The organism is bacterium (assembly GCA_039961635.1).
Classification (GTDB): Bacteria; 4484-113; 4484-113; order JAGGVC01; family JAGGVC01; genus JABRWB01.
Map to the genome: position 1 here is coordinate 1 of JABRWB010000021.1, position 56,569 is coordinate 56,569.

52 protein-coding genes and 1 tRNA gene are annotated in these 56,569 nt (G+C 56.8%); 19 read left to right on the forward strand and 34 right to left on the reverse strand.

The genetic code is table 11. The annotated features are described in order from the left end of the window. Positions 1-1,511: hypothetical protein (locus HRF49_03380; protein MEP0813692.1), on the forward strand; the 1,511-nt coding region annotated here is incomplete at its 5' end. 134 nt (positions 1,512-1,645) lie between these two features. After that, a complete protein-coding gene (locus HRF49_03385) occupies positions 1,646-2,140 on the forward strand; it encodes a gamma-glutamylcyclotransferase (protein ID MEP0813693.1) in 495 nt (164 codons plus the stop codon). Here the strand turns inward: HRF49_03385 and HRF49_03390 are convergent. Genes HRF49_03390 through HRF49_03400 form a run of 3 tightly spaced genes read right to left on the reverse strand, consistent with a single transcriptional unit; the run spans position 2,137 to position 4,929 of the window. Further along, positions 2,137-3,192, reverse strand: coding sequence for a hypothetical protein (locus HRF49_03390; protein ID MEP0813694.1), 1,056 nt, complete (start codon positions 3,190-3,192; stop codon positions 2,137-2,139). The two genes, HRF49_03385 and HRF49_03390, sit on opposite strands and share 4 nt — an antisense overlap. A 12-nt stretch (positions 3,193-3,204) precedes the next feature. Then, the gene (locus HRF49_03395) at positions 3,205-3,720 is read right to left on the reverse strand and encodes a cyclic nucleotide-binding domain-containing protein (GenBank protein MEP0813695.1); all 516 of its coding nucleotides are present in this window, start codon (positions 3,718-3,720) and stop codon (positions 3,205-3,207) included. 3 nt (positions 3,721-3,723) lie between these two features. Continuing rightward, positions 3,724-4,929 (reverse strand): NAD-binding protein, encoded by a 1,206-nt coding sequence (locus tag HRF49_03400; GenBank protein ID MEP0813696.1) that lies wholly within the window; start codon positions 4,927-4,929, stop codon positions 3,724-3,726. Positions 4,930-5,061: 132 nt separating this feature from the next. On the opposite strand from HRF49_03400, the gene HRF49_03405 reads away from it, so the two are divergent. Next, positions 5,062-5,865, forward strand: coding sequence for a hypothetical protein (locus HRF49_03405; protein MEP0813697.1), 804 nt, complete (start codon positions 5,062-5,064; stop codon positions 5,863-5,865). 14 nt (positions 5,866-5,879) lie between these two features. On the opposite strand, the gene HRF49_03410 is transcribed toward HRF49_03405, so the two are convergent. From HRF49_03410 to HRF49_03425, 4 genes are all read right to left on the reverse strand, one after another. Then, positions 5,880-7,103: a hypothetical protein gene (locus HRF49_03410; GenBank protein ID MEP0813698.1), complete on the reverse strand. Its 1,224-nt coding sequence runs from the start codon at positions 7,101-7,103 to the stop codon at positions 5,880-5,882. A gap of 67 nt (positions 7,104-7,170) precedes the next feature. Continuing rightward, entirely contained in the window at positions 7,171-9,291 is a 2,121-nt protein-coding gene (locus HRF49_03415; protein ID MEP0813699.1) for a hypothetical protein, read from the reverse strand. Next, positions 9,281-9,691: a hypothetical protein gene (locus tag HRF49_03420; protein MEP0813700.1), complete on the reverse strand. Its 411-nt coding sequence runs from the start codon at positions 9,689-9,691 to the stop codon at positions 9,281-9,283. Before HRF49_03420 ends, HRF49_03415 begins: the two co-directional genes overlap by 11 nt. A gap of 68 nt (positions 9,692-9,759) precedes the next feature. Further along, positions 9,760-10,053: a hypothetical protein gene (locus HRF49_03425; protein ID MEP0813701.1), complete on the reverse strand. Its 294-nt coding sequence runs from the start codon at positions 10,051-10,053 to the stop codon at positions 9,760-9,762. 203 nt (positions 10,054-10,256) lie between these two features. On the opposite strand from HRF49_03425, the gene def reads away from it, so the two are divergent. Continuing rightward, a complete protein-coding gene (gene def / locus HRF49_03430; protein ID MEP0813702.1) occupies positions 10,257-10,784 on the forward strand; it encodes a peptide deformylase in 528 nt (175 codons plus the stop codon). A 57-nt stretch (positions 10,785-10,841) separates the two neighbouring features. Beyond that, on the forward strand, positions 10,842-12,032 hold the full coding sequence (locus tag HRF49_03435) for a right-handed parallel beta-helix repeat-containing protein (GenBank protein ID MEP0813703.1): 1,191 nt from the start codon (positions 10,842-10,844) through the stop codon (positions 12,030-12,032). Positions 12,033-12,118: 86 nt separating this feature from the next. Here HRF49_03435 and HRF49_03440 read toward each other — a convergent pair whose 3' ends face one another. Further along, a complete protein-coding gene (locus tag HRF49_03440) occupies positions 12,119-13,666 on the reverse strand; it encodes a glycine--tRNA ligase (protein MEP0813704.1) in 1,548 nt (515 codons plus the stop codon). 130 nt (positions 13,667-13,796) lie between these two features. Here HRF49_03440 and HRF49_03445 point away from each other — a divergent pair, with 130 nt between their 5' ends. Both HRF49_03445 and HRF49_03450 read left to right on the forward strand, forming a co-directional pair. Then, positions 13,797-15,074: a hypothetical protein gene (locus HRF49_03445; GenBank protein ID MEP0813705.1), complete on the forward strand. Its 1,278-nt coding sequence runs from the start codon at positions 13,797-13,799 to the stop codon at positions 15,072-15,074. Between the two features lie 185 nt (positions 15,075-15,259). After that, on the forward strand, positions 15,260-15,658 hold the full coding sequence (locus HRF49_03450; GenBank protein ID MEP0813706.1) for a hypothetical protein: 399 nt from the start codon (positions 15,260-15,262) through the stop codon (positions 15,656-15,658). A gap of 17 nt (positions 15,659-15,675) precedes the next feature. On the opposite strand, the gene HRF49_03455 is transcribed toward HRF49_03450, so the two are convergent. The 3 genes from HRF49_03455 to HRF49_03465 all read right to left on the reverse strand — a co-directional run bounded on the left by HRF49_03455 (position 15,676) and on the right by HRF49_03465 (position 20,275). After that, entirely contained in the window at positions 15,676-17,853 is a 2,178-nt protein-coding gene (locus tag HRF49_03455) for a hypothetical protein (protein ID MEP0813707.1), read from the reverse strand. A gap of 361 nt (positions 17,854-18,214) precedes the next feature. Continuing rightward, the gene (locus tag HRF49_03460) at positions 18,215-18,379 is read right to left on the reverse strand and encodes a hypothetical protein (GenBank protein MEP0813708.1); all 165 of its coding nucleotides are present in this window, start codon (positions 18,377-18,379) and stop codon (positions 18,215-18,217) included. 162 nt (positions 18,380-18,541) lie between these two features. Then, positions 18,542-20,275, reverse strand: coding sequence for a hypothetical protein (locus HRF49_03465; protein ID MEP0813709.1), 1,734 nt, complete (start codon positions 20,273-20,275; stop codon positions 18,542-18,544). 258 nt (positions 20,276-20,533) lie between these two features. On the opposite strand from HRF49_03465, the gene HRF49_03470 reads away from it, so the two are divergent. The 3 genes from HRF49_03470 (at position 20,534) to HRF49_03480 (ending at position 23,968) form a co-directional block, all read left to right on the forward strand. After that, positions 20,534-21,493, forward strand: coding sequence for a polysaccharide deacetylase family protein (locus tag HRF49_03470; protein MEP0813710.1), 960 nt, complete (start codon positions 20,534-20,536; stop codon positions 21,491-21,493). Between the two features lie 55 nt (positions 21,494-21,548). Further along, complete coding sequence (gene ffh / locus HRF49_03475) at positions 21,549-23,036, forward strand: signal recognition particle protein (protein ID MEP0813711.1); 1,488 nt, start codon at positions 21,549-21,551, stop codon at positions 23,034-23,036. A gap of 71 nt (positions 23,037-23,107) precedes the next feature. Next, the gene (locus tag HRF49_03480; GenBank protein MEP0813712.1) at positions 23,108-23,968 is read left to right on the forward strand and encodes a hypothetical protein; all 861 of its coding nucleotides are present in this window, start codon (positions 23,108-23,110) and stop codon (positions 23,966-23,968) included. Here the strand turns inward: HRF49_03480 and folK are convergent. From folK to HRF49_03505, 5 genes are all read right to left on the reverse strand, one after another. Continuing rightward, positions 23,965-24,504: a 2-amino-4-hydroxy-6-hydroxymethyldihydropteridine diphosphokinase gene (gene folK, locus HRF49_03485; protein ID MEP0813713.1), complete on the reverse strand. Its 540-nt coding sequence runs from the start codon at positions 24,502-24,504 to the stop codon at positions 23,965-23,967. The genes HRF49_03480 and folK overlap by 4 nt on opposite strands. A 14-nt stretch (positions 24,505-24,518) precedes the next feature. Then, complete coding sequence (locus HRF49_03490; protein MEP0813714.1) at positions 24,519-25,034, reverse strand: hypothetical protein; 516 nt, start codon at positions 25,032-25,034, stop codon at positions 24,519-24,521. Positions 25,035-25,062: 28 nt separating this feature from the next. Next, positions 25,063-26,253: an aminotransferase class I/II-fold pyridoxal phosphate-dependent enzyme gene (locus HRF49_03495; GenBank protein MEP0813715.1), complete on the reverse strand. Its 1,191-nt coding sequence runs from the start codon at positions 26,251-26,253 to the stop codon at positions 25,063-25,065. Positions 26,254-26,330: 77 nt separating this feature from the next. Continuing rightward, positions 26,331-26,582 carry a hypothetical protein gene (locus tag HRF49_03500; protein ID MEP0813716.1) on the reverse strand — a complete coding sequence of 84 codons (252 nt, stop codon included), beginning with the start codon at positions 26,580-26,582 and terminating at the stop codon, positions 26,331-26,333. A gap of 32 nt (positions 26,583-26,614) precedes the next feature. Next, positions 26,615-26,905, reverse strand: coding sequence for a hypothetical protein (locus tag HRF49_03505; protein MEP0813717.1), 291 nt, complete (start codon positions 26,903-26,905; stop codon positions 26,615-26,617). 186 nt (positions 26,906-27,091) lie between these two features. Here HRF49_03505 and HRF49_03510 point away from each other — a divergent pair, with 186 nt between their 5' ends. Then, complete coding sequence (locus HRF49_03510) at positions 27,092-28,357, forward strand: DUF3084 domain-containing protein (protein MEP0813718.1); 1,266 nt, start codon at positions 27,092-27,094, stop codon at positions 28,355-28,357. 283 nt (positions 28,358-28,640) lie between these two features. Continuing rightward, a complete protein-coding gene (locus tag HRF49_03515) occupies positions 28,641-31,577 on the forward strand; it encodes a tetratricopeptide repeat protein (protein MEP0813719.1) in 2,937 nt (978 codons plus the stop codon). Between the two features lie 28 nt (positions 31,578-31,605). On the opposite strand, the gene HRF49_03520 is transcribed toward HRF49_03515, so the two are convergent. Both HRF49_03520 and trxB read right to left on the reverse strand, forming a co-directional pair. Further along, entirely contained in the window at positions 31,606-32,013 is a 408-nt protein-coding gene (locus HRF49_03520) for a 6-carboxytetrahydropterin synthase (protein ID MEP0813720.1), read from the reverse strand. 46 nt (positions 32,014-32,059) lie between these two features. Further along, the gene (trxB, locus tag HRF49_03525; GenBank protein ID MEP0813721.1) at positions 32,060-33,016 is read right to left on the reverse strand and encodes a thioredoxin-disulfide reductase; all 957 of its coding nucleotides are present in this window, start codon (positions 33,014-33,016) and stop codon (positions 32,060-32,062) included. Positions 33,017-33,135: 119 nt separating this feature from the next. Between trxB and HRF49_03530 the strand changes: the two genes are divergently transcribed. The 5 genes from HRF49_03530 (at position 33,136) to rfbB (ending at position 38,696) form a co-directional block, all read left to right on the forward strand. Then, positions 33,136-35,043, forward strand: a complete 1,908-nt coding sequence (locus tag HRF49_03530) for a DUF1080 domain-containing protein (protein MEP0813722.1) — start codon at positions 33,136-33,138, stop codon at positions 35,041-35,043. 77 nt (positions 35,044-35,120) lie between these two features. Then, positions 35,121-35,438, forward strand: coding sequence for a thioredoxin (trxA, locus tag HRF49_03535; GenBank protein MEP0813723.1), 318 nt, complete (start codon positions 35,121-35,123; stop codon positions 35,436-35,438). Beyond that, on the forward strand, positions 35,422-36,858 hold the full coding sequence (locus HRF49_03540; GenBank protein ID MEP0813724.1) for a hypothetical protein: 1,437 nt from the start codon (positions 35,422-35,424) through the stop codon (positions 36,856-36,858). Before trxA ends, HRF49_03540 begins: the two co-directional genes overlap by 17 nt. A 47-nt stretch (positions 36,859-36,905) precedes the next feature. Continuing rightward, entirely contained in the window at positions 36,906-37,673 is a 768-nt protein-coding gene (locus HRF49_03545) for a hypothetical protein (protein ID MEP0813725.1), read from the forward strand. Beyond that, positions 37,674-38,696, forward strand: a complete 1,023-nt coding sequence (rfbB, locus tag HRF49_03550) for a dTDP-glucose 4,6-dehydratase (GenBank protein MEP0813726.1) — start codon at positions 37,674-37,676, stop codon at positions 38,694-38,696. It abuts the gene before it with no gap. A gap of 35 nt (positions 38,697-38,731) precedes the next feature. Here rfbB and HRF49_03555 read toward each other — a convergent pair whose 3' ends face one another. Both HRF49_03555 and HRF49_03560 read right to left on the reverse strand, forming a co-directional pair. After that, positions 38,732-41,830: a PKD domain-containing protein gene (locus HRF49_03555; protein ID MEP0813727.1), complete on the reverse strand. Its 3,099-nt coding sequence runs from the start codon at positions 41,828-41,830 to the stop codon at positions 38,732-38,734. Positions 41,831-41,893: 63 nt separating this feature from the next. Then, positions 41,894-42,805 (reverse strand): radical SAM protein, encoded by a 912-nt coding sequence (locus tag HRF49_03560; GenBank protein MEP0813728.1) that lies wholly within the window; start codon positions 42,803-42,805, stop codon positions 41,894-41,896. A 131-nt stretch (positions 42,806-42,936) separates the two neighbouring features. On the opposite strand from HRF49_03560, the gene HRF49_03565 reads away from it, so the two are divergent. Next, a complete protein-coding gene (locus tag HRF49_03565) occupies positions 42,937-44,994 on the forward strand; it encodes a S8 family serine peptidase (GenBank protein ID MEP0813729.1) in 2,058 nt (685 codons plus the stop codon). Positions 44,995-45,225: 231 nt separating this feature from the next. Here the strand turns inward: HRF49_03565 and HRF49_03570 are convergent. The 5 genes from HRF49_03570 to HRF49_03590 all read right to left on the reverse strand — a co-directional run bounded on the left by HRF49_03570 (position 45,226) and on the right by HRF49_03590 (position 48,007). Next, positions 45,226-45,298, reverse strand: a tRNA-Lys gene (locus HRF49_03570). An 80-nt stretch (positions 45,299-45,378) separates the two neighbouring features. Continuing rightward, the gene (locus HRF49_03575; GenBank protein ID MEP0813730.1) at positions 45,379-46,203 is read right to left on the reverse strand and encodes a hypothetical protein; all 825 of its coding nucleotides are present in this window, start codon (positions 46,201-46,203) and stop codon (positions 45,379-45,381) included. A gap of 20 nt (positions 46,204-46,223) precedes the next feature. Continuing rightward, positions 46,224-46,775 (reverse strand): dCTP deaminase, encoded by a 552-nt coding sequence (locus tag HRF49_03580; protein ID MEP0813731.1) that lies wholly within the window; start codon positions 46,773-46,775, stop codon positions 46,224-46,226. A 45-nt stretch (positions 46,776-46,820) separates the two neighbouring features. After that, the gene (locus HRF49_03585; protein MEP0813732.1) at positions 46,821-47,555 is read right to left on the reverse strand and encodes a hypothetical protein; all 735 of its coding nucleotides are present in this window, start codon (positions 47,553-47,555) and stop codon (positions 46,821-46,823) included. Positions 47,556-47,686: 131 nt separating this feature from the next. After that, positions 47,687-48,007 carry a hypothetical protein gene (locus HRF49_03590; GenBank protein MEP0813733.1) on the reverse strand — a complete coding sequence of 107 codons (321 nt, stop codon included), beginning with the start codon at positions 48,005-48,007 and terminating at the stop codon, positions 47,687-47,689. A 305-nt stretch (positions 48,008-48,312) separates the two neighbouring features. Between HRF49_03590 and HRF49_03595 the strand changes: the two genes are divergently transcribed. Next, a complete protein-coding gene (locus tag HRF49_03595; protein MEP0813734.1) occupies positions 48,313-48,870 on the forward strand; it encodes an inorganic diphosphatase in 558 nt (185 codons plus the stop codon). A gap of 217 nt (positions 48,871-49,087) precedes the next feature. Here HRF49_03595 and HRF49_03600 read toward each other — a convergent pair whose 3' ends face one another. From HRF49_03600 to HRF49_03640, 9 genes are all read right to left on the reverse strand, one after another. Further along, positions 49,088-50,551 (reverse strand): DUF438 domain-containing protein, encoded by a 1,464-nt coding sequence (locus HRF49_03600; GenBank protein MEP0813735.1) that lies wholly within the window; start codon positions 50,549-50,551, stop codon positions 49,088-49,090. A 9-nt stretch (positions 50,552-50,560) separates the two neighbouring features. Beyond that, a complete protein-coding gene (locus HRF49_03605) occupies positions 50,561-50,902 on the reverse strand; it encodes a nitrous oxide-stimulated promoter family protein (GenBank protein ID MEP0813736.1) in 342 nt (113 codons plus the stop codon). 70 nt (positions 50,903-50,972) lie between these two features. Further along, the gene (locus HRF49_03610; protein ID MEP0813737.1) at positions 50,973-51,404 is read right to left on the reverse strand and encodes an Rrf2 family transcriptional regulator; all 432 of its coding nucleotides are present in this window, start codon (positions 51,402-51,404) and stop codon (positions 50,973-50,975) included. A 201-nt stretch (positions 51,405-51,605) separates the two neighbouring features. Continuing rightward, positions 51,606-52,649: a hydrogenase expression/formation protein HypE gene (gene hypE / locus HRF49_03615; GenBank protein MEP0813738.1), complete on the reverse strand. Its 1,044-nt coding sequence runs from the start codon at positions 52,647-52,649 to the stop codon at positions 51,606-51,608. Positions 52,650-52,842: 193 nt separating this feature from the next. Continuing rightward, positions 52,843-54,084, reverse strand: a complete 1,242-nt coding sequence (locus HRF49_03620; protein MEP0813739.1) for a protein kinase — start codon at positions 54,082-54,084, stop codon at positions 52,843-52,845. Positions 54,085-54,125: 41 nt separating this feature from the next. Further along, on the reverse strand, positions 54,126-54,428 hold the full coding sequence (locus HRF49_03625) for a hypothetical protein (protein MEP0813740.1): 303 nt from the start codon (positions 54,426-54,428) through the stop codon (positions 54,126-54,128). Positions 54,429-54,487: 59 nt separating this feature from the next. Continuing rightward, complete coding sequence (locus tag HRF49_03630; protein MEP0813741.1) at positions 54,488-54,706, reverse strand: cold shock domain-containing protein; 219 nt, start codon at positions 54,704-54,706, stop codon at positions 54,488-54,490. 201 nt (positions 54,707-54,907) lie between these two features. Beyond that, on the reverse strand, positions 54,908-55,126 hold the full coding sequence (locus HRF49_03635) for a cold shock domain-containing protein (GenBank protein MEP0813742.1): 219 nt from the start codon (positions 55,124-55,126) through the stop codon (positions 54,908-54,910). A 159-nt stretch (positions 55,127-55,285) separates the two neighbouring features. Next, entirely contained in the window at positions 55,286-56,233 is a 948-nt protein-coding gene (locus tag HRF49_03640; protein ID MEP0813743.1) for an ABC transporter permease, read from the reverse strand. Positions 56,234-56,569: the final 336 nt, after the last annotated feature.

The following is a 56,569-nucleotide window of genomic DNA, read 5'->3' on the forward strand; positions in this document are numbered from 1 at the left end:
CGGATCCGTTCGATTTCGAAGAAACGACGGTTGACGGCGACCCCCGCGATGCGGACGTGGCCGCCGTGATGGTCGGAATCAACAACGTATATCCGGTGGAAGTCGAGGATTGGGGCCCAACGGTATTCGGAGGCCCATTTGTTCCCCCGACCGACATTTGGTTCCAGTACTTAATCGGACCGGGAACACCTCCAAAAGCCGGTATTCCACCGTACACGGTGCAATTCGACCGCAACTACAACGGCTTGAATTTCGATGCAGATGTCCAGGCAACAATCACCAACACCGAGAAGTGGAACGGCTCGGCGTGGGTGCCTACGGTGGCTGGCGATTGGAACGCGGGCAAGCTGGTGACCGCCGGCATTTACCGCACAAAGGTAACTTACTCGCAACAGCACGGCGGCGCGAATCTCGATCCCGCGATCAAGGTTATCGACACCAACGGCCCGCAGCCCGGCTACGACATTTACTGGTGGCAAAACGCATTCACAGTAATCGTGGACTGGACCGAAAACTGGGATACCGTCGGGATGACCCGCTGGACCCAGGCCGGAAACGGCACGGTCAACTGGCACCTGGACAGCACTTACAAGTGGAGCAACCCGTACGGCATGACCTGCAACAACGGCGTTGACTTCGCCGGAAACTGGAGCGTCAGCCTTACGCTCAACGCTTCCGAAGCAATCGATGCGACGACCTACGACAAGATACAATTCCGTCACAGGTCGATCACCGAAGGCGGCGGCGACGGAGCTTACTACGACAGGTGCGAAGTTCAACTTTCGATCAACAACTTCTCCAGCTACACCAACATCGTTTCTCTCGGCTCAACCGGCGGCTCATGGGTGCAAAGAACGTTTGACATTCCAACCGCCTTGCGTCAGCCCAATCTGCGGATCAGGCTGTACTTCATCACGGGCGACTCGCTGTTCAACAATTACTACGGCCACACTTTCGACGACATCAGGCTGTTCCAATTCGTTCTGAATCCCGCAGTCTGGACTGAAAACTTCGAAAGCGGCATCGGCAGCTGGACGCTTGTCAGCCAGGGCGGCTCCACCTCGTGGCAGAACCGCAACGTCAACCACTACTACGGCCAAGGCGCGCATGGCGGAAGCTGGTATCTCGCTACCGTGCCCCAGCCGTACACGAACAGCTCGTACCACTGGCTGCAGCGCGGCCCGATATCCGGATTCAGCACGAACACAAACTACACTTTGGACTTCTGGGCGTCCGGCTATACCGAGAACAACTATGACGGCACAATCTTCCAGATAAGCACCAACGGCACAACTTGGACGAACCTTGGAACCCAGTACATTTACGGTCACGGCGGCGGCCCGTACTACGGATTCTGGATCAACCAAAACAACGTATGGGTCCAGAAATTCGGCAACTCGTTCAACACCGGCTCCAGCACTCAAGTGTGGATCAGACTCGGATGGGAAGCCGATTCAAGTGTGACTTACGGCGGCCCGGCGATTGACGATATCGCCATCCGGCCTTCGTAAAACCGATTAAACCGATTCAGTTCCGTCTTAGGCGGAATGGCCCCCGGAGCTCCGGCTCCGGGGGTTTTTTTTACCTGACTCCACCGCGGTTATCGATTGACCGAGTTCAGCCATTCTGATAAACTCGCCCCGCCATGGTTGAGCCTCCAGTACCGCAAAGCTTCATTGAAGGCCGCTCGAAGGATCTGTTCCTGTTCACCTACGACGTTTATATGGACATAGTCCGCCTGCACCGCTACATCCCCAGCGCGCGCCTGCCGAAACCGGCTAGACTGGTCAACCACAAACTTTGGTTTCCCTATTACTTCAATCCGGCGAAAAGCGGTTTGCCGTCGATCACCCGTTCGGAAGGGGACGAGGTGTGGGGGCTGCTTTGGCGGTGCAACAAAAACGAACTTCCCAAGTTCGAACGCAAGCTCGAGGCCCCGAACAGGTATCACATTATGGAAGTGCGAATCGTTGATCGTGCGGGCGACAGGATGAACGCCACGACGTACGCGATCACCCAGCCGAACGTGCCTCCCTCCAAGCCGTCGAAAGCGAAGCTTTCAGAAATAATCGAACTTGGAAAAGCGGCGGACCTGCCAAACGATTACCTGACCTGGCTCGCGGCGATTGAGACGCTCTAGCCGTTTTCGCTCACTGCGGCGGAAACCACAGTCGGCCTAGCCGGACGATCGAGCGGAATTTCACCGGACATAAGCTGGCTTTCGATATCTTCAAGTTCGCCCATCAGTTCTTCGTCCACCCTGCGATATCGCTTGTATTCATCGAAGCCGGTGTTTTTAAGCACCCCGGCCTTCAATCCGAGAACGACGCCCTCCGGAGGAGATTCCCCGGAGTCAACAATCCGCCCGATCTCGGCAAGCGCGGCCCGGTAATCCCAGACGTAGCTGGTAATGCAGGCGCCCGCGCCGGCGGCGTTCTCGTCCCTGCCGATGGCGACCGCGAGTCCCGCCTTGCCCGTTATCGCCGCGACGGGATAGTCGCCGAAAACGGTTGCGTCAAATACGAGAAACTCGCCTCCGCCGAGAAAAAACTGAATCGCGGAGTTCGCGATCGCGACTGGTTCGCGCGATGCCGGCGCGGCGTCGACCGCTCTCGCCCCGCCGCGCACCCATTTGGAACCCTGCTCAACTCCGGATGCAAGCGCTCTGCCCCGGTACTCGTTTCGGTCCATCATCAACCCGATAGTTCCCGTCTTCGACATCCCAGCAACGAGAGCGCCCGCGAGGAATCCCGCCTCAACGTAATCGAATGAGACCGGAATTACCCCCGATCCATCCGGCCATTCCGAATCCGAAAAAACAAAGACGCGCTTCCCTTCGGGAAACGACTTGACAAAGGCCGAAATTTCCTCCTCGCCGAATCCTGGAGCGACAATCGCGTGGCCTTTGATTTCGACAACGGAACCGGAATCCGCCAAGGATGCGTGCTGAACGGTTTTACCGGCGAACGCGCCGGAAGCGACAAGCTCGGCGAACGCCGCGGACAGCTCGGACGCGGCGTGCTGAATTGGCAGGGATTCGCCGGGTTTGAGCTCGGCCGTTTCGGGCAGAACCAGCGTTGCCTGAATCGGCTCCACCTTTTGCACGGCATCGCCGTCAGATTTCCGGCCGCTCGGACAGGATGCCAGGAAAATCATGAATATCAACAGAATCGCTATTCGAGGTACTCTCAACACAATCGCCGCCTATGTAGATTCAAGCGCCAAACAAAGCGCCGTCGTGAGCTTAAGGACATCTTTGTTGGTCTGTCTAATCCGCTCGCTTACAATTTGCACTATTCGTTTCGTGACCAGGTAGCCCAGCCTGCAGTCTTTCTCGCAAATGGCCAGAAAATCCTTGCCTCGGATTTCCAGCAGCGTGCATGTCGTGACCGCGGTTACGGTGGCGCTGCGCTCATCAGGGGCGAAAAGCCCCATTTCGCCGAACACGGGATACGATTCCGAGTCCGGGCCTGCCTTGAGCACCGTGAGTTTTTTGTCGCGCAGGTCGGCCTCGCCGCGCTGAAGCAAGGTGAGCTTCTTGGATATTTCGACAGCGCCATCCACGAGCAAGAACATGCTCTCTCCGTGCTCGCCCTCGCTGATTATCCGCTCGCCCTCCAACGCCTTTCGCTCGATGCAGTGCGGGGCGATCAGGTCCGCCTGAACCTGATTCAAGTCGCGGAACACGTCAACTTTTTTCAGCACTTCCCTGCAGTTCATCCCCTACTGCCTCCCCGCCGAAGCTTCGATTACGATGGCCGCGTCCAGCTCTTTGATCGTGTAATCTGGTCCAGGGTTGACTTTAACGTCGAGATTTTCCACGCCATAGGTCAGCTCCTTTTTCCCGGCCGCCTCGAACTGCTGCTTGATAAACGCATCGATCGAGGTCGGATCGGCGCCGAGTACATCCTCCAGCGCCATGCCGCGCTCCCGGCCGATCACCCCAATCAGAATATCTCCGCGGGTCTCCATCAAGTGCTTCGCCAGTTCGGAAAACGGCCTGCCGACAAACTCCCGGGGGATTTTTTTCTGCCAAAGAGCATGGCCAAACTCCGGCGACAGAAGCTCGCGGACGAGCGAGGGCATCCCCGGAAAAAGCGCTCCGGCCGTCAACAGATATCCCGAATGCTTGCCGATAAGGACTATCTCTTCCGCGTTGGCTGCCCTCAGCGAACTCATATTCTCTTCGGAATGAAGCTCCGCGGAAATTCGCATCTTTCGGTTCTGCCTTTTGAGGGCGAGCGTCGCGCGAAGCACGCGCTGGTCCGATTGGGATGCGCCTTCCGCACTATAGTCCGCCAGGATCAACGCGTAGCTGGCCTTGGCAGCGTTCGCGCGCGTAAGCACGCTTTCCGAGCAAAAGTCGCCGCGGACGAACTTCATGTTCAGATCGGGAAAGCTGTAAAAGTGCTCGTTCGCCAACTCCTCCTCGATATCCGCAATGAGCACGACCTGAAGCTGAGAGGATGTTTTGGCTTTTCGAAGGTTCTCCAGTACGTTGTCGATGTGGGGATTCCACCCGCATACAATCAAATGATCGGTCAAGGTAATCTCCTCCAGCCCTTTGGCTTCCTTTATGCGCTTTGAGACGAACGCCGTGGTTACCGTGGCTCCCAGAAGCGGGCCGACGAGAATCATGAATACGAGCATTTCGGCCATAGCGACAATACGCCCGCCTACGGTCAGAGGGTACTTGTCCCCGTAGCCCACGGTACAGGCCGTGACTATGGCCCACCAGACGCCGTCCCACAGACTTGCGTACTGCTCAGGATTCTCCCGATATTCGAAAGCGAAGACCAGCGCCGCGGCGGCGAAAAGAATGACAAAAATAACAAGTATGAATCGGTGAAGGCCTTCCTCCACGGCAAGCCGGAGGAAGTTGCGCGCGGATCTCAAAATGCTGCCGTTCAGGCGTTGCCAGTGCTGCATGGCCGTATGAGTTTAGATTGGCGGGGTGCCAAAGTCAACGAGGGGCAAACCTTAAACCGCCTCGTCGCAAAGGCCTGTGGCAGAAATGCGCCATCGTGCCAAAAGATACGTTTTAGGGTAAAATACGGCGTCATGAAAAATATCCTTGTTTCAATCGCGCTCATTTCGGTTATTGCGCTCGCCGCGTGCAACGGCGGCGGAAAAGACGGCACGCCCCCGCCGGACAACAACGGGGTTGTGACAATCAATGACCTGATCGTGAATCCCGCCCAGCCGGGCGCGACATCGCTCGTCGAAATCACGCTCGACGCGGCGGCCACAGTAACACCCATCGAGCAGAGGACGAAAACCTACACCGCGACGGGCGGCACGCTGTACGCCGAGCAGCCGGATTTCACGCTGGTGCTCCGCAACTCCGCACAGGCCGGCCCGGCCACGCTTTCCACGAAGCAAAACAAAATCTACTGGATCACTCCCGCGACGCCGGTACAGGTGACGCTTACGGTTGAAGTGGGGGGCAAAACGCACTCCAAGGTCGTTTCGATCGGCAATTCGCTTGCGACCATGAGCATCGAGGAGCAGGGATCGAACAAGGTCGTCACGGTTTCGGTGAACGGCGTCAGCGACCTGTTTCAGGCCGCGTTCCGAGTGAATTACCAGACGAGCAAGTACACGGCCGTTTCGGTTGAGAAGGGCGACTTTCTCGGCTCCGGGGCGCTATTTATCGGCCTGCCCGACAAACTGGTCGGCTCGGTGCCGGTGTCGATTTCGCGCAAACGAGGCGAAGGCGGCTCGAACGGCAACGGCGTATTGGCAAGAATCATCTTCGCACCCAAGACCACATCTGGAGTGAGGGATACTTCGGCGTCGGCCGCGTTCGATTTTGAATACGTCGAGCTGAGGGATTCAAGCGGGGATCTAATCGGCCTTGATTAAAATGGTTTTATCGGCTATCTGAACGAGAGAAACGCAATGCCTATGGCGAGCGTTACAAGGCTCACCGGCAGGCCGACTTTAAGAAATTCCAGGTAGCCTATCTGCTCGCCCCTTTCCCTGCTCGTTTCCACGACGGTCAGATTGGACAATGAGCCATACAGCGACAGGTTCCCCGCAAACGAGGTGGTAAGCGCGAGCGCAAACCAGAGAATTTTCGGATTCTCCATCTCGGACAATACGGCCTGGAAAAACGCGGCGCTCGAAACGTCCGAAAACACGAAGGACATAAAGCCGCCGGCCGCAACTACCGCCGCGATATGCGCGATCTCGTTTTCAATTTCCGGAATCAAATTCGTCGCCGCCCATAACGCGATCCCGCTGTGAACCGCGCCGCCTACGACGACGAAAAGCGCTCCGATAGTTGCGATAAGCGGCCAGTTTACGCAGGAAAGGACGTCTTTCGGAGGCTGAGGATTGACCGCGAGCAGCAATGCCGCGCCTCCGATCGCGGCGACGGGCATCGAAACGCCCGCCATAAGCGCCGCTATCACGCAGATAAGCACTATTATCGAGCTCCAACCCGTGAAATTCAGCCTCTGCGGAACGATATCCGCAAGCGCCGGACCGAACGATATCGAAGGAAGCTTTACACGAAAATGCATGTAAAGCCAGATGGATGCGACAACCGCTCCCGCCAGACATATTTCCGCCATTTTCGCGGCATATTCCAAAAATCCGATTCCCGCGAGCGAGACAACCAGCATCGTCTGCGGGCTGCCGACCGCGGTTGCCGCGCCGCCGAGATTCGCGCCGAGAATCACCGCGACCAGGTAAGGTGCGGGTGGGATTCCAACTTTCCGACATATGGCGATTACCAGCGGCGAAATTACGATCGCCGCGGTAAGGTTAAGCGCAAGCGCGGAAAAAACCGCGGATAAAACGAGTACGGCAATGAGCAGCCTGCGCGGGTTGCCCGCGTATCTAAGGACGCGTTCCGCGAAAAACGAAATCACGTTACCTGCCTGCAGGTATTCGGCTATCACCAGCATCCCGGTCAGAAACAAAAGCAATGAGGCGGGAATGTAGGAAATTGCATCGGCGGCGGATACTACGCCGAGAGACACCATAAGGACTGCACCAAGAAGCGCGCCTGCGGGTGCCTTGATGCGGGATTTCGGCAGACGCTGCAGCGCTACTAGAAAATACGTCAGTAACAGCACCAATACGGCCGCAGGCACGAGCTGATTCTATCACGGGTGAACTTGCGCGCCGGGTCATTCCAGCCGGGAATTTCCCATCCGAAAATCAGGATTTTGGTTTTAATCTCGACAAAATTTTCAGGTAAGTCCACCACGCAAAATACGCCGCGCTTCCTGTCAGCAGACCCAGCGCGATGCCAAGCAACGACCGCACGACGCTGATAGCAATGGGAGTATGTAAATGGCAAAACGTGTTGACCGCGCTTGTCAGCGCAACCGCGCCGAGCAGCAAAAGCACGATGGACGGAGGCTTGCGGCGGAAGAAATAAGCGATGAAGAAAAACAGCGCGGGATAGCCCACGATTTCCTTCGTGCGTGGGCGTACGGCGAGCAAATCCTCCAGCCTGTTGCGGAACAGCTGCTCGAAAGTCGCCACGCCGATTGGCGCTTCGTTGCCGCTGCGAAGCAATATGAGCGCCAGAGCCGCAAGGCCGAGGAAAACTACAAGCATGTCCACGAATTCGATTTTGCGGTCAAGAAGCGCGTTCAAACGTGAAATGAAACTTGGAAGCTTTCCGTCGCCGTCCCTAACAAACGTGCGAATGTCCCAAAAGTGAATCGCCGCAAGCAAAACCGGCAGCGCAAGCGAAACGTACACACCATGGAAAGTCTCCACCTTCACCATTGCTGCAGGCGAGGACAGCAGCGCGTAAACCATTGCGCCACCGAACGACGCCGAGACGGTCGCGGCAAAATACGCGATTACCGTACGAAGGTAAGGTACCGGGACATTCAGCTCGCCGCGGAATAAAACGGCTGTCGAAATCGCAAGCGCAACAACGGGCGCAACGAGCGCCGCAACCAACGCCCAGCCCGCGAACAGCTTGGTGGGCGATAGGACAAGCAAGCCGATGCTGCCGACTATCGCGAATATCCAGTACGCTATTACAATCCAATCGGGCGGACGGATGAACAACTTTAAAGTCAGCCCCGCTAGGGCAATTACACCGGCGACAACAAAGAGCTTGAGCGGCGTCGGATCGGACCGCGGCGGAACCGCCGGCTCTCTTGCCACGGTAAATCCCTGCTGCTTTACGGCCTCCATCAGCTCCGACAAATACGCGCGGTTGAATTCGACGGCGTCAACTGCTGTCGCGGCTCCCCCATTTCCGGAAGAGAACAATCCAACGAAATGCGGGCGGACGTAAATCAGCCTGACGTCCCGTTCCTTGAGCGCCCTGATGAAGCGCGACTTGGCGATAGGCGCGGTCTGTTTTATCATTTCCTCCGCGCTTATGGAATGAGTAACGACGATGTTCGGGGAAAGCAGCGAGGCGAGCGCGCCTGCGCCTTCCTGGATTTCAAATTCGATCCAGGCCCAAATCCAGTTGCGTTTCGATATTTCCGAAGCCGTCGCCTTGAGGTTGTCCGGGAATCCGAGAACCGCATCGCCTTCAAACAGAAGGCACCGGATATCCACGGGAGCGCCCGGAACTGCGGTTAAATCCGACACTTTTTCCAAATCCTCGAAAACCGCCGCAAGATCGGCCGAGTCGTACTTGTAATTGTTCACCAGCCTCGGGACAACGTCGAATCCAGCAGCGCGTACGCGCCGCCATTCGGAAGGATCGAATCCAAGATTAACCTTGTTGAAATCGAATTCGGCCTCCCGCGGAATGCTGAATAAAAACCACTCATCAGCCGAGTCGCCAAAATCTGCGGAGAGACCTTCGGGCGCCTGGAGCCTTCCAGGGCTGACCTCGGCGACAAACAGGTTTTCGCCGTATTGCAGCTCGAGCCTTGCTTTGGCCGCGTCCGACCGCTCCCTGCCAAGCATGCAAAAGTTTCGTCGCGGCAAAAGATGGCCAAGAATGTCTTTCAGCTTCGGATTTTGTGCGGCCCAGGATATCAGCATGTCGTCGGTGGCTTCGAAAAGGTATCCCTTGTCCCCTGCGGACAGCACGGTCATCTCGGCGACGGCGATGCTTGAGTAGCCGATGCCCGCAAGTTCAGCGAGAATCGAATCCAAATCCTTGCCTGAAACCTCCGAAAGCTGGAAAATTGCATTGTAATCCAGGCAGACTACCGCGTCCCGGTAGGCCAAATCCTGTCTGTGCCTGTACGAGAGCAAAAGGACGGTTGAAATCGCCCCTGCAAGCAAGGCCGCGAAAGCGAGCACCAAGCCTGGCGGTTGTCCGAAAATCCTTGGAAAGCCGCTAGCCGCCATTCCTCACCATCAACTGCGATTCGGAGCCGAGCTTCATAGTGAAAGGCGAGCTTGCCGCCACAAGGTAATGGTGCCCCAAATCCAGGGGCGCGCCGCCGAGAACAGAGCCGGATGTAAGATCGAACACTTTTTCCAGCTTCGCAGGGTCGGCCTCGACCGGCACCGCCGTACCACTTTGCGAAAAGACAAGCACAAATTCGGTGCCCTCCGTCACATTCAACACTCCGCCCGCGGCGACCTGGAGCCTCGACCATCTGGCAAGGGAATCCACATAGCCCTTTGTGACGATCGGGTCTTCCTTGCTCCCGGGAGCCGGTTCCTTTTGTGCGAACACCGCGCCCGCAAAGACAAGCGCGGTTAGGGCGAACGCGACGGCTGACGACACGCTTCTACGGCTCATAGCGACCTCCAAGAGGCGATTATATCAAAGCAGCCAATGAAGGCCTGAATATAGATGCAGCATTTAATTCACTTGTCATGTGCATGTGCGTCGGACAACACCGAAAGAGCGAAGTAAATAATCAACACAAGCAGAAAGCCCACAATGTACAAACCCAGTTGATTGAGCGCGTTGTTCATAAATCTGAAAACGTCTATTTTAAGCGCGATCAAATAGGTCGTGAACATAGCGATGCCGAGACCTAGAAGCTTTTTTAATACAGCTGCACGCCGCGGCAAAAGCCAAATCGCCGCGCACCCGATGACCCACGTCACCGCGATGATAAGCCAAAAATTCTGCAGCAGCACGCTGGAACCGTTCATGGCCGTCCCCTTCTACGAGATTATCCATGCTTCGCAACCGCCCCGACCGTGCGAAATTCCGGACGCTGGGCACGCGACCGAATTATAGCAGGACGCGCAAAGGCAAAGGCAGCGTTGTATCAGGTCAAATAAGCCAAAATTTAATTTAGAAGGGTATACTCTTTCGAGCATTCCGCCGGCTGTGCCGGCACAGCGAGGTTTCTTTGACGGTACTGAAGATTGTTGAATTTCCTCATCCCATCCTCAAGAAAGTGGCGAGGAAGGTCGGTCGCGCGGCAATGCGGGATATGCCAAAACTTGCATCGGACATGCTCGAAACTATGATCGAGGCCAACGGAATCGGCCTTGCGGCACCGCAAATTGGCAAGTCGCTGCGCATGTTCATAGCGACGATCGGCGACGAGCCGCGAGTGTTCGTCAATCCGCAGATCTTGGAACGCGAAGGTTTCGACGTGGGCGAAGAAGGATGCCTTTCGTTTCCAGGGTTGTACGGGATGGTTGAACGCCCGACATACATCAAAGTTCGCTATCAGGATGCGGAGGGCAGAGAACATATTGACGAATTCGAAGGATTTCCGGCGCGGGTTATCCTGCACGAAAACGACCATCTGGACGGAATATTGATCAACGATCGCGCAACGGAGCTGTACCGGCCGGCTGACGATGACGAAGAATCCGCCGATACGGAAATAAATATGGAGACCGAAGAAGAAAAGGTCGAAGCTCTATAGCGGTTTTCGCACGATTTTCGTGTGCGGTCCCGTTATTGATAAAATTCGAGCATGCGTTTGGCCGCGCAACTTGCGCTCTCGATTCTGCTTTCGGTGGCCGCTTCCGCGGCGAATCCCGCGAACGGCGTTTCCCGTTTGTTGCACGTCGGCCCCGGATTTGAATTCGCGCGCATAGAAGATGCCGTTTCGGCGGCGAAAAGCGGGGATATGGTCGTCGTGCATTCGTTACCCGGCGGCGACGCATACGAACAAACTGCGGTGCTCGTGCGCAAACCAGGCATTACCATTATCGGCGATCCCGATGGCGGCGGGCGCGTCCGGATATCCGGCAAGGGATTCAATTACTCCGGCGAAGGATCGGTTCCGCGGGCGGTGTTTCAGTTCGATCCGGAAGCCGACGGCTGCACGCTTTCAGGATTCGAAATCTTTGACGCGCGGAATGAGTCGCACAACGGCGCGGGAGTGAGAATCAACCAAGCGGACAATGTAACGGTGCGGAATTGCGAAATCCACCGGTGCGATATGGGGGTGATGAGCAACGGCGCGCCATCAACCCGCGCCGCGAAAAACCAGTTGTTCGAGAAGTGCAATATTCATCATAACGGCAGCGCGGACGAGCCCGGATTCAGCCATAACATGTATCTTGGCGGATGGAACGCTACTGTGAAACTGTGCGAAGTTCACCACAGCACTTGCGGCCACAACATCAAAAGCAGAACGGGAATAATACTCATCGAGGATTCATATATTCACGATTCGGCGAACCGGGAGCTTGATATCGTGGATGCCGACGAAACGAATGCTTGGAAAAGCGACGCTTACATCAACAGGTGCTTGATAATCAAGGCCAAGAACTGCAAAGGCAACCGCGCCGTGATCCATTACGGCCAGGACATGGGCGGAGTGCGAAACGGGACGATGTATATAGACGAAACCACGATTGTGACTCCGTTCAATTCACCTGTCGTACAAATGTCCTCGCCGAATGTGCACGCGGCGTTGTCGAAAACGACGGTTTGGGACGGCGGCGCAGGACGGAATAATATGACGCTGATATCGGTGAGCAACGGGGCGTCACTGGATCACACGCTCGGTTACAAACTTTCGCTTGCGCATGGTTTCGAAAAGGGACTGCCCGCGCATATCGCGTACACGTCTCCGGGACAACGGACAAGATACATCGATCCGGGCGAAAGGCTGGAACTGGAAAATCCGATTAGCGGCGAAATTGTTTTCACCGGGTACTAGTTCGCTCAATTACGCGGGCTTAAGCCCGCGCTTTATGTTATTGTCATATGAAAACAAATCATGAACCGCGGCATTTGTGCCGCGCACTACCCCAACTTGTCCTTCAGCCACGCCGCGAGCGAATCCACGTGCACACGAGATTGCCTAAGCGTGTCACGGTCTCGGATTGTCACGGTGTCTTTCAAGTCGCCCTCGAAGTCATAAGTTCCTTCGCCAATCGTGCCTTTTGCGCGCAGATCCGCCGCGTCTCCGCCTTCCAGCGTCTGGAAATCCACCGTCACGCAGTACGGGGTGCCGATCTCGTCCTGCCTTCTGTACCGCTTGCCGATCGATCCGGTCACGTCGAATTCCGTCGCGAAGTGCTTCGAAAGGTCTCGCTCCAGTTTGTCCGCGTACTCGTTCAGCTTCTTCGATAGCGGAAGCACACCAACCTGCACCGGCGCCACGCACGCCGGCAGCCGCAGGACGACGCGCACGTCCTCGTCCTTGCCCTCCTTCTTGGTTTCCGCGGTGTCCTCGTCGTACGCCGCGCACAGAAGCGCGAGCACGGTGCGGTCGAGGCCGACCGATGTTTCGATGCACACGGGCAAATAATTCGCCTTGCGCTCGTCGTCGAAATATTCGAGCTTCTTGCCGCTGTGCGACTGGTGCTGACGCAGGTCGTAGTCGCCGCGGTGGTGCACGCCTTCAAGCTCCGCCCAGCCGAACGGGAACGCGAATTCGAAATCGCACGCGGCCTTTGCGTAGTGCGCAAGCTCGTCGGGCCGGTGGTCTCGCAGCCGCATCAAATCCGGCTTCCAGAGTCCCAGCCGCTCGTAATACTTGCGCCGCTCTTCCTTCCAGTACTCGAACCACTCCATTTCTGTTCTGTCGTCCGGGAATTTGGATTTATCCACAAGCGCATCCGGCGGGATGAAAAACTCCATTTCCATCTGGCTGAACTCGCGGCTGCGGAACGTGAAGTTGCGCGGGTTTATCTCGTTTCGGAAAGCCTTGCCCACCTGCGCCACGCCGAAGGGGACTTTCTGACGGGCGCTGACGCGGATCTGGTCGAAATCCACGAATATCGGCTGGCAGGTCTCCGCGCGCAGGTACGCCGTACTGGACTTGTCGGACTTCGCTCCGATATTGGTCGCGAGCATCAGGTTGAACTGCGACGGCTCTGTGAACCGGCTGTCCTTGTGCGTATTCGGATTTTTGGGGAAGTAGCCGATCAAGTTGTTAAGCTCATCCCAGTAAGAACCTGTTTGCTCACCTACTATCCGACCTTTCGCCAGCTCCTCCGCCTTCTTCGCGTCTTCGTCGGACTTGTATTCAAGCTGGTCTATCCTGAACCGCTCTTTCGTATTCTTGTCGTCCACGAGGATGTCGTTGAAGTGGCCAACATGGCCGCTCGCCACCCACACTTCGGGATTGCTGATTATAGAGCTGTCCAGGCCGACGATGTCACGGCGCTCCCGCACCATCGAGCGCCACCAGAACGCGCGCACGTTGGCCATAAGCTCGCATCCGAGCGGGCCGTAATCCCAGAAACCGCCGAACCCGCCGTAAATCTCGCTCGACTGGAAGATGAACCCGCGCCGCTTGGCGAGGCTCGCAAGCTTGTCCATCACATCGGTTGGTGAAACAGCCATCAAAACCGTCCGGATTGCCGATTTGGCGGGCAATTATAGCAAGCGGCGCCCCGTTATTTCTTCTAATCGTCTACTGTCCTCTCTGCCGCACCCACACACTCCCTTAACATTCTCTGTTAGAATTCCGTTCGTGATCGAGAGACGCTTTGCCTTGGTTTTCCTTATCGCCCTTGCGCTTTCCGCGCCGGGCGCGATTCAATCCCGTTTGCTTGCGCAATCCGGAAACGGCGCGCTTCCGCAGGCGTCGGACGGCGCTTCGCAGTCCGCATCATCCGCATCCCAGCCCGAATCCGGCGGCGCGCCCGCGGCTTCCGCTTTCACCGATCCCGCGTCGGTGGACTGGGGCGCGCGCTACGAGGGCGCCAAGGCCGCGCGCGACCCCGCACAGGCCGCGCAGATAATCGAGCTTGCCCCCCTGCCCCAGTGGACGAAGGTCGTGGACAACGCCATCGCGCTTTTGCTTTCGCTTTGCGAGGCGCCCAACTTGGACAAGCCCAAGGCGTCGCTGTCGTTTCTGCCCGCAACCGCCGTCGAAGCCGCGGCCGCGGCCGCGATTCCACAATCGGCGGAGAACGCCGCGCTCGAAGCGGACGCGCATGCCGGAAATGATTCCCCAGCCGACGAGGATGCATCCGCACCGATTGCACTCTTATACCGGCCCGACGGCGCGGTTTCGTCCGGCACGATTATCTGGCTGTCGTTCGGCCATAGCTTTCCCGCAAGCACCGCGTCGATGGAATTCGCGCTTCGCCCGCCCGCTGAAAACGTATCCGCGGAGCTAGCATGGATGACGCTTGTAAAAGAAGAAAAGGCGAAATACGTCACTTCAGGAATGGCGCTGCTCGTCGGTCCCGCGCGCGCGCCGGGCGTGCTGGAACTCACGGGAAGCGTGACCGCGAAGGACGCGCGCGGCAACGCGATTGAAGAAGTGCCGCTCGAAATCGCGATCGACGTCGCGCCCGGCGACGCGTCGCCGCAGCGGCTGATGGCGTGGGCGTACGCGGGCCTGGCGCACCGGTTCCGCGCCCAACAGGTGCTGCTTGGATTCGAAAAGAAGGACTGGCTGGACGACCTGATGGGCGGGTTCCTGGGCGGCGGGGAGCAGCCCGACAACCGCGGCCCCGACTCGCGCAAGCACGACCTCGTTGCGTACTTGTACGGAGAAATGCTGCGGCAGGTCGCGCTTGGAAACGGCTCGGATCCGGCGCTGGCGGACGCGGCGGTTTCGCTGTTGCAGATGTTGGAAAAAATGGAGCTTCGCCGGGCGCAGTACGAGGCGGCGAAGCTCGGCAAGCCGCTGCCGCAGAAAATCGAGGGCGGGTACTGGTGGAAGGGCGGCGCGACGCGGCAGTCTTTCGAGGAGGTTGGAAAAACCGATGCGACTAAACTTCCGCCGAGGTATCAGTAGCCAACCTGCATAGTTACTTCACGCAAATACACAAAAACGTGGTTATATACCGCCGTTCTCCGGAACCGTGCAATTGGTTATCCAAAAACGCCGACCCGTAGTCCGGCGGCAGATTTTTTATGGTATTTCGCCAATCCGGAGATTGGCGCCATATTTCGCTTTGACCTTGCCGCTATACTTCCTTCGTGTTTTGCGCGACCGAAGGATTCCTGATTCGCGTTGCCGACCTCGCACCGGCGCGCGATTTCTACGGTCGAATCCTGCAGCTTCCCCTGCTCGTGGACACGCCCGAGCGCCTCGTTTTTCACATCCCCGACGGGCGCATTTACGTGGAGTACGATCCCGATGCAACCGCCCCCGCCGGAAGCGGCGCCCGCCCGATTCTTATGGTCGAGGACATAGACTCCGCGGTGTTTCACTTCAGCCGGTGCGGAGTGCGTTTCCTTTCCGGCATCGAGAGCCGCGGCGGGCTGTGGATCTGCGAAATCGCGGATCCGTACGGAAACGCGCTTGCCGTCGCGCAGTCGAACGAGGTGAGAGAAAAAAAAAGCCCCGGATTTCTCCGGGGCCTAAAGTCATCCTAGCCTGTAAACGGTCAAGACTAGTTTAGTAAATCCTCAATCCGCGGTCCCCACTCCTCTAATGCGACTTCCGGCGGATCACTTGCTCCGAGAATTGAGCCCGGAACGAACCACCGCGGAATCCCGTCGCGGTCAATCAGGTAGGATTGAGGCAGAAAGTTGCCTGTTCCCTGATTGGCAAACAGCTCCTTGATCTTGTAGAAGGTTCCAGAGCTTGCGGCGTAGTTGTCGTCGTCCCACCAGTTCTCCTCGAACTTCTCTTCGGGATGGCCGTCGAGCCATGCCTTTGCCGAATTGTAACCGCCTGGATTGAACAACCCGTTAGGCACGAAGCCAAGGCCCTGATATCCCTGAGACTGGTAAGTATCGTGCAACAAAATTAAGCCCGGCATTTCAACGTGGCACCACCCGCAGGTGTCACCCCAGAAATTGAACCATGTAACCTTGCCCTGCCTCCACGGCTCGTAAGGCGTATCGTTGCCACTCAAAAGCGACTTCTCCACAAACGCGGGGAAGTAGCCTACGCGGCCGTTCTTGTCAAGCAACGCCTTTGTGGTGGTAACAATTATTTCGAATGTCGCGACCTGCTGATCCGATGTTGCGGGAACATCGACCGTACAGGTTGCGGTTATGTGGTTTGCTGCACTGGGAGTTAGCGTCACAGCCGAGGAAGCGGTATTACCACCGAATGTGCCGGAGCCCGCAGTGATCGCCCATGTATAAGCCAACTCGCTTGGGTATTCCGCGTCGAGATTGGTTTTAACCGAGAGGTTAATCGTGTCGCTGGGCGAACCGTAATAAAGCGTCGTTGCCGGATTGAGCGTGATTGTCTGCGCAGAACCGGCGTCGTTTGTAATCGTGATATCTCTTGTCTGAAGCTTATCCGTAATCTCCAGAGCCGGAATCGGCGGCACGTCGTACCACGCCTGTGCGTTCACGATGTCGGACAGCGGGCCGTGCTGCTCCATCTGCGTCGCCGAATAGTTGATCGCCCAGATGGCGAAGTGGTGCGTCACGCCTTTCGCGCAATCCCCGATGTCCACGCTGGTCACATCGTTCGCGATGTTCTCGAAGCCCGGACATGCGACGAGGTTGCTTCCGTCGCCGCCGACCTGCCACCACAGCTTGTAGTGGTCAACCGTCGAGGGGTCGAGGCCTGTCCAGCTCACGCGGATGACGCCCTCGCCGAAGCTCTGGTCGCCCTGCGCGGTGAGGCCGGTAACCTTCGCGGGCGGATCCACGGGAACCGGGCCGCCGCCGGTGCCGGCGATGTTGCTGATGATGCCCACGCTGCCGTCCGGGCCGACGGGCGCCGTGCTGAACGATTCTTCGTCTTCCGGAGCAAGCGTGTAGTTCACGGTGTAAGTCACCGGCCTGTCGCCGGGCACGACAGCCGGGCGGTCGACCGTGTAAGGCGAGCCGGGGTTCGACTCGTTCGGTATCATCGCCCAGGAAGTGCCGCGCAGGACGTTCACCTTGTAGCCCGCGATAGCGTTCTGGAAGTTCAGCGCGATCTGGGTTATGTCGGAGACGCCGATTTCGCCGTTCTTGTCGCCGTCCACAAGCGAGAGGATCTGGCCGCTGGCCACTCCGAAGTTGAGCGCGATCGGGGTGATGTCCGCCACGCCTACTTCGCCGTTGTTGTCGTAGTCGCCGACATTTCGTTCGGTCCACGTCAACGTCGCCTGGCCGTCGACAATTATCGCGGCGAGATTGGTCACCTTGTTGTCGGGACTCGTCGGCGCGAGCCCGCTGACGCTGCGTCCCGCGTAGGCGCGGCCCTCGAAGTGCGCCCTGGCGACGACTCCACTGGCGGTTCCCACGGGATCGCCCGCGTTGCGAATGCGGCTGGTGCCGATATCGACGCGGCCCGGCCGGTCGGTGACCGCCAGGTCCACGCTCTCGCCCAGCGCGCCGGCGAACGTCACGGCGCCCGGCGTGTAGCGCGTCGCGTCGTAGACGATGCCGAACAGGAACTCGTCCGCCCGGACTTCGCCCCGCGTGGATACGGTCAAGTCAACGCCGCCCGCGGAGGGAGACGCCGCTAGATCGAGGGGCAGCGCCGAGCCGTCCCTTAGGTTGACGAGAGAAAAGCCGCCGTCCGCCTCGGGCGAAGGAGCCTGCATAGAGCCGCCCCTGCTGCAGGCGAACGCAGCGGCAAGCGATAGGATAAGTACGACCAACAATGCGTTTCTCACTGCTTCACTCCTTGGTTTTGATTGCCAAGGGGCCCGCCCCCGGGGCACCCGATAAAGGTACACATTAAAGTAAGGCATATACAGAATACCAGTTTTCCGAATGCAATGCAAGAGATCAGGTCGAAAAACGGCTTGAAATCAGAAAAAGTGCCTATGGAAGTGACCGGCAGGTCAGCGGACGGCATGCGGGTATTGCGGGGGGGGCGGATTGCCATAAACCGGGGCAAAGCGCGCGTTGCGAACGGCCATCCACTCCTGCGGATCAACGTTTACTAATCATTTCCCCGATAAATTACTTAAATAATTCCAAAAAAAAGGACGCCCCGAAGGGCGTCCTTAGATTTGCTTGACGAATCTGGTTTTACTGGAAATTCTCGCCTAGCAATTCCTCGATTGCGGCGCGGAATTCCGCGTCGGGAGGATTGCCGCCGAGTCTTGCCTTGCGGCAAGTGCCATCGCGATCTAGCAAGTAGGTCTGCGGAATTCCGGTGGAACCGCCCACCCAATCGTTGTATGCATTCAGCACACCCGACGCGAAATACAAATCCGTCCATGTGTACGAATTCGTTTCGTAGAAATTCCAGTTCTGGTCCTTGCTGTCCTCGCAAACTTCGATCTGGTAGTAGCCCTGCGCGTTGTAATCGTCATACCAAGCTTGAAAAGTGGGGAACTCCCCGACGCAGTAACCTCACCAGTAGCTCCAGAAGTTGAGCAGGATTACCTTTTGATCGTCCGCCCATTCCGCGAACTGGTGGTTGGGTCCATGCACGTAGCTTTCGCCGGTGAACAACCAGTTGGGGCCGAGGACGAAAACATTGCTGTTGTTAAAGTTGCCGCCTACAGGCGCCATCGTCGTTCCGATTATAGATGCGCTTGCAGTATGCTGGTGCAACGTATCGTCAACCGTCACCTCGAATGTGGCGGTTGTTTTGCCCGTCACACCGGCGCTTATCGAGCGCGAAGTGGAAGAGCCGATAATCGAGCCGTTGCCCGACTTGACCGTCCACGTGAAGGTCAGGTACTGCTCGAATTCGGTTCCGTCATGCGAAGTTTGCACCGAGATGTTCGCTGTTTCGGACGGCATAATCGTTGTCCTGTCGCGCGTGAATCCCGTAATCGTGAAATCCGGAATCGGCGGGACGTCATACCATGCCTGCGCGCTTACGATGTCGGACAGCGGGCCGTGCTGCTCAATCTGGTTTTCGTTGAAGTTGCAAGCCCATATTGCGAACCAGTATGTCACTCCGCGTTCGCAGTCCGGAATATCCACCGTCGTCGTGCTTGCGGAAATGTTGTCAAATCCCGGGCAAGCCACCAACTGGGTGCCGTCGCCGCCTTCCTGCCACCACAGCTTGTAGTGGTCGAGGTAAGGATCGGTGCTTGCATCCCAGTTGAGGCGGATGACGCCCTCGCCGTACGATTCATCGCCGGCCGCGCTCATTCCTGTGACCTTTGGAGGAATCGGGATCGGCTCCGGGCCGCCGCCTGTAGTGTTTGATGCAACGCCGACAGTGCCGTTCGGACAAATCGGCATGGTGTTGAAGCTTTCCTCATCCGTGGGTTCCAAAGTGTAATTGAACGTGTAAGTAACCGGCCGGTCATTGGGAACAATTGTAGGACGATCCACCGTCCACTGCGAGCCGGGATTGACAGGATTAGGAATTGCGACAAAAGATGCGCCGCGCTTGACGTTTACCCGGTATCCGGCGATCGCGTTTTGATAATGCGTGGCAATCGGCGTGATATCCGATACGCCGATTTCGCCGTTTTTGTCACCGTCAACAAGCGATAGAATTTGGCCAGATGCCACGCCGTAGTTGATCGCGATTGGCGTGATATCCGAGACGCCGACTTCGCCGTTGTTGTCGTAGTCACCGCAGTTCTTTTCGGTCCATGACAATGTTGCTTGACCGTCCACGACAACCGCAGCAAGATTAACTTTGTTTTCCGGCCCAAGCGGAGCTTGGCTTGCACGTCTGCGGACGCAGGATTCGCGCGCGAAGTGGATACGAACGATGTCGCCGCGAACGCTGATTCCTGCATCTTCTCTGTTCCGAATACGGCTTGTGCCCACGTCAACGCATCCGGGCACGTCGGTGATCGCGATATCCACGCTCTTGCCCATTGCGCCAGTGAATTCGACGTTCTTCGGGTTGAACCTCGAGGCGTCGTAATTCAACTTGAAGAAGATTTCATTTGTCGTCACCTCCGATGTGGAAACGGTGACAACGACTCCCGACGACGATTCCTCCACGCCCGCGGCAAGCGGCAGCTTGGACGGCGATCCGCTTTGATCAATTAAGAACGCAAGCGAGCCTCCGCCGTAACTCATATTGACGTTACGTTCGGAGCCGCCGCAGGCCGTGAGTGCAAGGAAAAGCACTATAAAGACCCACAATGCAACGATACGCAATTCCTTCACTCTCCTTTCCTTGAAAAAGGCATGCAAAAATACGCGCCCGACCGGACGCACAGCTCATCTTAATATTATCGAATACTGACCGGTCAGTCAAGCGAAAGCGGCCCGTTTTGGTAAATTCCGCCGGGCTTGCGCATGGCACGCAATTCCGAAGTTGTTCCACTGCCTTTCGGGTACACGCGCGAAGCCTATTGCGCGGCGCGGATTCGGATGCTAGAATCCGGCCGTCTTTATCTTTTTCGAGATCGACCGGGGTTCAAGTTGAGGAAACTGGCTATTCCTGCATGCGTCAGAGCCGTTTTCGCGGCCGCTTTCGGCGCGTTGATGCTGATTGTGGCCACGGGAAGCCACGTGACCGACGAGGAAACGGGAGCTTCGTATTACGTTTTCGACGGCGACACGTCGTCATACGGAGTGGGCGCGGAGGTGCAGTCCGGCCCGGGCGGCGGGTATTTCAAGTTCGAGTCGGCCAGGGAAGACAGCAGGGACGACATCCTGCTGGACGAGACGATCGCGCAGCAGATCAACCGGGATTCCAAGGGCAACCCCATCGCGTTCCGAGTATTGCGGGGCGATCCCGCGAGGAAGGAAGTCGCGCTCACATTCGACGACGGGCCGCATCCCGAATACTACGCACAGATATTGGCGATACTCCAGCACTACCGCGTTCACGCGACGTTTTTTATGGTCGGATTTCAGGCCACCCGCCATCCCCAGTGGGTAAAGCAGGTATGGCAGGCGGGCAACGAAATCGGCAACCACACATACGACCATTTCAGATTGACCAAACTTCCACCGGACGAGGTGGATTACCAGATCAACCAGACGCAGGACGCGATTTATCAAATTACGGGCAGCTATCCGCGGTTCATCCGCCCGCCGGGAGGCAGATACGACGCTGACACGCTGGCGCGCATCGCGGACAAAAAACTTGCGGTCGCGCTGTGGAGCTACAACACAAAGGACGTGGACGTCTCCGACACCGACCAGATTTACAAAGGCGTGATGTCGAACCTGCAGAACGGATCGATTCTGTTGATGCACAGCGGCTCGGACGCGACCGTGAAGGCGCTCCCGAAAATAATCGAATCAATCAAAGCAAGGGGCTATAAAATCGTGACGCTCGGCCAGATGGTCGAGCACATGAGCCAAAGCGCGCTAAACCAGCAATCCGCGGAAAAGAACTTCGAATACGAGGATTGGCGCATAAAAAGCGGTTAACCGTCCGTTCCGCCGACGCCAAGATTCCACACTGATATAATCCGCAGCCGTGTCGATTTTCACCGGACTAACCGATCGCCTGGGCGAGGTCTTCCGCAAATGGAGCGGAGCCGGCAAGCTCAATTCCGCGCAGATAGACGAAGGGCTGCGCGAAATCCGCATCGCGCTTTTGGAAGCAGACGTCAATCTCAAAGTTGCAACCTCGTTCCTTGAGCGCGTTCGAGAAAAGGCGCAGGGCGTTCATATCATCCACAGCCTGAATCCTGCTGAAATGCTGGTAAAGGTCGTGCGCGACGAGCTTGTCGAGCTGCTCGGCGGAAAGGAGCTCGAACCTCCCGACAAGCTGAAAAGCGGATTGAACGTAATCCTGATGCTGGGGCTTCAGGGTTCGGGTAAAACAACTTCCGCCGCCAAACTTGCGCTGCGCTTCAAGCGAAACGGAATAAAAACGATGCTTGCCGCGCTGGACCTGTCCAGGCCGGCCGCGGTGGACCAATTGGAAGTGCTCGGAGAGCAAATCGGCGTGCCGGTATTCTCGGACCGGGTGAAGTCGCCAATCGACGGCGCAGCCGACGCGCTGGAAAAAGCGAAGCGCGAAGGATTCCGCGCCCTATTGATGGACACGGCGGGCCGCCTGCATATTGACGCGGAGCTGGTCGAAGAAGTGCGCCGGATAAAGGAGCTTTCGTCCCCGTCCGAAACTTACCTTGTGGTGGACGCGATGACCGGCCAGGAGGCGGTGAACGTCGCCGAGACATTCGACAGAGAAGTCGGCATAACCGGATTGGTCGTAACCAAGTTCGACGGCGACGCGCGCGCGGGCGCTGCGCTTTCCGTCAAATCGGTAACGGGCAAGCCGATCCGGTGGGTGGGCACCGGCGAGAAGGTGGAAATGCTTGAGCCGTTCCTCCCGGAACGGATGGCCAGCCGAATTCTTGGAATGGGCGATGTGCTGTCGCTTATCGAAAAAGCGGAGCGGGAGATCGAGGAAGAGGACGCGCTGCGCGTATCCGAAAGCTTCGCCAAAGGCAAATTCGACGTGTCCGATTTTCTCGCGGCGATGGACCAGATGAAAAAGCTGGGGCCGATCAAGCAAGTACTTGGAATGCTGCCGGGAGTAAATATCTCCGACGAAATGGTGGATGTCGGAGAAGAAAGGCTGAAGGTGACGCGGGCGATCGCGCTGAGCATGACCGCAAAGGAGCGCAGAGCGCCGGGAATTCTGGATGCTTCCCGCAAAAGAAGGATCGCCGCCGGAAGCGGCACTCAGCCTGCGGACGTGGACCAGTTTTTGTCCCAATTCGCCCAGATGCAACAGATGATGAAGATGTTCGCGGGCGGGCGAGGCCTGGCAAACATTTTCGGCGGCGGAGCGCCGGCCGGTCCCGCGGCGCCGATTGGAAAATATCTTGGCGGAAACGGCATCTCTCAAGGGTACATTGCCTATAAAGCCACGGGGAAATCGAGGGAGCAAAAGGCCAAGGCCAAGGCGGAGCGCCAAGCGCGAATGAAACAGCGGAAGATGCAAAAAAAGCGCAAGTAGGACTTACTTCTTGGGCAGCGTAAACTTTGCATTGTCCGATTTGCTATAATGAATCAGGAGAACTCCTGCGAATGGCAAAGATTCCGATTCCGGCAAATCTATCAGTTCTAACTCGAAGACGGGACGCGGCAGGCGCGCTTGCGAAGCTCCTTCGCGACGCGGTTGTAAGCGACGCGACCGGCCCTTACGTTGTAGGGGCTTTCGGCCTTGCAGGGATAATCACTCTCGCTAAGTTTTCTTGGCTTCTTACACTTCCGATGGATTTGGAGGCGGCCGAAGCGGGCTGGGGTATGGTCACCAGTTCGCAGTTCGAGCTTGCAGCGATTGTAATGATCGCGGTCGGCATCGTGCTGCTGATTGTTGGGATGATGTTAAATTCGAAGCTCGGCGAAGAACTTTGGGACCGCATCGCACACCACCAGGAACTGGAAACCAAAGAGAAATTGGTACAGGGTTTTCTTGCGGCGCAGGAAGGCGGATGGCTGGGATACAAACCAAACAGCAAAAGCAACTCGGTTGAGCGTAAAACCGCATATTGGAAAGCTTGGGCGGCGTATGAGCTTGGCGGTGCCTATCAAAAGCTAGTCGGCAACGTCCCGCTGGCGGGCAGAACCAATAAATTTTTCGTCTCGGAAGTTTCGGGGCTGTTCGGCGTTCCAACAATCATTGCATTGGCTGGAGCGATCGTATTTTCGATGTATCCGCATCCGGCGCTGGGTATGATCCTGCCTTTTGTATTCATTGCGGCAGGTGCTCTGGTTTTCTGCGCTCCTTTGTTTTTCGGCTCCAACGCCTTGGTCCACGCCTTCGCCTTTCAAAAATACAGACGCAAAACAGTAAGCGAAGCGCTGTTCAAACTCATATCGAGCGGACAACCGAAGAAGAAACAGTTTTCGACAAAGCCCGCCGACAAATTCTCCGCAAAGCGCTAACGATTAAGCTTGTCGTAGTCAGGAATTGGCCCTGCACAAGCGCAATCTACCCTTTCTGGTTCCGGAATCATGGAAAGCCACTCCTCCAGTGTCGCGCCGTACAGCGTAAATCCCGGCGCGATTTCAATCCATGGATTGAGAACGAAGGTGCGGGTGTGCGCACGCGGGTGGGGAACGATCAAGTCCGGTTCGCGTATCTCCAACCCGTCGAAATAAAGCAAATCCAAATCAATCGGACGGTCGGATATTACCCAGCTTCGATCGCGCCCCATCAGCCGCTCTGTGCCGAGACATGTCGAAAGGAGATCTCTGGGCGAGAGTACGGTTTTTAACGCTATTACGGCGTTGAGAAACTCACGCGTGCCGGGTGGCATTCCAACCGGGTCGCTGCGCCAGGCGGACGATACGTTCGCGACCTGGATTTCGCGAATCCCCGAAAGAATGTAAATCGCTTCAGAAAGATTCGCCAGCCTGTCGCCCTGGTTGGAGCCTATCCCGATATATGAAAGTGCAAACTCCGCGCCACGCAATTCCATTGGGCTGCGCCACATCAAGCGCCATCTTCCTTTTTATCGCCGCCGCCCGGCGAGTGCCCGTTGGTTTCCGCGACGTCCGAGTCAATATCGGAAACAGCGCCCGGATCTATTCCTGCTGCGGCATCGCTTGCAGATACTTCCTTGACCGGCGCCTTGAATATGGAAACGACGATCATCCCGATCATCACGACGAAAAATCCCATCCCGATAATCACGCCTACCGGCGGGCCTTTGGGCTTCGGCTCTTCCTCCGGAACGGGCTCGGGCGGGCCGGGGATAAGCTCCGCGGGCATCCCTTCGAAAGTCAGGTCGTGATCCGCATACCACTTCCCCTGCTCGGTAAGGATTTTGGGCGCGTTCTTCCAGTCCGCATGGCAGTAGTAGCACTTTTTGTCTTCCTTGCGGCTGTATGGAAGGCGCGCTTGTGCGGGACCAGATTGCGCAAGAATCTGCGCGGCAGCTATTAGAAACAACGGAACTATCTGCGCAAGCAGCTTTTTGAATTTTAGGTCACGAAAACAGTATTTCATTTCATGCATCTACTTGTAAGTTTCCGCGCTAAAATGATTTTAACGCCCTATCCAAGTCCTCCTTCAAATCGTCCACGTGCTCCAAACCCACGGACAGCCTTATGTAATCCGGCAAGATGCCCAACTTGAGCTTCACGTCCTCCGGCACCGGAAAATGCGTCGAGCTTGCGGGATGCAGAATAATCGTCTTCACGTCGCCAAGGCTCGTCTGGTGCTTGATCAGCTTCAAGCTGTCAAGGGTTTTGACCGCGTGCTCGTAACCGCCCGCCGCGCCGAATCCGACCATCCCGCCGAACATCTTCATTTGTTTCTTCGCGATTTCGTGGCCGGGAAAATCGGGCAGCCCCGGATAATATACGTAGCTAACCTTCGGATGAACGCGCAGCCACTTCGCAAGCTCCATCGCGTTCTCGCTGTGGCGCTCCATCCTAATTGAAAGTGTGTCAAGCCCCATCAGTACAAGCCACGCGTTGAATGGCGAAAACGTCGGCCCCAAGTTTGCGTGCGGCCCCCAGCGCACCGGATTCATCAGCTCCTTGCGGCCGATCGTCGCTCCTCCGATTACCGTTCCGTGGCCGACGATGTATTTCGTAAGCGAGTGAACCACCACATCCACTCCCAGATGCGCGACCGGCTGAAGATAAGGCGTGGCGAACGTGTTGTCCAGAACAGAAATCAAACCGTACTCGCGGCATATCGCTACTGCTTGTTCGATATCCACGATGTTCAACAAAGGATTTCCCGGCGTTTCGAACAGGAGCATCTTGGTTTTCGGAGTGATCGCCTTTCTCCAGCCGGCCCAGTCGGATGCGTCGTCCACCCATCGCGTTTCGATTCCCAGCGCGGCTATTTCCCGGTTGAGCATCCCATAGGTGCCGCCGTAAATTTTTGTTGCACTGACAAGGTTTTCCCCCGGCTTCACGTGAGCGAACACGAGTTGGGCGATTGCTGCAAGGCCGCTGGACGCGCTGACGCATTCGTCATAACCTTCGAGGGCCGCCAGCCGCTTTTCCATCACGGCGACCGTAGGATTGGAAAACCTGCTGTAAATGTGCCCTTTTTCCTTGTGGGCCATGAAATCCTGCGCGGTTTCGGTGTCGGTGCAGTAAAAGCTGGACGCCATGTACAGCGGCGGAAAGCCCGCGTGCATCGGGTCGCCGTCTTCGCCGGCATGTAGCTGAAGAGTTTCAAATCGTGCGCCGCCGCGCAAATCCGCCATAGTTTCCTCCGGGAAAACCGCCGGATGATATCACAGGCAAATCGGCAACCGGCGGGGCGCTTGCCCGGCCAAAATTGTCAGTTGAGCGCAAGCTCCTTTATTTTGCCGATGGTGGATTTCGGGCACAGCCCGGCGGATTCTATAATCCCGGCAAGCTCGCTTTCCCGGTTGATAATCACGGCCGATTTCGCGGAGACCACCACGCCGTCGCCGCTAGCCAGCAGCTTTCTTCCGCCGGACAATTCCAAATCCGGAAGAGTAATTTCGTACTGAAAAACCGAGTTGTTCCCTGTTTCCGCAAGCCTTTTGACGATGATTTCACATCCCATTTGCCAACTCCTTGCGCCTTAATTCGGTGACGCTATGCAATCGCAAGTGCAGGCGCACGGAAATAATCCAAGTGCCAGCCCAGCATCCTGCGAAGCCACTCCAACGTTTCCGATGCGTTGTCGCTGTAAGCCGAAAGAAACGAAAGAAGTCTGTCTTCGTGCAAAATGTTGATTTCGCCGTCGGCGCCTTCGACCGCCCGCGCGGAAATACGATTGCCGGGGGACTCTTCGGCGCAACCGGCGACGACGGAAAAATCGAGGATACCCCGATATCCGTTTTCAAAACTCCACACGTTTTCCAGCGAGATCACAGCCTGCTCCATTAATCGAAAGTCCGCAGCCAACCACTGCGGTCAGTCCTATTGATTGCGGATTGGATTAAAAAGTTCGATTCCTCGTGCTCCTTTTACGACTTTTAACAAATCCGCTCCGCGAGCGTCGGATTCCGCTTCCTGCAGTCCGCGGCCTGTTAGAATGTGCCTTGCTTGCGTGCGTTTTGGATTATTATCGTGTTGGCGTTGATTTCAGCCACGGTCGCGTACTTGGGCGACGTGGTTGGACGCCAGGTAGCGAAAAAACGAATTTCTGTAGCCGGAATTAGACCCAGGCGGGTAGGATCGTATGTTGCAGTTATTACCGGTATCTTCATCGCCCTCGCAACGTTCTTGCTGCTGACACTGCTTTCCCGTGATGTGCGCACGTGGGTATTCGAATACGACCGGCTGAAAGGACAGACGGCGGAGCTTCAGGCAGAGATCGCGGCCGCCACCCAAGCCTATGATGCTGCCCAAGCAAGGACTGCAAAGCTTGCCGAGGAATTGCAGTCAAAGGAAGCAGAGCGATCCGAAATCGAAGGCGAACTTGCAAAATCCCAAACGGCCCTCGATTCAATTCAAAGCGAACTCCTTGACAAAGAATCCAAACTCCGCGAACTTCAAGATCGGCTGGACAAAAATCAGAAAATAATTCAGGACACCGCTGAAAAGCTCGAAACCCTGCAGAAGGAAATCGCGAAATTAAGCGGGGAAAACGAATCGCTATCCGCAAGCAAGCGCGAGCTGTCCGGGGAAATTGCCGCTTTGGAAACAACGGGAAAAGAGCTTGAAGCCGCGAACGAGAATCTACGAAAACAGGCAGCGCAAATCGAATCGAGAATCCGCACGCTGGAAGAAGTGCTGGGCAGCCTCCGCACACAGAATATATTAATCGGCGCACATCAACCGCTGGCGTATATATCGATTCAAAAAGACTGGACAGGAGCCCAGGTCAGGGAGGCGATAATGGCTACGTTGGGTCTGCTGAAGCAGAAGCTCGCATCCAAGGGATACAGCTTGGGCAACATTCCTTCCAGCCGCCTGGAAGAATTAATGAGCGGGCTGGCGAACGCAACAAAAGACAAAGCGATAGTCGTTTCGGCATCGCAAAACGTTCTTCCCGACGACGCGGTCGGCCTGGACTTCGTAGTAATAGACAACTCCCTTTGCTTCAGAAAAGACGAAGTGATAACGAGGATCGAAATTCCGGCGGGGGCAAGCAGAGAAAAGGTGGAAGAGCTGTTCGCCACAGCGATCAGAAACGTGAGGGCGGAAGCGGACAAACGAAATCTGCTTCCGAACATAGACACGGGCAATGTCGGCAGTCTAAACTACGACTACATCAGAAATTTGATAAGCCGCATTGCCAAGGATGGCTCCGCGGTGACAGTAGAGTTCGTATCAACCGAAGATGTCTACACGCTCGGAAATCTGGACAATCTGAAAATCAGATATAGATAGCGACATATGTCGCTGCTAGCATATATACCCCAAAGTCTGCATTTCTGGGCTTTTTCAATACTGAACAGCCTTTGTCGGCAAAAGAGCTTTGCTATTGGATTGTGATATAATGGCCGCGACCGGCGGAATCGCGAAAGGAAGGTTCCGTCTCATGTTTGCAAACGCATCCGGAAAGGCCGCGACGGCGGATTCCTTCACGCGTTTTGCCTCATGATTCGCGCTCCGCGGCTGCGAAATCGCCGGTAATGAGCATCGATTACTGTGGTTCGGCACGGAGGGCCAAATGATCGAGATTCGCCGCCAGAAGGTCGAAGAAGTTGAAGAGCTCGACCCCAAGCAGGTTTTTGAGGAATCGTTTATCAGCCAGGACGAGGCTATTGAGCGCATAGCCGCAAACGGTACCGCTTGGCAGTTTTTTGTGGGAGCGGGCGTAAGCCAGAGCGCCGCGATGCCTACCAGTCAGGAGATTGTGGACGAAATCAGCGTAAGGCAGTACGAGCGCACCCATCCCGCGCAACGCGGTTTGGTTAAAGCAGCGGACATCGTCGACTGGCTTTACAAGGAAAAGTGGTTCAACAAGGACTACCAGTACATTTCCTGCTTGGAAAAGGAATATCCGGCCAACACGCTGCGCAAGGAATACTTCAGCAAGCTGATGGAAGGAAAAGATCCTTCCCCGAGCCACTTCACGCTTGCGCTTTTGGTCAAGTTCGGCAAGATTAATCCGTTGCTTTACACGACGAACTGGGACACTTTGCTTGAAGACGCATTTTACCTGCTTCGTGGAGTCACCTGCATAACGATAAAGGATATAGACTCGCTGCCGGAGCTGAAGCGCGACCAAAGGCACTACGTCTGGAAAATCCACGGCTCGATTGAAAATTACAACGTCACTTATCTCCGCGAGGGGATGGGCAAGCTTCACGACGATACGAAGGCCAAGCTGATAGAAGGATTAACCGACCACGGCCTGGCGGTTGTAGGTTACGCGGGGCTTGAGTACGGCGTGATGAACACCTTGATGGATATCACAACCGAATATCCGCAAGTGCTCAACAAGGGGCTGATCTGGGCTTTCAAGGACAACGTAAAGCGCCCGCCGGTCCAGTTGATGCAACTGATGGTCAAGGCCAAAAAAGCGGGCAAGGATTTCAAGATTTTCGAAATTGAGAACTCCGACGCCTTCTTCGAAGACCTGGGCAAGCGTATGGGTATTCCAACGATTGAAGAGGAAATGAAATATACCTTCAGCTTCTTCAACCACAGCCCATACACCGACCTGAAACCACGCGCCGGATTTTCACTTCCCAAGATTACCGATTTCGTAGATCGCGACCTTATAGACGAAGGCTTCCTGATCAGCGATTTCAACGAAATCCTCGAGATGAACAAGGGCAATTTCCGAGACATTTTCAAAAAAAGAGTGGACCGGGAACGCGAGCAGAAGGACTTCGAGCAGCGAATGCTGGTGAATGCGTTCAACGAATTAAAGCGCGGCAACTATCAGCCTGCGCTGGGCAAACTGGATGAAGTTCTTAAACGATTCCCGCGCTCGGAGAACGCCTATTTCGGCAAGGGCTGGGGGTACTTTGGCTTGGGCAACTACGCGGAGAGCATCAAATGGTTCAAGCAGGCCCTGGAGCTCAACGAGTCTAACAGGTCAACCTGGCTGGCGCTCGCGCTGGCCTACAATATGTCGGAGGACAGGGTCGAGGAAATCAAATGCTGGACAAAGGTGGCCACCTTCAAAGGAGAAGAGGACTACATGTTTTACAACAAGGCCCTGGCCTACCATTTCCTGGGGGACCGGGAATCGGAACGCGCGGGGTACCGTGAATGCTTGCAGCGGTACAAGCGTCACGCGGACAGCTGGTACAACTTGGGCATTATCTACTACGAGGACGATTTCATTCTGGATGCGCTGGCATGCTTCCAAAACGCTTACGAAGCTTCCGTCAAACATTCGTATGCGTGGTACAACTCCGGAATCATCCTCGGCAAGGTGGGCCAGAACAACCGCGCCCTTGAATACATCGAAAAGGCGTACGAACTGCGCCCGGACGTGGATATCCTTTACAACCGGGGCTGCGCGCTGGTGAACACCAAGCGCTGGGAGCCGGCGATCGAGAATTACGAGTATTACCTGGAGCATTATCCGGACGACCATTACGCGGAAAACAATCTCGGCCTGTGCTATTTCTTCACGAACGAAATCGAGAAGGGCAAAGCGCTTTTCGACAAGTTCATCTCGCACAAGCCGGACGAAGCAAAGGCATATTTCAACCGCGCGAGATGCCTCTGGAGACTTCGCAAGCTGGAGGAAGCACTTGTGGATTTCAACAAGTGCATCGAGCTGGAAGCGGAATACGACATGGCCTTCTATATGAAGAGCCGGCTGCTTCACGAGATGGGCCGTTACGACGAGGAAATCGAAGCGCTGTCATACTTCCTCTCGAAAAACCAGGACGACCATCGTGCATGGTACGAGCTGGGTCATGCATATCGAGCGCTTGCGGACACCAAGGCGGCCAAGGAAGAGCGCAAGCCGCTTTGGGAAAAGGAAGCGGAATCGTATAACCGCAGCCTTTTGATCGCGCCATTGGCGAATGAAATCTGGCTGGATCTGGGAATATCCTACAACAATCTGGGCAAGTACGAAGACGCGATCGCGTGCTTTGAGCGCATCATCCGCACCGAGCTTCGGAATCCGGAAGTTTACTTCAACTGGGGATTGAGCCTGGATAACCTTGAGGACTTCCTGAAGGCGATAGAGAAATACGACCGGGCGATTAAGCTTCAGCCCGACCATGTCCGCTCTTGGCTTAACAAAGGTACGATCCTCGCCAAGCTGGAACAGTACGCCAAGGCGATCGACTGCTACGACGAGGTCATCAAAGTTGATCCCGACAACCAAGCCGCTTGGCAGAACAAAGCGCTTGCACTTATCCCGCTCAAGGAATGGAACAAGGCGAAGGCGGTGATTTCGGAGGGAATGAAGAAATTCCCCGACGACCATATGTTTCCGCTCAACTACGCGTACCTGACCACGTTCACGCACGAGAAGGAAGTGGGCCAAATCATGCTTTGGAAGGCAGGCGCCATCAACCCTGACGTGCTCAAAAAGGCGGAGAAAAATCCGGAATTAAGCAGCCTGTTCCCGTTGTCGCAGGACGTCGAGCAAAAGGCCAAGGAATACTTTTCGAGAATGGGCGGTTCTTAGCGCTTCGAAATTCAGGACGCGGTGTAGTTCATTCCTGCGGGTAATACCGGGCGGAGACGCTCGGTGTTTCGTACACCTCGACGAGCGTTACCTTTGGCAGAGGCCGAGTTTCTTCCGCGTAATCTTTCAAACCAGCTTCAATCAGCCTGGCGATCTCGACTGCCAGATTCTCCGACGTGGGATTGATTTTGTCGAACGGCGGAATTTCGTTTAGGTTGCGGTGATCGAAAACCGATTTTACTGATTCTAGAATTCCCTGAAACTCAACAAAGTCGAATCCTATCCCATCGGAATCCAGTCCGGAAACCGCCAAAACCACCCTTGCGCGGAAGTTGTGTCCGTGCAAAGACTCCGCCGAGCCGCGATAGCTTCGAAGCGCGTGCGCGGCCGCGAATTCGAACTCGCCCGCTATTTCAAATTTTCCCGTCGGGGTCATGCGCAAAACGAAACTCCCGCAAAACTTTGAAACGAGCTCGCAGATATCACTCGTTCAAATCCTCAAGAAACTGCCTAGCCGTTATTGCCGCTATGCATCCCATGCCCGCACTTACCACGGCCTGCTTTTCCGCATCTTCGACAACGTCCCCCGCCGCGTAGACACCGGGCTTGTTTGTACGCATACGGTGGTCCACGGGAATCTCCCCCTTGTCGTTGAGAGTCAGGTAACCTTTGACCCAATCCGTCACGGGAGTGTGCCCTATAAATACAAATACACCGTCGCAATTGATTACGAATTCATTGCCGGTTTGCAGGTTGCGGCACTTAGCTCCGACAACCGAATTCTCCCCGAGGATTTCCTCGATTACCGTGTCCAGCACAAATTCGAATTTGGGATGTTTTCTGGCTTTTTCAACCGCACGCGGAGTCGCGCGGAATCCTTGCCGGCGGTGGACGAGAGTGATCTTGCTGCAGAAGCCCGTAAGGTAGAAGCCCTCTTCAAGCGCAGCGTCGCCGCCGCCGACCACAATACAATGCTTGTCCACGAAAAAGTTCGCGTCGCAAGTGGCGCAATAGCTGACCCCTCTTCCGAAAAATTCCTCGGCGCGCGCCGCTGGCAGCCGGTTCGGCTGGCTGCCGGTTGCGACGACAACGGTTTTGGCGAAATACTCGTTCCCCATCCAGTCGGTGATCTTCTTTGCAACCGGATGCACTTCGGGCGCATCCGCAATGGACTGGATTTCCGCAAACTCAAACTCCGCGCCCATTCGCTTGGCTTGTTCCTCGAAGCGCTTCATCAGGTCCGGCCCGTGCATAACTTCCACGAATCCCGGATAGTTTTCAATTTCATCCGTGAGCGATACCAAGCCTCCGGTCATGGCCTTTTCGAAAACAAGCGTGGACAGATTCGCCCGCGCGGCGTAAATCGCAGCGGTGAGCCCCGCTGGGCCTCCGCCCACCACGATGCAATCCCAAAGTTTCCCGTCTCCGTTGATTCCCACAACCGGCCTCCTTTAAAAGCACGAGATTTTAACATGCTTAATTTGTCTTCACTGTACGCTATATGCGACTCGCGATACGCTTATGAACTCATTTGTGGATCGGCGGTTTCCCCGTTTCCATGCCGCATCGGACGGAAGGCGACCAAGTGCTTTGTGTTAAAATCGGCGTGTTGAAAAAGCTGCACAAGCTGTTTTTGTGCCTTATTGCTGCACTTGCAGCGGCAACCGCATCGCGGGAGCCGCTATTCGCAGCGCTCGAAACACACATATCGGAGGATTTTTCAAGTAAGGGGCTTTTTTTCAGCGGTTCCGACGGTGGCGTGAACTACGCATACACCGGTTCCGGCACTTACAAGGTCGATGCCACAGGCTCTGCGGGCGTCGGGCGGTCAATGATTATTGACGTACTGTCCGACTTCACGCTGGAAGTCAAAGTCAGGATACTCGAAGTATCCGACGATGCCACATCAGGCGGCGCGGGGGTGGTGTTCCGCGTTGCCAAAGAGGGCAGCTCCTCGTACAAGTATCATACGTTCAGCATCGAACCGCCGTCCAAATTCCGGGCGGGAAAGTTTACAGGCGGCCGGCTGGTTCAATATTATCCGCCGCAAAATACGGACGCGATAGTTGACGGCTGGAATTTGCTCAAGGTCGTATGCAACGGGGATCAGCTTTCGCTGTCGGTCAACGGAAAGCAGGTGAGCCTGGTAAAGGACGGAGCGATTCCGAGCGGGGGATACGGGCTCTACGTGATGCCGGGCACATCCGCTGAATTCGACGATTTCAAAGTTTTCACCGAATCTAAAGCGAACGTGGAGCCGGCGGAGGAAGGTCCGCCCGAAGTACCGCGGTTCCGTTATGAAACGGTCAAATCCGACGATTTCAGCGGCAACGCGCCGATTTTCTATGAAGGCGGGGACGAGTACGGCAAGTTTGAATACACGGGGCATAACAGCTACAGAATAGATTTGACCGGAAGCGACAAAACTTGGTCAATTCCTTCGACTGTAAAGGATTCGATCGCCGACGGGATGGTCGGTGTTGACGCGTTCTTGCTCAAAGCGCCTTCGCCCGATTTCAACAAAATCGGAGTTGTATTTCGTGAAAAACCGCGGCCCGACGGCTGGTCGGATTACTTTGCGTTCTACATTTTGCCTTCCGGGTTTTACGGTCTGCTGCAAGTGTCGGGAGACGTGGCGAAGGACTTGATTCCACCGACCAAATCTGCCGCAATAGTTCCCGGCGCGGTTAACCGGCTAGAAGCGGTATACGTCGGCACAAGCATCTATTTGGTAATAAATGATTCCTGCATCCGCAGGTACGAAACATCGGACACATTTCCGGGCGGATACGGAGTCTATATGACTGGCGGCGCTGTCGGAGAGTTTCAGCATTTCTCCGCCTCACGCGCTTCGTTGCCGCCGGAAGAACAGCCTCTTGTGCTGGAACCGAAGCCCGACAATTACATAGACTTGACTGTTAGGCTGAATGGATATTTTTCGGAGACATTCGACGAATCGGACAAGCCAGGTTTGTTCCCGGTCGGCAAAGCGGATGATTATTCAATCCGCGTCGAGTCCGGCGAGTATTTAATTGACGGCTCTAATGCCGCGGAGGACGTTTTTTCGTTCGTGCCGGGAAGGTTCAACAAGTACGACGTTTCGGTTGCCGCCCGAAAGCTGGGCGGCTCGGCCAAGCTTGGCTTCGGCCTCGTGCTGCAAAATACGCCCAGCTTCAAGACATACGTTGCCTTTGTAATCACTGACGACGGCTGGTTTTCGGTTCAAAAGTCAACCGACGGCCAAACCGAGCAGCTCGTTCCCTGGACGAAATCTGATTTGATTTTGCCGGGGCAATCCAACCGGATAGGAGCCGTTCACAAAGGCGACGATTTTCAGTTTTTCATCAACGGCCAGATGGCGGCGATGCTGCCTATTCCCGGACTGCAGGCCGGTGGAATGGGGTTGGTCGCGGCGAAGGGATTGACTGTCGCATTCGACGCTTTTGAAGCCAAAGCGCCTGATTAGCACAAGCGGCATGATTGTTGCCCGATCCCCGCGTTTCGGATAGAATTGCATCGATTCAAACCAAGGAGTCTGAACGTATGACGCACGAAATTACGAGCGAGCAGTTTGAAGGCGAGGTTATCAAGAGCACGTTGCCCGTGCTCGTTGATTTTTCGGCCACTTGGTGCCCGCCGTGCAAGATGCTCGAACCGGTAATCGAGAGGCTTAGCAAAGAATACGAAGGTAAGCTGAAGGTTATCAAAATCAACACTGACAATTCCCCCGACCTGGCGACGAGATACCAAATCCGCGGCGTGCCCACCATGATGTTTTTTAAAAACGGTTTGAACGAGCGCACAATCGTGGGCTACCGTGATTACGACCGCCTCAAGGAAGAACTTGAGCTCATCCTCTAAAGGCTCTCAATCTAACTCCGTCATCAAGTTCGGCTCGGATGGCTATCGCGGCATAATCGGCGATGGCTTCACATTCGACATACTAACAAGGCTTTGCAGGGCACTTGCAAAGTTCCTTTTGGAGCGAGGCTCACCACTGGAAATCATCTTGGGTTATGACCGTCGTTTCATGGCCGACAGCTTCGCCCATTACGCAGCGGGCTACTGGGAATCCCTGGGGGGAATTGCGCGGGTGTCGGAACACCCTCTTTCTTCCCCTACCCTGGCATGGCAAACAAATCATCTTGGCGTCTCGATGGGCGTGATGATTACGGCCTCACACAATCCGCCCGAATACCTCGGATTCAAGCTCAAGGAGCCGTTCGGCGGCAGTGCATTGCCGGATGTACAGGCGCGGATGTCCGAACTCGCAAGCGCGGAGCCGCCGGCGTATGCTTCCTTCCCGCCCGGCTACGTACATGCGAAACGGTTCGATCCGCTTGAAGGCTATTTGCAGGCGATACAAGCGGAATTTGGCGCGCTGGGCAACGCGTTCGGCAGTCCCGGATTGCTGTTCGATTTTATGAACGGCTCTGCAGCCGACATTGCGCCGCCTGCGCTTAAAAAAATGCGCATAGCCGCTGACTTCATCCGGGACAATCGCGATCCCCTTTTTGGCGGACAATCTCCGGAGCCGATTCCGGGTAAGTTGACCGCTCTTCGAAAGTCGGTAATTTCGCGCGGATATCAAGCCGGTTTTGCATTCGACGGCGACGGGGACAGGCTTGCCGTATTTGACGAGCTGGGCAATCCAATCGGCAGCCACGAGCTGTTTTCGCTTTTTTTGCTTCACTTGGCGAACTTCCGCAAGGAGTCAGGTCGGGCCGTCGGCACAATAAGCTTTTCAAGAATCGTTGATCGGGTGGCATCCTCGGTTGGAATGCCGCTTTTGAAAGTGCCGGTCGGATTCAAGCACTTGAGCGCGGAATTCGCCTCCGGCGGGGTAGCGATCGGCGGAGAAGAAAGCGGAGGATGCGGGTTTGGATTCTGGCTTCCCGAGCGCGATGCGCTAGTAATGGCGCTTCTTTTGCTTGAAATTATGAAAGAGACGGGCAAGCCGCTTTCTGCATTAAGAAGTGACCTGCAAACCGAATTTGGTCCGCTCCATTTTCGAAGAAGCGATGTTCCATTTGGCGAGGTCGGGGGATATGACCGGCTGGCTTCAAACTTGCGTGGCCGAAATTCCTTCGGCGGTCTCGAGATTGAAAATTTGCAAATTCAAGATGGTTTGATGTTCAATTTGGCGAACGATTCGTGGATTTTGTTCAGGCTGAGCGGAACGGAACCGGTCGCAAGAGTTTACGCGGAAAGCCCGGATGAAAGCGCGGCAGAAGCACTGATTGCGGACGCTGCATCGCTTTTGGCCGCAATGCAATATTGACAACGTTCGATGGTGATATCATTGACATTCCAAGGCAGGTGCCGCAGATGCCAAAAACAGTCGCGCCGTTGATGCTTGTCCTTTTAATCGCCGTTTCGGCATTTCCGCTCCTCGCGCAGGAAGATCCGGCGCAGCAGGGCGCGCGTACTTCAACACGATACACGGTGGACGATTTCGGCGTCGTGTCCGTGGTGGACAGCTGGAGCGGACTCGCGCAGGAGACGGGGACGTTCGTGTATATAAGCGCGTCACGCGAACTCGGCAGAATCCCCGTGCGCGTACGGGATCACAAATTCACGGTCAATTTCATGACCAAAAGCTACATATTAGAAGATCAGGACGATCCGACGATTCTGTACTTCCGATCCCCGACTTTCTTTTACGAAGACAGCCCTCTATCGGTGAGCGTAACTCTGACCCTGCCCCAGCGCCTTTCGTTTGTCGAAACCGTCGGAAGCACGCCGGAGCCGACGTCAATCGACGGCCAGACCATCAGGTGGGAAGTGCCGGAAGGCAACGGTCTGACGCTTATGTGCATGCTCAAGCGCAATTCGCCGTTTTTGGTGCCGGGGCAGGACGGCCTGCAATTTGATCCTTCCAAACTGCCCAAGCTAAGTTCCGATGAAATTCCGGCGAATGCGGACCAAGTATTAAGAGAGCTGGAAACGATAATCATGGTCGCGGAGATCGACGGTAAAACAGATCCGGATTTTATAAAGCTGCTTAAAAAACAACTGGCCAAGCTTTATTATCTTTATTACGTTTACGGACTTGTTACGGACTATGTGCTTCCGGAAATGTCCGAGGGCGGCTAAATGCACATATTTGTGACAGGCGGAGCAGGATTCATCGGCTCGAATTTTGTCCGGATGCTCGCCGCATCCAGACCGGAATGCAGAATCACGAATTTCGACCTGCTCACGTACGCGGGAAATCTGGCGAACCTGGAGGGAATTGCGGAGTCCAAGTCGTATAGATTCGTGAAGGGCGACGTCGCCGAAAGAGAGTCGCTCGCCGCGGCGCTTGGCGCAGACCTTCCCGATGCAATCGTTCATTTTGCGGCGGAAAGCCACGTTGACCGCTCGCTCCTCGATTCCGGAATTTTCGTACGGACAAATGTTCTGGGAACGCTCAACATTCTCGAATGCGCAAGGCATTACGGAATCTCCAAAATCGTGCACGTTTCGACCGACGAAGTCTACGGCTCGCTGTCCGACATGGATGCGCCGCCATTCTCGGAATCTTCGCCGCTCAACCCCCGCAACCCGTATTCCGCGTCGAAGGCCGGCGCAGACCATCTTGCCAAGGCTTTTTTCGTTTCGCATGGCACTCCCGTCGTTGTAACCCGAAGCGGCAACAATTACGGCCCATATCAATTTCCTGAAAAACTGATTCCCTTGTTCATAACCAATCTGTTCGAAGGCAAAAATGTTCCGCTTTATGGGGACGGCAAAAACGTTCGAGACTGGATTCACGTATCGGATCACTGCCGCGCGCTACTTGCCGTGCTGGATTCGGGCAGGCCCGGCGAGGTGTACAACATCGGCCCCGGCGCGGGCGGCCAGGTTTCCAATCTGGAAATCGCAAGGAAAATTCTTGCCGCACTTGGATACAGCGAAGAAATGATCAAATTCGTGCCCGACCGCCCGGGACACGATTTCAGGTACGCGCTGGATACATCCAAAATTTATTCGGAACTCGGATTCGCCCCGTCAATAGGTCTTGACGAAGGCATTGCGGATACCGTCGAGTGGTATCGGAAAAACGAAGCATGGTGGAAGGCCGTCCGCTCCGGCGAGTACCGGGAATATTACGCAAAAATGTACCCCGCGTTGTGACCCGCGTATCAGCCCATCAATTTCCGGAAAGCCATTTACGGCTTGGGTCCGCCCCAGACGAAAATAAGGTTCGCTTCGCTTTCGTCGAATGCCGAAATGCCGGAATAGCCGCCGGGATCAATATCTAGCGAATTGTACATTCCAACATAGTGCAGCCCCAGCACCGTGGATTTGAGCCATTCGGTTCCGTCAAATTCCACAAAATCCAAGTCGTGATCCGCAATTTCGTAATACGCAATGCGGGGCAAGCCTGCTTGGTCAAAGGCAAGGGAAACATACGCCGTTACGTCGGATGTATCCGGGACCGACGAAACCGACCATTCGCTTCCATCAAACGTCGCCAATGAAATAAGCGGAATAGAAGCAGTCACGTAGGCTATTGCCGGGAATCCGTTTCCGTCCAGCGCGATGCTTGAGTACATTCCGGTTTCGGGAGTAATGTCCACCTCGCTGAACTCCCATCCCGAACCGGGATTCGTGGCGATTTTCTGGATTTGATCGATTGGCGCGCGGTATGCAATCCATGGTTGATCGTTTGCGTCGATGATCAAGTCGGTATGGTCAGCCGAGCCGAGGCCGGACAACAACGGATCGGTGTTCCAGCTCGCGCCGTCGAAATACGAGTAATACAAAGCAGAACCTATTGTATTGCAGTGCGCGATCGCCGGATAATCGTTCGAGTCGAGCGCAATCGAAGCGTAATCGCCCCCATTGTCCGTCACCTCTGTGACTTCCCAATCAGTACCGTTATAAGATGCAACTTCCAGACCGGAAGGCGCAAACTTGTAGGCGATGACGGGATTGCCGTTTCGATCGAGCGCAAGCGTGGTGAACGTGCCGGCATTGGATTTTGCAGTAGGTATATTTTCCACCGTCCAAACCCCGCCGTCGTAACGCGCAAATTGAGGCCTGGTATGAGTTTGCGAATAATACGCAATCGAAGGCCTGCCCGCGGAATCAAACTTCATCGAAGAATAACGGCCGACCTCAAGATTATCCGGCTCGTTGCCATCGACGTATTGCTGTCTCCATAACAGCGAGCCATCCACGGGAGGACTCAAAGCACCCACGCCGATCGCGTTTTGATTTGCAACGGCGTATTGATAATCCACCCGAACTTCGGCGGAATTGTCCGTAAAATTGTTTCCGAAAATCGGGCTTCCAGGCACCGGGGCGAAGTTGCCAGTCGTTCCGGTTCTTCTGAAAATGTGCACTACCATTCCGCTTGAGTCCCAACTCAACTTCAAATTGTCGGTGCCCTTGAAAGTGGCCGTAAGATTCGTCGGTGGTGCAAGATAAGCGTAACCCGAATCGATGTTCGAGTACTCACCTTCCCCCTCCGTACTCACGGCGCAAACCTTGTACCAATATGTCCCGAAATCCGGAATAGTGGTGTCGTCGAACGAAGTATCGAACAGATTCCCGCCGACCCTTTGATATGTACCGTCGATCGCGTCGGCTCTGTACAGGTGGTAATTCAGCGCGCCGGGAATATCGTTCCAACCAACCGAAACCTTGTCCTGATAAAGCCCGTCGGTCGCGGCGATGCTTGGCGCGGGCAGACCGACAAACCCCCTGTCGGAATCCGATGGAACCGCCTGTCCCTTGGCATACAGCGCGATCACCCTGTACCACCAAAATTCTCCGGCGGCAGCGGAAGTGTCGTCGAAATATGGCTCTGAAGTGGGACTTCCCGCAACCTGCGAGAATGGCCCGTTTGAATTGTCGGCGCGTTCCACGCGGTATCCCGCAGCCTCCGGAATGCCCGTCCAGGTAATCCGGATCCAGCCCGAAAAAGACCCGTCGCTTGCCGTCACGGTCTCAACTCTCGGAAAACTGATATAGCCGCTTTCCGCCGGGGAAGGATCGCTGGTTCCGTACTGGTTGTACGCCGTGACCTTGTACCAGTGGACGTCTCCGTCCGGGATGGAAGTATCCTCCAATTGAAGCTGATCCGTAGGGCTGCCGGGAATTGGAACGAACGTCCCCGCGGCGTTCTTGCTTCTCGTTACGATATAACCGTCCGCTCGTGCCGCGGCATCCCAGGTCAGAACTACCTTGTCCGTATATGTACCCTTGGAGGCCGTCAAATTCTGGGGAATATCCGGCGGCTGAAGCGAACCCTGGGGAAACACGTCCAAAGTAAAATCCCTGGAAACAACGGTGTCTCCGCGACTGACGGTCAAATTGCAGTCATATGAGCCCACAGAACCGATTGTCGCTTCCGGGCTTGCTTCTTCCGATGTGTTCGGGTCCGCTCCTCCTCCAAAGTTCCACGAATACGTCAGAGGATCCGCTCCGAATACATTGGCCGCGAAGGTGACCAAGTCGCCCTCTTCCACGGTGCGTGGGCTGATTACCCCGATGTTGATATCGAGGCATTGCACTCCGTTGCTAGCAGTTCCCTCCGCGGAATCCGAATCAAGCGGCACGACAAAGTAGAAGCTGTTTTCGTCGGGCTGATCCACCACCGCGGAATACTGGACGTAAGGCTGCGTTTTGTCGTCGAATTCGGTTGTATCTCTAGGGGCGGTCAAGTAAAGCGACGCCTCCGCGACATCGGAAGAAAGGCCTACCATCACATTGTAGCCCGAAAGTGTTTCGAGAAAATGAATTGCTATTGGAGTAATGTCCGATACGCCGATCTCGCCGTTTCCGTCCGCGTCGATCCGGCGCAGGAATTCCGCCTCGGTTACCGACCGGTTGAAATTCAGTGCGATCGGAGTAATGTCCGCCACTCCGACTTCGCCGTCGGCGTTGGTATCCCCGACGAGCTTTTCAGACCAAGTCAGCTCGACCGCTCCGGAGACGTAACTGGCACTTAGATCGGTCACCTTTGCGCTGTCTCCCGTCGGTGCTTTGTTAACCAACCTCTCCAAGCCTCGCGCCCTAAGTTTGGACATAAGTTCGTTCTTCAGCATTTCGAATACGGCAGGATCAGCGCCCGCGGGAGCGGAATATGCCTCGATGTCATTCAATACAGCTTCAATTTCCATTTCGGCCGGCGTGTAGGAACCGGCAACGGGACGGCCTCCCGAAAATGACTTTCCAGAGCCGCCAGAGCATCCCGCAAGCCATAATGCGGCCAGCAAGCAGCATGGAATCACGGCAAATAAGGTGCCAAATGAGCGCATGTTTATCACCGCCTTTATTTTATCCAATTTCCGGCGAACATGGAAACGCCCTGCGTCTACAAGCTACAGTCGCTGAAAGTATCCATTGACCAAGCCCATTCTGCGGCAGGCGGCCTCCGCCGCCCGGTATTCCTCCTTCGTCACTCTCGCGTCCATACCGGGCGTCGCTTGAGCCTTGTACGCAGGAAAATACTGTGTCATCAGACTTACCGGTATTTCGGGGCTTATCGCGGCTATATCTTCCAAACAGGCGATTGTGTTATCAAGCTGACCGGGAATCATCAGGTGCCGGACAAGCATTCCCCTCACTCCCACTCCGATGTCGTCCGTTTCAAGCGGCCCAACCTGCCGATACATCTCCCGGAGCGCCGCCGCGTTTACTTCGGGATAGTCCTTCGCCTCCGACAACTTCTCCGCAAGCGCCCGATCCCTGTATTTCGCGTCAGGCATGTAGATGTCAATTACACCTTCGAACACCTTCAAGACTTCGACCCGATCGTACCCGCCGCAGTTGTATACAATAGGCAGCCGAAGTCCTCTCTTCGCGGCAATATACAATGCCTCGAACCACTGAAGATTGACGTGCGATGGCGTCACCAGATTGATGTTATGCGCTCCGCGCTCCTGCAGTTCCAAGTAATACCCGGCAATTTCCTCCGCGGCTGCAAAGTTTCCATGGGCCATCTGGCTGATGGGGTAATTCTGACAGAACAAACAGCGCAGGTTGCAACCCGAAAAAAACACGGTGCCGCTGCCCGCATATCCCGAAATCGGCGGCTCCTCGCCGAAATGCAGGTTGTAACTTCCCACCTTGGCAAGTCTTGCGGACTTGCACTCCCCGGCCTCGTCCTCTTCCCGGCGAGCGCCGCACGTCCGCGGGCAGAGCATACACGGGCTGAAAATCTCCCTCAACATTTCCAGCCGGCATTGCCAGTCCGCTTCCGAAAGATTCGTGTATGACGGGTAAAATGCCACCGGCCGATTATATCCGCATCGGATTGGTGGATTCCGTAACGGTTGAACCGCAAATCCAACCCTTGCTACCGGCGGGGGGTATAATCGCTTGTCGGCGCGCAGCCGCAATCCGCGCCGCAAAAGGCTTGCCGATGGCGGGGAGCAAAAACGAAACCGGCAAAATTATGGCGAACGCGCTCATCACGGCCGCGGTTTCCGCGTTGCTCGTTTCATGCGGAGGTGGAAATTCGCGGGGCGTTCCCGGAGGCGACCCCGCCGCACCGGGCCTCAAGCCCCCGGAAAGACCCGGGATTACCACTTCCCCCCCCGCGGTCATAGACGGCGAATTCGCGGCGCTCACCGCCGATTCCGCATCGCTTATCGAATATTTGAATGCAAAAGGAGTCGCCGCGTCAGAAGTGAAACTGCTGGACGGCGGAAAGTCCGCATCGACGAGTGAAGAAGAGCAATCCGAATCGCAAATCGGCCTGGTAGTTTTCGGCGGCGGAGACCGGGCGATTCTGGCCGAGATATCCACGCTTCCGGGCGTGTTCGCGACGTCGGCCCGAAAAAGGTATCCAACTGCACCAATCGGAATCTCGCCGATCAGGGAGCCGAGTTACCTCCCGAACGATCCGCTTTTCGTGGATGCGGAAGTGGACGACACTACGACTCCGCCGACGCTCATCCCGTATCAAAAAACGACGCTCGAACATATCAGCATCGAGGGAGCGTGGGACTTCGCACGCGGCGCGGGCGTGAAAATCGCGATAATCGGCAGCGGCTGCTATTCGGAGCATCCGGACCTTGCAGGCAGAATAAGCCCGCTTTCGCGTAGCTTCCTCGAAACCGGCGGAAACGTGACGGTCGGCACCGAAATCGGCGACGAGCCGCCGTCCGTGGAAGGCGCAACCGGCACATACCTCGCGGGAATCGCAGCCGCCGATCTCAACAACTCCGTCGGAATGGCCGGCGTCGCGCCCGAAGCCGAGCTGTTGATCCTCAAAACCGGACGCGTGTCTAGCGAGCCGACAGACCATTGGGAGATGACCGATCTCGAAATCTCGGCTGCGCTGAAGTACGCAGCGGACAACGGCGCTTCTGTGGTGCTGCTGCCGCTTGCCGTCGTTTCGCAGCCCGAAGCTGAAAGCGTAATCGAGGACGCACTCGCTTACTGCGCGGCCAAAAACACCACAATAGTTGTGCCCGCTGGAGATTCGGACCCGCCCATCGAGGCATCATCCGTTTATCCCGCCAACAGCCCGAAGGAAAACGTGATTGCTGCAGGCGCGCTCTACCTGCCGCCCCTTCTGCCGCTCAACACTTCAAACATAGACACGGCCGGCGGAGCCATCGACCTGGCGGCACCAGGATTCGCCGTAATCGCTACCGACATGCGCCCGGAGGATCCGTTCGCCAACCCGCCGATAACCGGATACGTCTATGTCGAAGGCACCGTCCCCGCCGCGGCGCTAGTAGCCGGCACTCTAGCACTCGCGGACGACGCGCTCGGTACAGCAACTTCCTCACCTGAGCTGCTTAAGGCGATTCTTTTTTCCGGCATCGACGACTGGAGTTCGCTCGGCGTCCCGGACTGGCCGCTCGGTGCAGGAAGATTGAACGCCAACCGCTCTGTCGCCGGCGCGAAGGCGCAAATTTCCCGCCCCGTCCCGCTTGTAATCGTCTCGGTCGAGCCCAATCCTCCGCCGGGAAAGAATGCGACTGCGACCGTTCATGCCTATGTAAGAATCATTCTCGGCGGCGGCTTGAAGCCTTACAGCATCAACGTGAACTGGGGCGACGGCACAAGCTACCCGCCCGGCACGGCGATGGCACCCTACAATGGGGACACCTATTCCCACGCCTATTCCGATGCGGGATCCTATCCGGTGACCATCCGCGTCAGGGACTCGGCCGGCCAGGAGCGCGTCGCAAGCCACGTATTCAACGTTTTCCGCCCGCTCACCGCCCAGATAAGCGCCCGACAGGAAGGCCCAGGCTCGTTTAAGTATCTTTTCAAGGCCGTAGTGGCCAATTCCGACACGACCCAGCCGACTTACCGCTGGGACTTCAACGGCGACGGAGTTTACGACTCGCAGCTTCAGAATCCTGTGCACGAGTTTCCCTCGCCCGGAACCTACCGGGTGAAATTTTACGTACAGGACGGCCGGTTCCCGGTATTCAGGGAGCTTGATTTGACGGTGCCGTAGGGCCGCGGCCGGGCAAAAATCGCCGATTGCTTCTCCAATATCCGCAGACGCGCCTATGCCGCGATAACGCCGCGATTAAAGACCTTCTTGTAAACTGCCAAATCCTGCTTGCACGCTGGCGGAGAACTTCATCGGCAGGTTGCGCGATGATCGCCCGAATCAGCAACGGTGGATTTAACACATTCGCCCCGGTAGTAATAGCGGGGGAGGGTCAGGTGTTTGACAAAAAAGTACGCCGCACAGGAATCGAACCTGTAACCTACTGATTAAGAGTCAGTTGCTCTGCCGATTGAGCTAGCGGCGCACGGGGCGCAGAATATACCAGATGCGCCGCGCCTTGTGAAGCGAACGCCTCGCCACGGGAGCGGCACCGAACCGAGGAACTCACTGTGACAGCAGTACCGGATCGCTTCCGTATTTCGTTTGAATGTGTGGCGTGGAGTGGCAGTTCACGCTGCAGGTTCCCCATCCCTCCCCGCCGACGTGGACCAGCGGCGAGCCGTCCGGCAGCGCGCTCCTGACAAGCTTTTGCGAGGATGATCCGTGCGGCTCGTGGCACTCGATGCACGCGGTCAGCGCGCGCTCCAGGTGCAGCTCGTGCAGGTTGAACGTGTTGGCGAGGACGAATCCGCTGCGGGAGAGACCGGTTAATTCGAAGTACGGGTGGCACCGAAGGCATTCCGCGTTTTGCTCCATCGAATCGTAGAGTGGAACGGCCGCGTCGCCCCAGAACTGGACCTGCTCCAAAAGGATGGGCGCATCATAATCCCCGTGCGCGGGATGGCAGCGCAGGCAGGTTACATTGCCTTCGAAGTAAGGATGGCTGGAAAAGCCCCGGAACTCGTCGCGCGCGTCCGCATGGCAGGACAGGCAAAGAGCGTCGCCTTTCGCCTTGAGCGCAACACCGCCTCCGTCCGAAATCGCGTGGCAGTCGAGGCAGGCTTTTCCGGAAAGCGCCGCGGGGCGCGTTTTATGCGTCCAGCGCGTGAAATTGGAGCGTATGTACGTATCCGAATGGCAGACGCCGCAGTCCTTGCCGCGGAACTCCGCGAGCGAAGGCCAGGGCGATCCGGCATCGGTATGGCAGGACGCGCAGTCGGCGTCGGCGGAATGCGTGAAAGGCGGCGAATCCCCAGTGTCTTGAAGCGCTGCGCCAAGCGCAAGCAGCAGCGCCGCGGCCGCAATTAGGATTAGCTCTGAACGGAACACGGCCGGAGTGTATCACGGGGCTAAACGCGCGGCGGCGTCACTCCGGACTGGCCCTGGTACTTGCCCAGCTTGTCCCGGTAGCTCGTTTCGCAAGCTTCTTCGCTTTCGAAAAACAGCACCTGCGCAAGCCCCTCACCCGCGTAAATCTTGGCGGGAAGCGGAGTCGTATTGGAGATTTCGAGCGTCACGTGGCCTTCCCACTCCGGCTCGAGCGGCGTCACGTTCGTGATGATCCCGCAGCGGGCGTACGTGCTTTTGCCGACGCAGACGACCATGACGTTGCGCGGGATGCGCATATACTCTATTGTGCGGGCGAGCGCGAAGCTGTTGGGCGGGATGATGCAAACATCGCCGCGGAAATCGATGAATGCGCGCTCGTCGAAATTCTTCGGGTCAACGACGGTTCCCCAGACGTTGGTGAAAATCTTGAATTCGTCCGCGACGCGCACGTCGTATCCGAAGCTCGAAAGACCGTAGCTGATTACGCCGGGAGCGACGCGTCCTTCTTCGAAAGGTTCGATCATCGCGTGCTCGCGCGCCATCCGCCGTATCCATGCATCGCATTTGATCATTGGAAGCACCCTGCTGCGGCCGGGGAAACGCTCGGGAAATCCGGCCTAATACCTGTCTTCTTCGTCTTCCAGGTCTTCCTCGTCGTCGTCCACAAAGGAATCTTCCTCCTCGGAAACGAGGGATTCCTCTTCCTCGTCGTCGTCGTCCCAATCTCCGCCGCGTTCGAAACCCTCATACTCGTCGGCGTCCTCCGGATAGATGTGGACCGCCCCGCACACCGGACAGTACGGTGCATCCACCGGCAACCTGGCCTTGCACTCCAAGCACATCGAAGTGAGGCTTTCCATGTCGATGTTCATGTCCGCCATGAACCCGCCGCGGTCGCCCGCCGCAAGGTGCGCGTTCACCTTCTGAAGGATCTCCTCCATCTCTTCGCGCTCGGCCGGATCCTCTTCCTGCTCAAGGTGACGCTCGGCGAAGTGCTTCGCCATCTCATAATCGCCCACGTCGGCCAGAAAGTCGGCGACATAGAACAGCGTGTACTTGTCGTTCTCCTGCGTGCGAAGCGCGTGCTTGAAACTGCGCCAAGCCTCCCGCGGCATGTCCAGCGCGGCGAAGGTGAGGCCGAGCATGTTGTACGCCTCGTGATGATCCTTCTCGGCGCGGATCACGTCGTTGAACAGTTCGAGCGCGTCCTCGAACTCGTCCTCCTCATAGGCGGCCATCCCGCTCGCGAACGCCTCTTCCGCGTCTATATCGCCGGCGGCGATGCCGCTTTCGTCGGGGTCGGTTTCATAGGCTTCGTCCTGGGTGTCGACTAGCAGGCTGCTGCAGTCCACACAGGTGGTGAAGCCCTCACGATATTCTGTTTTGCACTTGGGGCACCAGGGCACGGCGCGGAATTATAGCGTTGCCTTTGTGCGTGTCAATAAATTTTCGGCGCCGCGGAAAAATGTATGCGCGGCGCTTTTCACGACACAATCGCATCCTCGATGGCTTCCACTATTTCGCTCTCTGGCGCAAGCCCGAACACGCGCGCCAGCACCCGCCCGCTGCGGTAAATGATCACGGTCGGGATCACAAGAACGCCGGCGCGATCGCTAAGACGAGGGTTCGCTTCTAGGTTGATGGAGAAAAACGATGCGCTGTCCGAGTATTTCTTTTCGATCGTGGACAGCATCACCGACATCTGGCGGCTGGGACGGCAGAAAGAGCTCCAAAAGAAGCATATTGCCGGCTTCCTGGCCGATTTGATTTCGTCGTCGAAACTGGATTCAGAAAGCTCCTGCATCGGCGGGATTATACACGCGGCGGTGGCTTCAAGCGGAGGCCGGGGAAATCGAAAAAGCAACGCCCTCCAGATAGGGGGCTGTCAGGTTGGTAGAGCCGGGTCTACCAGGTGGGCGCTTCATCACGTACCCTTGGGCACGGGAGTCTCCGGCGCCCCGTTTTAAGTTGTTGACTCTCTTGACGCTGACGCCCATCCGATCCGGCGGGCATGATTATTATATCGCGTTTTCTCGAAATCGCGCGCATGCTGATATCATGCGGCGGATTTCCGCGGACTTTGAGCCGGAAATCGCAAAAGGAACCGAAATGAGCCATCCCTGGCACGACGTGCCCATCGGGGCTGAAGCTCCGAACGAGTTCAACTGTGTTATTGAGATACCGAAGGGCAGCAAGGTCAAATACGAGCTGCACAAGGAGACCGGCCTGCTCAAGGTGGACCGCGTACTCTACTCCGCCGTCATCTATCCGGCGAACTACGGGTTCATTCCGCAGACGCTTGGCGACGACCGCGACCCGCTGGACGCGATGGTGCTTATGCAGGAGCCGGTCTACCCGCTTTCAATCCTGCGGGCGAAGCCCATCGGGATGATGACTATGATCGACCAGGGCGAGCAGGACGAGAAGATAATCTGCGTCCATCTGGACGACCCGGAGTACCGTCACTACAACCACATCAAGGAGATGCCCAGCCACCGGCTGGACGAGCTGCGCAATTTCTTCGAAGATTACAAGAAGCTGGAGCTAAAAGACGTGCTGGTGCACGACTTCCTGGGTCCGTACGAAGCGATGAAAGCCGTCGAAAGCGCAATGGCGCTGTATAAAAAGATGCGCCGGAAAAAAGCGGGGGGGGCCAAGTTGGGATGAGCGAGGCCTCGCCCGGTTTGTAGCGGCGAACTGCTTGCGCCTGTTCAAAGTGCAACCGGCAAAGGGCAAAGGTGGCCTGGCTCACCGTCAGGCTAGCATCCGGCAAGTCGAAAAACCGCCGCGCGTTCCGCCAGCGATTGCTCGGCCATCGGCAAGCGGATTGTATCCGACTGCTGCGGATTCGGCCACTGAAAACCGCCGGTAAATCGAATTCGGTTTACCAGTCGAGCAGCCTGCGCTCTCCCGCAAGCGCCCTGATCGGCGTTACGTCTTGTACGACTTCGAGCGAGCCGCGGTATTTGCCCTGCGCGTCCCTTACCGCAAAATAGCGGATATGCACGAATTTGTTCTGGAACGGAATCCAGAACTCGGCCACGTCCTTTGAGCCGCTTCTGAATTCGTCCAAAATCCGGTTTACGATGTGGATGCTTTCCGGGGGATGGCAGTTCTGCACCTTGCGGCCGATCGCGCCGGGGCTTCGCGGGAAAATCTTGTCGCCCAAATTCTCGGTGTAATAGCGCACCGTGTCGTTTTCGTCCACGTAGGATAGCTCTACAGGCAGGTGGCGCATTATCAGGTTGACCTGCTCTAGCGTCAAAAGCCCCGTGTCGAGCGGCAGTCCGCGCGCCAGGCCGGCCACTCCGCCCGTCTCGTCGAAAAGCTCTTCCGCGATTTCCGCCTTCCACTCGTCGCCCGGCTGGGCCAGTGCGTAACCGATGGTGTCCTCGCCGCGGCGCGCCTCCGCCCACTCGGCGTCGGTCAGGATTTCGAGCGCCATCGGGAAAAGGATGTTGTCCTCCTTGTAGGCCATGTCTATGACAGCGGTCGCGAGAACCTGCCCTTTCTTGACCAGCGTCTCGGTGTCGCCGGACGCGAACGCGGCGCGGGCGTCCTTGAGCAATGCGCGGATGTCGTCATGCACAGCCCACATCACATGCGGCGGGCCGGTGATTCCATGGCGTTCCAAATATGGGAAGAGCTCGTTTTCCTTGCGGATGTAGTGGTTTTCCAGCTTGCCAATCGTGTCGAGCAGCGACGAGAGGCGGCCGTATTCCGCCGCGAACCGCGATTCATCAGGCGGCAAACCGATCGCGGAAAGAATTTCGCGGATTTCCTGCGCCGCGGCTTCGAGCAGCCGGTTGTCCGCCATATAGGTATTCACCGGGTGGCCGGGAGGCGTGTCGGGCGCGTGCTTTTTGTCCAGCGCATCGCGGAATATCTCGACATGGACATCGCACAGGCGCTTGATTTCCTCGCGGGGCATGCCCTCCTTTACAAGCTCCTCCTCCATTTCCGCGATTTCGGATGCATCCACATCCTCCACCAGGTCGCGAAAGCGTTTTTTCAGCTCGCCGAAATCAACACCTGCATGCAGGTCGCGGATGATTCCCTTCAAAATTTCCTTGCGCGCTCCCTCGTCACTGCCGGGGACGTCGATTTCGACCGGAAGCGATTGGCCTGTCTTTTCCTTTATCTTTGCGGCGATGGCCGCGGCCAGCTCGGATAGGTCGTTTCCGCCCATCGTACAGATCTTGCTCAAATTCGCCGTGCGGCCCAGCGTGTTTCGAAGAACCGGATTGCGCAGAAGCGAGAACTTTGGATTGTACGCGGCCAGAAAGTCCGCCAGGAACGGATACAAGGACAGAAGATCGAACAGCCGAGTTTTCGGTGTGATTTTCATTTGACGCCTCTAAAAGAAATACTTTATAAGCCAGTCCACTCGTCCGCGCTTGACGAAGTAAATGCCGGAAAACCGCATCACTTCCTTGATGCGCTTTCGCATTGCGGGCTTGTAGCAGTGCGCCGGGCAGTCCTTGCATTTCGGCTTCGGATTGAAAGGACAGCATTCCCTGCGCCGCCGCGCGTAATCGTACAACGCCGCGCACTCATCGCAAAGCTCGCGGGGCTCGGTGCCATGATTTTTCCGGCAGTAAACCCCGACAAACCTGTGCAAAATCACAAGGTCGCGGTCCAACGCCTCGCGCGGAGGTTTGATGCGCGTGCGCCAAGATGAAGCGAATCGAAATTGCATGGCCGGTACCGCCGCGCCGGACGCGGCGGTGCGACTTTATACCCCGTCTTTCCACGCCTGGCGCTTTGAGCTACTTCTTGCGAAGAAGTTTTTTTAGCGAGCCAGCCGCTTCCGAAAGCCGCGATTTGGCAAGTTCCTCGCGGATGAGCGCGTCCGCGCGCGACATCAAGTTGCCCAGCACGCACTGTTTGCCGTCGCACAATTGGACTCCCAGCAGACAACGCTTGGATTCTAGCGGTCCTTCAACCGCTTCGTATACCTCAAGCAGCGTGATATCCTCGGCCGGATAGCCAAGCGAAAATCCGCCGTTCGGTCCGCGCACCGAGTTGACGAATCCTTCCTTTGCGAGCCTCTGCATAACTTTGGAAAGGTGCGCTTCAGAGACGTGCATCAATTGGGCCATTTCGCGCGTGGATACTGCCTTGCCGTCGCGCGCAGCGAGAAGCACCATCCCGTGCATAGCGAGGTTTGCAGCTTCGGAAATTTTAAGCATTTCAGACATGACAATGCCCCCTGAAAACTACCGCAAATCCGCCGATACAGGTAATACGGTACTATTTAACCACAGTTTCGGCAACCGGTCAATTGTGATTGTTGTTGTGCGCAGTATCACGATGGTACGAAATTACGGGGTAAAATGGCGCAACAACGCACCGAAGTTCACAAGCGGCATACGGCGTCGAACTTCACGCTGCGCATCCAGTCAGCAAATACGCGGCAGCAAATCGCCCGTTAGAACATCCACAATGCGGCTTCCGCCGATTTCGGTTTCAAGTAAGACCCGCGGCGTTTGCGACGCATCCGTTTTCCGGACGACCTCACCGATTATCGCCGCCTCCCTGCCCTGCCTGTGGCTTTTCAGCGCATCGAGCGCACTTGCTACGGAATCCGCGTCGTCTTCGACGAAGAACACGCACTTGCCCTCGTTCGCAAGGTGGAGCACATCGTATCCGAGCAGATCGCACGCGCCGCGGACTTTGTCCAAAACCGGTATTGCGGATTCCGAAATCCGGATATCAACTTGGCTGGCTGCGGCGATTTCGTTAAGTACGCTTGCAAGCCCGCCGCGCGTCGGATCGCGCATTGCTTTCACCTTGCGGGGCGCGGCCGCGAGTACCGCGCCGATCATCTCCGCCAGCGGCGCGCAATCGGATTCGACCTGCCCGGCGAATGACAGCCCCTCGCGCACCGCCGCAATCGCTATCGAATGTTCGCCCAGCGTTCCGCTTAGAATTATCTTTTGACCGGGCGCCGCCAGGTGCGGGCCGACTTCGACGCCTTCGGGAACCGCGCCGATCCCGCTCGTGTTGATGAATATTCCGTCGGCCGCGCCGCGGTCCACCACTTTCGTGTCGCCCGTGACGATTCGCACTCCGGCTTCGCGCGCGACCGCCGCCGCGCCGTCCAAATATTCGCCCAGTTCCGCGGTCGGCAACCCTTCTTCGATCACGAGTGCGAGCGATATGACGGCGGGGCGCGCCCCCATCACGGCGAGATCGTTCACCGTGCCGCAAACCGCGAGCTTGCCGATGTCCCCGCCGGGAAACCGCCGCGGTGAAACGACATAGCTGTCCGTCGTGAAAACAATACGCCCGCCCGCCGCAAGCCCGATGTCGTCGGGCGAAAGCACCGCGCCGTCCGCGAGCATCGCCGGATCCTGACCGCCCAGCCGCGAGATGATGAACGCGTGCAGCCTGTGGGAGAGCAACCCTCCCGCTCCGTGCGCAAGCCTTATCCGGTCTTCCATCGTGGAGATTTTATGCCATCGGGCAATGCGCGGGCAACGGCGCAGTGCCCGCGATCATAGCCCAGAGTACGCTTTGGCCGATTGAGTTATTCAACCGCTGGAACCGACGTATTCCGAAATCACAACGGCGCTGCCAGACGGCAGGGGTGAGCTGGAATTGAGCGAAACGCTTTTATCCATTGCCGGATGGCTGCTACCCCGACTTAAGAAGAAGCCATACCAGTAGCACCAGCACGCCCACCGCCAGCGCGTTCACGATTATGTAGTAAAGCGGAATAAGCGGATGCGGCGCGATCCGTCCCGCGCGCTTGAGCTCGTCCACGAACTCGGTGCGCTTGAGAAGCCTCATCCCGCAGCGGACGCAATAGGTCTCCTCGGCCGCGTTTTCCATTCCGCAGTCCGCGCAGTAAACCGGCCGGCCGGGATCGATGGCCGCCCTGGTGCGCGGATAACCCGTCAGCTGCGCGACGCCCTGCTCCCGCTTCAGGTAAAGCGGCATGTCGTCCGCGCCGACGGCAGCGGTCTTTCCCGCGACGGACGCCGGCCTGCGCGCCTGCGCGCCGCCGAACGTCACGTTCTTCAGGTGCTCCTCCTGCTCGACGCGGGCAAGCTCCACGGCGAAATCCTTCGCCCGCTGGAAGCGGTCGTCCGCGTTCTTTGCGAGCGCGCGGAAAAGAACGTTCTCCAGCCGTTGCGGAAGCTCCGGGTTGTATATAAGCGGGCTGGCCGGATGAACGTGCGTGATGTTGTACATCGTCTGGGTGATGTCTTTGCCCTCGAACGGCTTGCGGCGTGTCAAAAGCTCGTAACACACGACGCCGAGCGAGAAAATGTCGCTGCGGTGGTCAACCTTCGCCTTGTGGCTGCCCTGGATCTGCTCGGGCGACATGTAATTGGGAGTGCCGACTATAGAGCCTTCCTGCGAAAACGTCGCATCCTCGGAAAGCTTGACGATGCCGAAGTCGGTGATGAATATGCGGCCCTCGGCGGTTCGCACGATGTTCGCCGGCTTGATGTCGCGGTGGACGATGCCCAGCCGGTGGATGGCGTCGAGGCCGTCCGCGACCTGAAGAGCGATGTCGCTCACGTCGGAAAGCGAAAAACTCGTGCCGAGCTCCAAAAGCTCCTTGAGGTTCGAGCCCTCGATGAACTCCATCGCGATAAAGTGCCTGTCGCCATCGCGGCCCGCCTCGTAAATTTCAATCACATGCCTGTTGGCGATGCTCTTTGCCGCAGACGCTTCCGCCTCGAACCGGGCGAGCAGCTCGTTCACCTGCGACTCGGTCAGGTCTGCTTCGGGGCGGAAAACCTTGACGGCCGCGCGCCGGTTATTGTCCGGGTCGTACGCGTCGTACACGACGGCCATCGCGCCGCGGCCCGCGATTCCGCGGATTTCGTAGCGCCCGATGCGCGAAGGAAGCTGGATCGAATTCACCGGCGGGGATTATCGCGCAGCGCGGCATCGCGTTCTGGAACTCAGTCCCACATTACAAGGTATTCCTCGTTTCGCTCCATGTCGCCGCCGCACTTGGGGCAGGGGGAGGGATGGTTCCACGGCGTGATTCTGTGCTTTGCGGAGTTCGGGCAACGCGGCCGCCGTTTTTTCAACTGCGGATTCTCGCCGTCCACCAGAATAGTCCCGACGCAGCCGTCGAAAAGCTCAAGGCACTCCTCGCATTTAAACGTCTGCGTGACGGCCAGGAAGCCTCTATCTTTTCCGCCGCCGACTTCGCAGCCGTAACCGCAGGATTTGCATTCGAACAAATTGACGGAGCCCATGGCGCAAGTTCCCCTTTTCGGCGGCGAAATTCCAGCCGAAAGATCGTTTCCCGGCAGCGCTAGCCTTTGGTAATCCGCACGACCTGGATGGCCTGCGGCCCCTTCGGCGTATCCTTGACGGAGAATTCCACAAGCTCGTTTTCGTCGAGCTCTCGGTATCCACCGCCCATAATTTCCGAAAAGTGCACGTAAACGTCCGGTGCTCCCTCGCGGGAAATGAATCCGAAGCCCTTCGCTGCGTTGAACCACTTGACGTGGCCTTTCTCACGTTCCGACATATCACTCTCCAAAGTTTGATGCGGCGCGCGGGTCGAACCCGCACGTCCCGATTATGCATTTTCCCTCCCCCAAATGTCAACGGGATGAAACGGCAAACGAAGTTCCCCCTTGCCGATTGCGGTTTCACGCGCGAAAAACCGGCGCGGGCGGATTCGCCCCCGCCGGAATGGTCTGATTTTGCCGGTAGCCCGGCGCGGCCTTTACATATGGCCGAGGCGCTGAACCTGGGTGGCCTGCGGGCCTTTGGGCGTGTCGGCCACGATAAACTCGACCGTCTCACCCTCGTGAAGCTCGCGGTATCCGCCGCCCATTATCTCGGAGAAGTGGACGTACACGTCCGACTGCCCCTCACGCTCGATGAATCCAAAGCCCTTTGCGGCGTTGAACCACTTCACGCGTCCTCTGCTGCGTTCTGCCATTTAATTCCTCCATGCACGATACGGTACAGTATTGCTAAGGGGTCTTGCTGCGTCATACATGAAGATCTGGCAAACCGGACGATCAAGCTGATGCAACTTACAACCTTCCCAGCGGTCAAATGATATCCGCATCTTATGTGAATTGTCAAGGGGAAGCTGTTATCTGTTCTTCATCCGCGGGTCGAGGATGTCCCGCAGGCCGTCGCCGAAAAGGTTGAATCCCAGAACCGTAATCGCTATGGCCAATCCCGGAAACACCGCCAGCCACGGCTTGGTCGTCATATAGTTGCGCCCGTCGGCCAGCATCTGGCCCCAGCTGGGCGCGGGAGGCGCGATGCCCAGCCCGAGGAACGACAGCCCCGCCTCCGAAAGAATGTTCGTCGCCACGCCGAGCGTGCCGAGCACGATGATCGGCGCAAGGCAGTTGGGCACGATGTGGCGGAAGATAATCCGGAAATGGCTCGCTCCCACGGCCCGGGCCGCCTCGATGAACTCCTGCTCGCGCAGCGAGAGCACCTGTCCGCGGATGACGCGCGCTATCCCTGTCCATCCCGTTATTCCCAGCGCGACGAACAGCCCCCACAACCCCGGCTTCTCGAATATCGCCAGTATTCCGATCGCCAGCAAAATGCCGGGGAACGCGTAGAACGTGTCGGTGATTCGCATTAAAAGCGAGTCCAGGAATCCGCCGAAATAACCGGACAGCGCGCCGATGAAAATCCCGATTGCCACACTTATGAGTACGCTCACGATGCCGACCAAAAGCGAGATGCGTGTGCCGAAGATTATGCGGGAGAGGATGTCCCGGCCGTGGATGTCCGTGCCGAGGTAAAACTCGCTTACGATTTTTGAATCCGGCATCGCCATCGTTTCCGCGACCATCTCCCGGTACGTCTTTTCGCCGTATTTCTCGCGTTCGCGATCGTACAACGGACGAAGCGAATAGGGCGCGACGCCGGACACTCCCTTTATCTGCTCGATTGGATCGTACGGCGCGATGAAGTTCGCCAAAAGCGCGGTGAACACTACGACGAGCACGATGGCGAGCCCGATGACGCTCGTCTTGTTGCGCGCAAGCCGCCTTAACGTGAGTATGAATCCGGCCATATCCGGCTAGAAGCCGGGGTATTGTAGCGCGCGGGGAGTTGCGGGATGTGAATAAGAACTGTATAATTGAAATGCCGCAGATGCGCGGCAGGTGGCCGCTCTTGGCTTTCGAAAAAACTACCAATTTCGGGGCGGCCCGGTGCGCCGGGCGGGTGATGTACCCGAGGCTTTCAGCCTCGGAAATCGCAGGCTGGAAGCCTGCGCTACCATACGCATACGATCCAACCGGGGCCAATCGCGAGGTACCCGAGGCTTTCAGCCTCGGAAAATTCCCCGGCTGGAAGCCGGGGCCACATTACGAATACGACGCCAACTCCAACGTCTCCAAGATCACCT

Coding starts and splice junctions, on each gene's coding strand:
- HRF49_03415 (MEP0813699.1), bottom strand. CDS start 9,291: ATGGCGGCTAGCGGCTTTCCAAGGATTTTCGGACAACCGCCAGGCTTG.
- HRF49_03440 (MEP0813704.1), bottom strand. CDS start 13,666: ATGGCTGTTTCACCAACCGATGTGATGGACAAGCTTGCGAGCCTCGCC.
- HRF49_03565 (MEP0813729.1), top strand. CDS start 42,937: ATGGCGGGGAGCAAAAACGAAACCGGCAAAATTATGGCGAACGCGCTC.
- HRF49_03595 (MEP0813734.1), top strand. CDS start 48,313: ATGAGCCATCCCTGGCACGACGTGCCCATCGGGGCTGAAGCTCCGAAC.
- folK (MEP0813713.1), bottom strand. CDS start 24,504: ATGGAATTGCGTGGCGCGGAGTTTGCACTTTCATATATCGGGATAGGC.
- HRF49_03480 (MEP0813712.1), top strand. CDS start 23,108: ATGGCAAAGATTCCGATTCCGGCAAATCTATCAGTTCTAACTCGAAGA.
- HRF49_03520 (MEP0813720.1), bottom strand. CDS start 32,013: ATGACCCCGACGGGAAAATTTGAAATAGCGGGCGAGTTCGAATTCGCG.
- HRF49_03555 (MEP0813727.1), bottom strand. CDS start 41,830: ATGCGCTCATTTGGCACCTTATTTGCCGTGATTCCATGCTGCTTGCTG.
- HRF49_03635 (MEP0813742.1), bottom strand. CDS start 55,126: ATGGCAGAACGCAGCAGAGGACGCGTGAAGTGGTTCAACGCCGCAAAG.
- HRF49_03580 (MEP0813731.1), bottom strand. CDS start 46,775: ATGATCAAATGCGATGCATGGATACGGCGGATGGCGCGCGAGCACGCG.
- HRF49_03405 (MEP0813697.1), top strand. CDS start 5,062: ATGAAAAATATCCTTGTTTCAATCGCGCTCATTTCGGTTATTGCGCTC.
- HRF49_03385 (MEP0813693.1), top strand. CDS start 1,646: ATGGTTGAGCCTCCAGTACCGCAAAGCTTCATTGAAGGCCGCTCGAAG.
- HRF49_03425 (MEP0813701.1), bottom strand. CDS start 10,053: ATGAACGGTTCCAGCGTGCTGCTGCAGAATTTTTGGCTTATCATCGCG.
- HRF49_03630 (MEP0813741.1), bottom strand. CDS start 54,706: ATGTCGGAACGTGAGAAAGGCCACGTCAAGTGGTTCAACGCAGCGAAG.
- HRF49_03640 (MEP0813743.1), bottom strand. CDS start 56,233: ATGGCCGGATTCATACTCACGTTAAGGCGGCTTGCGCGCAACAAGACG.
- HRF49_03610 (MEP0813737.1), bottom strand. CDS start 51,404: ATGTCTGAAATGCTTAAAATTTCCGAAGCTGCAAACCTCGCTATGCAC.
- HRF49_03545 (MEP0813725.1), top strand. CDS start 36,906: ATGCCAAAAACAGTCGCGCCGTTGATGCTTGTCCTTTTAATCGCCGTT.
- HRF49_03590 (MEP0813733.1), bottom strand. CDS start 48,007: ATGCAGGAGCTTTCTGAATCCAGTTTCGACGACGAAATCAAATCGGCC.
- HRF49_03420 (MEP0813700.1), bottom strand. CDS start 9,691: ATGAGCCGTAGAAGCGTGTCGTCAGCCGTCGCGTTCGCCCTAACCGCG.
- HRF49_03515 (MEP0813719.1), top strand. CDS start 28,641: ATGATCGAGATTCGCCGCCAGAAGGTCGAAGAAGTTGAAGAGCTCGAC.
- HRF49_03530 (MEP0813722.1), top strand. CDS start 33,136: ATGCCGCATCGGACGGAAGGCGACCAAGTGCTTTGTGTTAAAATCGGC.
- HRF49_03400 (MEP0813696.1), bottom strand. CDS start 4,929: ATGCAGCACTGGCAACGCCTGAACGGCAGCATTTTGAGATCCGCGCGC.
- hypE (MEP0813738.1), bottom strand. CDS start 52,649: ATGGAAGACCGGATAAGGCTTGCGCACGGAGCGGGAGGGTTGCTCTCC.
- trxA (MEP0813723.1), top strand. CDS start 35,121: ATGACGCACGAAATTACGAGCGAGCAGTTTGAAGGCGAGGTTATCAAG.
- HRF49_03495 (MEP0813715.1), bottom strand. CDS start 26,253: ATGGCGGATTTGCGCGGCGGCGCACGATTTGAAACTCTTCAGCTACAT.
- HRF49_03395 (MEP0813695.1), bottom strand. CDS start 3,720: ATGAACTGCAGGGAAGTGCTGAAAAAAGTTGACGTGTTCCGCGACTTG.
- HRF49_03600 (MEP0813735.1), bottom strand. CDS start 50,551: ATGAAAATCACACCGAAAACTCGGCTGTTCGATCTTCTGTCCTTGTAT.
- HRF49_03625 (MEP0813740.1), bottom strand. CDS start 54,428: ATGGGCTCCGTCAATTTGTTCGAATGCAAATCCTGCGGTTACGGCTGC.
- rfbB (MEP0813726.1), top strand. CDS start 37,674: ATGCACATATTTGTGACAGGCGGAGCAGGATTCATCGGCTCGAATTTT.
- HRF49_03605 (MEP0813736.1), bottom strand. CDS start 50,902: ATGCAATTTCGATTCGCTTCATCTTGGCGCACGCGCATCAAACCTCCG.
- HRF49_03500 (MEP0813716.1), bottom strand. CDS start 26,582: ATGGGATGTGAAATCATCGTCAAAAGGCTTGCGGAAACAGGGAACAAC.
- HRF49_03490 (MEP0813714.1), bottom strand. CDS start 25,034: ATGAAATACTGTTTTCGTGACCTAAAATTCAAAAAGCTGCTTGCGCAG.
- HRF49_03505 (MEP0813717.1), bottom strand. CDS start 26,905: ATGGAGCAGGCTGTGATCTCGCTGGAAAACGTGTGGAGTTTTGAAAAC.